Source organism: Gammaproteobacteria bacterium, assembly GCA_015709615.1.
GTDB lineage: Bacteria > Pseudomonadota > Gammaproteobacteria > Burkholderiales > Nitrosomonadaceae > Nitrosomonas.
In genome coordinates this window covers 57672-114344 of record CP054179.1, presented here as the reverse complement: position 1 = coordinate 114344, position 56673 = coordinate 57672, and the positions used below count along the sequence as shown (strand labels likewise).

Sequence of the window (56673 nt, the reverse complement as noted above, 5' to 3'; positions counted from 1 at the left end):
CGGAAACGCGGCTGAACCATCATTTACAGGTGGCGGCCGGTATTATGGCGCCGGAAGCCAGCGCGCTATTGAAACAGTTTTTTGCGCAAAGACGCAAAGCAACCGGGCGGAGCAACCATGAAAATTGACATTACCATCGCAACCCAGCAACTGGATTTATTGGACGATGACGGGAGAATCATCCGGCAATACCGGATTTCGTCAGCCAAAAACGGCACCGGGCAGGAAAACGGCAGTTTTTGCACGCCGCTCGGGAAACACATCATCCGCGCCAAGATCGGCGCCGGTCAGCCGGTCAATACAGTTTTTATCAAACGGCGCCCTACCGGCGAGATTTATACGCCGGAACTGGCGCAGCAATTTCCCAAGCGGGATTGGATTTTGACGCGCATTCTGTGGTTGTGCGGCTGTGAGCCGGGATTCAATCGCTTCGGCTCGGTCGATACCATGCGCCGCTATATTTACATTCACGGCACGCCGGATAGCGTGGAAATGGGCAAGCCCGGTTCGATCGGGTGTATCCGCATGCGTAACAGCGAATTACTGGAGTTGTTCGATTGGGTTGCTGCCGGAACGCAGGTGAATATTCACAAGTAACCGCTGAATTTCAACCGCTGCGGCTGGCATCAATCCCGGTTAGCAGAAATTTTAAGTATTACCGTCAAACCTTATCTGCTTTACTCTGCTCGTTAGAAATTACTATATCAGCATGGTGCTGTTGTTTCGCGCTCGCGAGGATGCCAAGCCATCACCCATTAAAGGCTTCAGGTTGGGGAATTCTTTTTGATGTATTTCCTGCAACATATAGATCTCTTTTAGTACTTCCAACGGAAATCCTTGCCTGCCTTTGTCTCTTTCAACAACCAGCAGTTTACTAATATACTGATAAAACTCCTTGTATCCCCAATGCAATTGAATCATTTCCGCAACTCGTTTGTAATTCGTATCCAACAATGATTCCTTATCACCCAAATGGGTCGCAAACTCTTTAATCGATTTTTTTAATGACATTTCAATACTCCTCATCCAGTTAACTTGGTAATTACAATTCATTATTTTGGGATTACGATTTTCCTTAAGAATACCGGCAAATCCCATACCGCGAATTTTTTTGATTAACGGCAAATTGTAGGAATTGTCTGAGCTATTTTTTATTAACTCAAATGCGATATATCGCTTAAAAGTCACTGTTCACGGTACACACGAATTTCGTTTTGTCCGGTGTCGTGTTAATCTTCTGCACTGCTTTTGAACTCCGATTTAAATAGATGGGCTATGAACAAAGATAAAAAAATAAAAGTACTTTTCGTCTGCATGGGCAATATTTGCCGTTCTCCGACCGCCGATGCGGTTTTCCGTCATCATGTCAAAGAAGCTGGGGTCGATCATATAATCGAAGTGGATTCCGCCGGTACGCATGCATATCACATCGGCGATCCGCCCGATCACCGCGCGCAAAGCACGGCACTGCGGCGCGGCTACCGGATGCACGAGCTGCGCGCTCGTGCAGTGGAATCGAATGATTTCGAGGAATTTGACTATATTCTGGCAATGGACAAGGAAAATCTGACACTGCTGCTACAGCGCAGCCCACGGCAGCATGTCAACAAAATCCAGCTTTTCATGCAATACGCGCCCAGCGCCGAGGCGGATACCGAAGTGCCCGACCCCTACTTCGGCGGTCATCAAGGCTTCGAATTGGTACTGGACATGGTGGAAGAAGCCAGCCAGGGTTTGCTCAAGCATTTGCACGAAACCATTATCATAAACAGGAATCCCTCATGAAAACAAAAGCTGCCGTCGCCTGGAAAGCAGGCGAACCATTAACCGTCGAAGAAATCGATCTGGAAGGCCCGAAATCCGGTGAAGTGCTGGTCGAGATCAAAGCCACCGGCATTTGCCACACCGATTATTACACCTTGTCCGGCGCCGATCCGGAAGGCTTGTTTCCGGCCATTCTCGGTCATGAAGGTGCGGGCGTGGTCGTCGATGTCGGCCCTAACGTCAAATCGCTGCGCAAGGGCGACCACGTCATTCCGCTGTACACGCCGGAATGCCGCGAATGTAAATTCTGTCTGTCGAAAAAGACCAATTTATGCCAGGCCATCCGCAACACCCAAGGCAAAGGGTTGATGCCGGACAGTACCTCGCGTTTTTCCATCGACGGCAAACCACTGTTTCATTACATGGGCACGTCGACCTTCTCCAATTACACCGTCGTTCCCGAGATCGCACTGGCGAAAATCCGCGAAGATGCGCCATTCGATAAAGTGTGTTACATCGGTTGCGGTGTCACCACCGGCATCGGCGCGGTGATCTACACCGCAAAGGTAGAGGCTGGCGCGAATGTCGCAGTGTTCGGTCTGGGCGGCATCGGTTTGAACGTGATTCAAGGCGCGCGCATGGTCGGTGCAGACAAAATCATCGGCATCGACATCAACCCCGAACGCGAAGCGATGGCGCGCAAATTCGGCATGACGCATTTCATCAACCCGAACGATGTGCCAAACATCGTCGACGCCGTGGTGCAACTGACCGACGGCGGCGCGGATTACAGTTTTGAATGCATCGGCAGCACCAAAGTCATGCGCCAGGCATTGGAATGCACACATAAGGGTTGGGGACGCAGCATCATCATCGGTGTCGCCGAAGCCGGTGCGGAAATCAGTACCCGGCCGTTCCAATTGGTTACGGGGCGCAAATGGGAAGGCTCCGCATTCGGCGGCGCACGCGGTCGCACCGATGTGCCGAAAATCGTTGACTGGTACATGGAAGGCAAAATCGACATCGACTCGCTGATCACGCACACGCTGACGCTGGACAACATCAACGAAGGTTTCCGCCTGATGAAAGCCGGTGAATCGATCCGCTCCGTGGTGATTTACTGATCGTGACGACACTCGAAACCCGCAACCTGCATCACTGTTTTGGCGGCATTCAAGGCTATTATCAGCATCCATCCACGGTGATCGGCCTGCCGATGCGCTTCTCCGTGTATCAACCACCGCAAGCCAAAGATCACGCCGTACCGGTAGTGTTTTTCCTCGCCGGACTGACCTGCACCGAAGAAACCTTCATGATCAAAGCCGGGGCGCAACGCTACGCCGCCGAGCTCGGCCTGATGCTGGTCACGATGGACACCAGCCCGCGTCAGACTGGCATTCCCGGTGAAACCGACACGTGGGATTTCGGCGCCGGTGCCGGGTTTTACCTCGACGCAACACAAGCACCGTGGTCGAAGCATTACCGCATGGAAAGCTACATCACGCAGGAACTACGCAACATCATCATCGAACAATTTCCCGCAGACAAAAACCGCATCGGCATCTCCGGTCATTCGATGGGCGGACACGGCGCGCTAACTCTGGCATTACGCCGCCCCGACCTGTTCCGCTCGGTCTCCGCGTTCGCGCCGATTTGCGCTCCAATGCGTTGCCCGTGGGGACAAAAAGCCTTCAGCCACTACCTTGGCGAAAACCAGCAAAACTGGCAACCCTACGACGCCACCGCATTACTCCAGGCCGGTCACCGCGTCCCCGATCTGCTCGTCGATCAAGGATTCAACGATCAATTCCTGACCACACAACTCTTTCCCGAAGCACTCGAACAAGCCTGTGGCGATGCCGGCCAGCAACTGACGCTGCGCTATCATCAAGGGTACGACCATAGTTATTACTTTATCAGCACGTTTGTTGGTGAGCATTTGAAATATCATCGAGAACAACTCGACTAACATACGTTCGAATTACATTTCGCCGACAAACAACTGAATAGCTTCAGCTCGCCATGCTAGAATTTCGCATGGACTTTGAAATTATCGGCGAAATCAAACACTCCGAAACAATTGCTCGCGGTTCCGGTATCCGGGAGATAAACCGGCTTCGAAAAATTCATGGCCCGGGCAATTGGCGCAAACGCAAAGGTAACGCGATGGTTCGTTTGCATGATGGATCAATCCGGGAAGCCGAGATTCATTGGTATGAAGCGGCCGGTATCGGCAAGCGTGAGTTCAAAATCAAACGTTATAGGGATATAACATCATGAGTAAACATCAATTTGCAATTTGTACTGACAATCGCGGCTATGAAGTATCGCTTGAAATCCGCAAACTATACGAAGTACTACCCGACGCCGATGCGGAAAAGCATGCGCAAATTCGTGTCATCGATGAATCGGGAGAAGATTATTTATACCCGGCGGCGGCTTTTACTTGCATATCGTTACCGGATAATGTTGTTGAACGAGTTATTTCTGCACATGCTTAGTAGAGCGAATCATTTTCTCAATGACTTATTCGATTTAGTTTCAAATTTATTAAAAAATGAGAAATGTTATGAGACCATGCATTACGAAATATCATGTGCTATTTCTCGTATTTATAAGCATCACTTTTTTGCAGGGATGCGCCGCTACGCAGGCTCAGAAAGATATTTCTGCTACACAGCAGTGGTGTTCAGACAGAACGCTCGGTGATAAGGAAATTAAACCAATTTATGGGAAGTTGCCTATAGTAGAGGTTACAGAAATTACAATCGAAATGATGTCGCTTGACGCAGTACCAACTGACGATGAAGTAAAAGCAATAAAAGCACTTTTCTATGCGCAAGTGGAGTGTTCACAAAAAATACGCTCAGTGATTCGTAAGTATGATCCTGGCAAGCTTGGTACATTTGAAACTACTTTTCATAAGGGTCTTAGGAAGTTAAGCACTTACTAAAGTGTGCTAACTTTCTGAGATGAATGCTAAAAACAGATACTATTTTCGTTCTCGAATCAGAGAAGCAAAATTCAGGCAACTTATTCGATGTTTTTCGATGGATTTTACTGCTACTGACACAGCCCAATTGACCGGCATTTCTATCCGATCCGTCAATACCATTTATCTTAAAATACGACAGCGAATTGCCCAGAATTGCGAACTTGAATCCCCTCTGCAAGGTTCTGTAGAAGTTGATGAGTCTTACTTTGGTGTCCAGCGAGTCAGGGGTAAAAGGGGGCGGGGCGCTTATGGCAAAACAATAGTCTTTGGTGTGCTTAAACGCCAAGGAAAAGTTTATACAGAGATTGTTCCAGATTGCTCTAAAGCGACATTGCAAGCCATTATCCGTGGGCATGTAGCGCCCGATACCGTAATCCATTCCGATGGATGGCGTGGTTATGACGGATTGGTCGATATCGGCTTTGATAAGCACTTCAGGGTTCACCATGGTGACAATGAGTTTGCCAGTGGCGAGCGGCATATTAATGGTATCGAGTCTTTCTGGAGTTTTGCTAAAAGACGTTTGGCCAAGTTCAATGGTGTGCCCGAACATACTTTCTACCTGCACTTGAAAGAAACCGAATTTCGTTTTAATCATCGCCGTGATAATCTCTATCATGAAATTCTTAAATTGTTACGTTTAAACCCGCTTTAACTTCCTAAGACCCTTTCATAAATATGATGTTATCGGCGCTGAGTTAATAAGTAAGCGAATTACATATGGAAATGCGAATCGCCTTTTTAAAGAAGCCTATTTATCAGGAATGAATCAATTATCGGATCAAGTACAGCGTGATATTGAGCAAGCCAGAGCATTAGAAATGGAGCGATCAAGAATGTTGCTACAGACGGGAATCATAATACAGAGATCTACAAACGCAAACAGAACACGTTTCACGAATTGTAATTGGTTAGGAAGTAGCCTTAATTGTAGTCATTACTAAACAACAGCGACCAATTCAATCTCACTGTTTTTTCCCTCCACGCAATCTATTTTGCACATGTTTGACACAGTAATAATCCAGGCATATGTTAGCCAATATCAATGAATGGTCTGGTGATTACCATGCATAACGAACGACAAGTTAGCCTGTTCAGAAACGGGCGCGATCAACTGATTATCGAGTTGACCCAAAAAAAGAGCTTGAAGGAGCTACTTCCGGTTTTATCAACACTGAATGAAGATTTTTCAGAAATAGCTGACCCGGTTGTCGAGCCTGACAATATTTTTTAAGATGATTGGCTTTCATTACTTACTGGATACCAATCCGCAGCCGATCAGAAATTGACGTTGTATCATCGCTAAGATAGTTTGTTTCCTTGATCCCGGATTTCCAACATGAAACCCATCATCGATATCGCCGCAACGCTTAACCTGCAACCGGATAACCTCATGCAATTCGGTGAGCACATGGCGAAACTGCGGTTGAGTGTTTTGCCGGAAAAAGGCACGCAACCCAAAGGTAAAATCATTCTGGTTTCTGCGATCAATCCGACGCGCATGGGTGAAGGAAAAACGACGGTTTCGATTGGGTTGGCTCAAGGCATGGCGTACATCGGGCAGCACGTTGCACTGGCGTTGCGCGAGCCGTCTTTGGGGCCTATCTTCGGCATTAAAGGCGGCGGGACTGGCGGTGGGCGTTGTCAGCTTGAGCCGTCGACACGCATTAACATGCATTTCACCGGCGATATACATGCCGTCGGTGCGGCGCACAACCTGCTCGCCGCCCTGCTCGACAACGCCGTTCATTTTCGTAGCGGATTGGATCTCGAACATCGTCAAGTGTTCTGGCGTCGCGTGTTGGATATGAACGACCGTTCGCTGCGCCAAGCGGTGATCGGATTGGGCGGGCGGCTCAACGGCGTGCCGCGGGAAACCGGGTTCGACATTACCGCGGCGTCCGAAGTCATGGCCATCCTCTGCCTGGCCGAAGACCTCGCCGATCTCAAAGCGCGATTGGGGCGTGTTCTGGTTGGATTTGATCGTTCCGGCAATCCGGTCACGGCGCAAAGCCTCCAAGCAACGGGCGCGATGGCGGCTTTGCTGCACGATGCGATGCTACCGAATCTGGTGCAAACCACCGAAGGCGTACCGGCTTTCGTGCATGGCGGCCCTTTCGGCAATATCGCGCACGGCTGCAACAGCGTGATCGCCACCAAGGCCGCCGCGGCCTGCGCCGATTGGGTAGTGACCGAAGCAGGGTTCGGTTTTGATCTCGGCGCGGAGAAATTTTTCGATCTGAAATGCCGCAGTTCCGGGTTATGGCCGAGCGCGGTGGTGCTGGTCGTCACCGCGCGGGCGCTGCGGGTGCATGGCGGCGGCGATCCTTCCCGCCCCGGCAGTATCGAAGAAATCGAGCGCGGCTTGGCGCATTTGGAACATCACGTGGAAAGCGTGCGGGCTTTCGGTTTTGAACCGGTCATCGCCATCAATCGCTTCGTAGGCGATACCGATGCTGAACTGAACGCCATCGAACAATACTGCACCGGACTCGGTTTAAATAGTGCCCTGTTCACCGGCTTCGCCGACGGAGGTGCGGGAGCCGAAGCGCTGGCACATGCAGTGATCGCCGCAACCACCCAGCCGCAGCCGCCCGTGCGTTATTTGTACGATCTAAACGATTCGCCCGGAGACAAGATCGCCGCCGTTGCCCGCACTATTTACGGCGCCAGCGAAGTCGAGTTCAGCCGGGCGGCTAGGAAAGATCTGGAACGAATCCGCGCGTTAGGTTACGACCGGTTACCAGTGTGCATCGCCAAAACCCATCTGTCGCTCAGCAGCGATCCCGCAAAAGTCGGCCACCCCGAGGCATTCCCTCTGCCGGTGGAATCGGTGCGTATTGCCGCAGGAGCAGGTTATTTGCTGGTCATGACCGGCGACATCGTCACGATGCCGGGATTACCGCACGATCCGGCTGCGCATCGCATTGATTTGAGTGATGATGGTGACATTATGGGTGTTTGAATAATGGATTTATGAGATCGAGCATTTTTTATGCTCGATCTCACGTCAAAGCATTCGGCAGTACCGGTTTAAAACTTCCCAGCTTGTAGAATTTCCACCAACTTCGCTAATGCCTGGCCACGGTGGCTGATTTTATTTTTCTGTTCGGCGGTTAATTCGGCAGAGGTTTTACCGAATGCGGGCAGAAAAAAGTAGGGATCGTAGCCGAAGCCGCCGCTGCCGTGCGGTTGATCGATGATTTCACCGTGCCACGAGCCGTCAACGATGATCGGTTGCGGATCACCGGCGTGACGCACTAACACGATCACGCAATAGTAATACGCGCGGCGGTCGGTTTGGTTTTTCAACGCCTCGATCAATTTCTGATTGTTGCGTTCATCGGATTTTGGTTCTCCGGCGTAGCGCGCGGAATTCACGCCCGGTGCGCCACCGAGTGCGCTGACGCAGATGCCGGAATCGTCCGCAAGAGCAGGTAAACCGGAGCAGCGGCTGGCGTGGCGCGCTTTAGCGAGCGCGTTCTCGACAAACGTAATGTGCGGTTCGTCGGCTTCGCTGATGTTGAATTCGGATTGCGGCGCAACATTGATCGCCAGCGGCGCGAGCAATTCGCCGATTTCGCGCAGCTTACCTTGGTTGTTGCTGGCGATGACCAGTTTTTCCAGCTTATCCATGCGTGGCTTCCACTGCCAGAGCGCTTTTTTGTTTCGCGATCAATTCCTGAATGCCGTGTTGCGCCAAATCCAGCATGCTACCGAGTTCTTCCCGGCTGAATGCACTGCCTTCGGCGGTGCCTTGCACTTCGACCAATCCCATGCTGCCGGTCATCACGACATTCATATCCGTATCGCAGGCGGAATCTTCGCTGTAATCCAGATCGAGCACCGGGATACCTTGATGTATGCCGACCGAAATCGCCGCGACATGATCGAGGATCGGCGAAGTTTCGATCAGTTGCTGATAGATCAATCGGCCGACTGCGTCGTGCAACGCCACGAACGCGCCGGTGATGCTGGCCGTGCGCGTGCCGCCGTCCGCCTGGATCACATCGCAATCGATCTGGATGGTACGCTCGCCGAGTTTTTTCAAATCGACCACGGCACGCAACGCGCGGCCGATCAAGCGCTGGATTTCCATGGTACGGCCGGTTTGCTTGCCTTTTGCCGCTTCACGCTGCATGCGCGTATGCGTCGATCCGGGCAGCATGCCGTATTCGGCGGTCAACCATCCCTGCCCTTGACCTTTCAGGAACGGCGGAATCTGTTCGCTGATGCTGGCGGTACAAATGACTTTGGTATCGCCGCATTCGATCAGCACGGAACCGTCGGCGTGCTTGGTGTAATGGCGGGTAATTCTGACCGGGCGGAGTTGTCCGGCGGTACGCTGATGGCTTCGGGTCATGATCTATACTCTGCGGGAATGGAAAATGGATTAACTGGAAAAACGGTAAACCGGTTTCGGCGGAGAACCTGCGGATACGGTGAGCACTTCGTAACCGTTGTCAGTCACCAGGATGGTGTGCTCCCACTGCGCCGACAAACTGCCGTCCTTGGTGGTGATGGTCCAGCCGTCCGGAAGGTGGCGGATCGCCGCTTTACCGGCGTTAATCATCGGTTCGATGGTAAAAATCATACCCGGTTTGAGCTCCATGCCAGTACCGCGCCGCCCGTAATGCAATACTTGCGGATCTTCATGAAATTTAGCGCCGATGCCGTGTCCGCAAAATTCTCGCACCACGCTATAGCCGACACCTTCCGCCAGCTTCTGAATGGCATAGCCGATATCGCCCAGATGCTTTCCCGGCTTCACTTCATCGATCCCACGCCACATCGCTTCATACGTCACTTCACACAAACGCCGGGCTTGAATCGACGGTTCGCCGACATAGAACATGCGGCTGGTATCGCCGTGATAGCCTTCATAAATCACGGTAATATCGATATTGACGATGTCGCCGTTTTTTAACCGCTTTTGTCCGGGAACACCGTGGCAGATCTGATTATTGACCGAGGTGCAAATCGATTTGGGGTAAGGCGAATGTCCCGCCGGTGCGTAATTCAGCGGAGCGGGTATCGTTTTCTGCACATCCACCATGTAGCGATGACACAGATCATCGAGTTCTTCGGTGGTGACACCGGCGACAACATGCGGCGCGATGTAGTCCAGAACTTCTGCCGCCAGCCGTCCGGCAATACGCATTGTTTCTATTTCTTGCGATGTCTTTATAGTTACCGTCATGGTATTTTTTATTTAATTTTTAAGTGATTGACAGCGATAGTGTTGATTATTCCCCTTAGGAAGCTCTGAAAAACTGCTGCGCTTGGCATGTCGCGTTGAAATCATGTTCAAAATGCTCATTTACCCTCGTAAACTGCGCTTTTTCACTTGATTTCACCTTATCTGACCTTCGCTTGTTACCTTTTTCAGAACTTCTCTTGCGCAACACCGGCTATTATAAACGTTCGCATTTGCCTTGAACCAGCTTGGTATCGTCAAATTGTCCGACTAATTTTTGCATTTGCTCCTTGATCATGTGCGCCGGGTTGTGAATGACGATTTTCTTCAGCATGACGCTACGCTCTTCTATCTTAGCATTGGTAATGCCTTTTTTTTCGATCTCGCGCAATTGCTTCAGCGCATCCTGCTGGTCGTAAAACATCCCGAGCGATACGGCATTCTGCCATTGCGTATCGTCTTTGACACGAAAACTGACGATGCCGAGGTTGCGCAATTTGTTGATTTCACGATTGGCCGCTTCCTTATTAGGATAACGCGGAATATACAACCAATACATCGTGGTTTGGCCGGATTCTTCGGTGTCATAAATCAGACCGGGAAATAAATCAGACAACACGGTTTCGGCATAGCGTATCTGCTCTTCATAAAAATCGCCCCACTGCAAACAATTTTCCTGCGCCGCAACCAATATGATTTTTTCCGGATGAACCGAAACTGGCATAGTCGGGTTTTGTTCGCCGGAAGACCATTGCGTACCGGCCAGATAGGCGATATTGACTATCAATAACAGCATAAAGATTATTTTCATTGAAAAATAAAATATTAAATAATGAAGACCCTATGAATTTTGTTGTTAATGCTCTTGTGCCTTGTTAAAATACGACGTTAATTTTCAACACACCTACCAACTTTTGAATGCTCTTAGAACGGAACGCGAAATATGAAAATGTTTAAAAATATGGTACTACTCGCAGCACTTGCAATGGCCGCACCTCTGGCAGCCGAAGAAACGGCTGCCGACTCAAATGATGCTGCCCCTGCCGCGCCTGCTGCTCCCGCCAGTGCGCAAGAAATCGCTTCCGGCGTATGCGCCGGCTGCCACAACCCGGATGGCAACAGCATCATCCCGATGAACCCGATTCTGGCCGGTCAGCATGCAGAGTATATCACCAAGCAATTGATGGATTTTAAAGCAACCGAAACCGAACCGGCTCAACGTAACAGCCCGGTTATGTCTTCGATGGTAGCTGCACTTTCTCAAGACGATATGAAAAAATTGGGCGAATACTATGCACAGCAAAAAACGGTAGCGAGCCAAGTAGCGGCTGATGAGAAGCTGCTCGAAACAGGAAAAATTCTTTATCACGGCGGCAATATCGAACACGGTGTCCCCGCTTGTGCCAGCTGCCACGGTCCGAACGGATCCGGTATTCCGCCACGCTATCCCGGCGTTGCCGGCCAGCACGCGGAATACACGCTGACGCAGTTAAATCTGTTCAATACCGGTGATCGCTCGAACGACAACACTGTCATGCAAAAAGTTGTCAGCCGCATGAGTGCACAGGAAAAACGCGCTGTATCGGCTTATATTTCCACCATGCGTTAAAAGCGCCAGTTACCGACAAATAAAAAAGGCGGCATGACCGCCTTTTTTATTGCCGCTGCTTTCCCTTTTGCTTCCGCAAAAACCTACCAGTTCTTGAATATTTTCTCTGCTGCCGACAACGTTTTATTCAACTCGGCATCGCCGTGCATGATGGAAACAAAACCGGCTTCAAAGGCCGAAGGTGCAAAATAGACCCCCTCCTCCAGCATGGCGTGGAAGAAGCGGTTAAAAGCTGCTTTGTCGCACTGCATCACTTCGGCGAAGCTGGTTGGGATAGTCTTACTGAAATACAACCCGAACATGCCGCCAATGGATTGCGCGCAGAAAACGATACCGTGTTTTTCTGCGGCGGCTGAAATACCGTCTACCAGCTGCCGCGTTTTGTCCGCCAGCCGATCGTAAAAACCGGGCGCTTGAATCAGTTTGAGCGTAGCCAATCCGGCCGCAACCGCAACCGGATTACCTGAGAGGGTACCCGCCTGATAAACCGGACCGAGTGGCGCAAGACATTGCATGATCTCACGTCGTCCGCCGAATGCAGCCATCGGCATGCCGCCGCCGATCACTTTACCCATCGCGGTCAGGTCGGGTTTGATTTGATAAAGCCCTTGCGCGCAAGTTAAGCCAACCCGGAATCCCGTCATCACTTCGTCAAATATCAGCACGCTGCCGTTTTGCGTACACAATGTCCGCAACTTACCGAGGAAATCCGCTTTAGGTGCGATCAGATTCATATTGCCAGCTACCGGTTCGACAATCACCGCAGCGATTTCTTTGCCCCATTTGTTAAAAGCTTCTTCAACACCAGCAATATCGTTGAAATCCAGTACGATGGTATGCCCTGCCGTTTCCGCCGGGACACCGGCGGAACTCGGATTACCGAAAGTCAATGCACCCGATCCCGCTTTAACCAGCAAGGAATCGTCGTGACCGTGGTAACAGCCTTCAAATTTGATGATCTTGCTTCTGCCGGTAAAACCGCGCGCCAGCCGGATTACGCTCATGCCGGCTTCGGTACCGGAACTGACCAAGCGGACCTGCTCGATGGACGGCAGTAAGCGGCAAATCAGCTGAGCGATTTCCAATTCGGCCTCAGTCGGCGCACCGAAGGTCAAGCCATTTTGCACCGCCGCCTGTACCGCCTTCACCACATCCGGGTGCGCATGCCCAAGAATCAGCGGCCCCCACGATCCGACATAATCGATGTACTGCTTACCATCCGCATCCCAAAAATAAGCGCCTTCGCCGCGTTGAAAAAACACCGGCTCCCCGCCTACCGATTTAAAAGCACGCACCGGAGAATTAACACCGCCCGGAATATAGTGCTGGGATTGTTCGAATAATTGATGATTGCGTGATGTCATTTGCTTGCTCGTGATAAAAATTGATAAAAATAACTCTGATTAAATTGCATGTTGTGCTGCAAATAAGCGAACGTATTGCCTCGCTTGTGCTTGGATATTTTCTGCCGCGAATAAATCGTTGCAAACGGCAATCACATCACAGCCGCTTTGGATAATCGTCATTGCATTTGCCAAACGGATGCCGCCGATTCCTACCACCGGAATGGTTACTTTTTTCTTAGCTTGATCAACCAAATGAGTTGTAACCGGTACGGTATTGGTTTTAGTCCGAGAAGGAAAAAACGCGCCGAAAGCGACATAATCGGCACCCGATTCTTCCGCCCGCACCGCCAAATCCAAATTGTTATAGCAAGATGCGCCGACAATTTTGTCCTGTCCCAACTGTCTGCGCGCATCGCCAATCGAACCATCATCGCGCCCCACATGCACACCATCTGCATCGAGCGCGACCGCCAGTTCAACGTGATCGTTGATGATCAGCGGAATCTGGTATTTCCGGCACAATTGCAACAATAACCCGGCTTGTTCCTTGCGCAATACATCATGCGCCGATTTATTGCGGTATTGGATGAGCTGCGCACCGCCTGCCAGCACCTGCTGGGTTTTATCCAGCAGATCGTCCGTATTGTTCAGATCCGGTGTGATCGCATAGAGTCCACTGATGTTAGGCTTGTTCACTCACTCGCCCTGACCGTTCTGATCATCTTCGGCATCGCGCACCCAGAACAGCCGGTTTGGGATATATTGCCCCATGCCGGGACGGAATCCTGCTTGCAGCGTATGCCACGTATAGTCTTGCGCTTCCAACACGCTTTCGCTGATGGAAAAACCATTGGCTAACGAAGCGGCGATAGCCGAAGCCAGCGTACAACCGGAACCGTGATAAGCATTTTCAAGCCTTTCCCAGTGATCCGTGCGCACCACACCGTCAGCGGCATACAACGTATTGGTCACTTGTGCGGTATTTTCATGGGTGCCGGTTATCAGCACATACTCGCATCCCATATTCAATAACCGTTGCGCACAGAGACTTAAATCCAGCTTGCTTTCATTATTGTCGTTGTCCTGCTGCGCCAGATGCCTGGCTTCCAGGCTGTTAGGCGTCAAAATGGTCACTTGCGGCAACAATAATTCCCGCATCGCGTCGACCATTTCTTCATTCGCCAGTTCGTCTCCGCGACCGGAAGTCAGTACCGGATCCATAACCAGCGGAATATGAGGATAATCGGAAATCACTTCGGCGATAGCGGCGATAATTTCGACGCTGCCCAATAGACCGATTTTGAACGCATGAACCGGCATATCTTCCAATACCGCCCGCGCTTGATCGGCGACCCATTCGGGATCAAGCGGCATAACATCATCAACACCGGCGGTATCCTGTACCGTAATCGCCGTCATCACCGACAGCGGATGGCAACCCATGCTGGCGATCGTTAACAGATCAGCCTGCAATCCCGCTCCACCGCTGGGGTCATTTGCTGCAAAAGAAAGTACGATTGGGGGTGGCTGTAACATGCATTAATACCGTAAAATATCATTTTAACCTAAAAGGAAACAGCTATCTATCATGCCTACCGAAGAGAATCGTGAATTCAATCGTTATATGTGCTTAATTTGCGGCTACATCTATGATGAAGCCCTAGGATCTCCGGATGAAGGCATTGCGCCGGGCACGCGCTGGGAAGATGTGCCGATCAACTGGACATGTCCGGAATGCGGCGCACGCAAAGAAGATTTTGAAATGGTGAAAATCTAAATGCGCATTTTGCATACCATGCTGCGCGTCGGTAACCTCGACAAGTCTCTGGCGTTTTACACACAGGTTTTAGGTATGAAACTGCTGCGCCGCAAAGAGTATCCCGACGGCAGATTTACGCTGGCTTTTATCGGTTATCAGGATGAGACGGACGGCACCGTGCTGGAACTGACGCACAATTGGGATACACCCTCGTACAACCTGGGTGAAGGCTACGGCCACATCGCCATTGAAGTCGAGGATGCTTATCAGGCGTGCGAGAACGTCAAAAAACTGAACGGTAAGGTCACGCGCGAAGCGGGTCCGATGAAGCATGGCACAACAGTCATCGCATTTATCGAAGATCCCGATGGATACAAAATCGAATTCATCCAGAAAAAACAACCCGGTCAATAATTCCCACGAACGGCGATTCATCAATCCCCTGTCAGTACCTGCTATCCCAGCAATAAAAAAATTGCCGGTATCTTGTTGATATCCGGCAATGAGCGCCGCCATTCCTTAACCGGCTTGGTCATCACTTTTTCACTGGCAAATGTCAAGTTGCTCGCAATACATAAATCCGTATCATCGCTGCATACGGTAACCAATTGCTCGAGCAATTTCTGGTTGCGGTAAGGCGCTTCGATAAAAATCTGTGTTTGTTTCAAACGAACCGATAGCCTCTCCAACTCCACTATCTTGCTGGCGCGCACCGCGCTTTCAACCGGCAAGTATCCATGAAAAGCAAACCGTTGCCCGTTCAAACCCGAAGCCATCAATGCCAGTAAAATGGAGGACGGGCCGACCAACGGCGTCACCGCAATATGATTCTTATGCGCCAAGCGGACTAACTCCGCACCCGGGTCCGCCACCGCCGGACACCCCGCTTCCGACAACAAGCCCGCATCGTGCCCCGCCAATATCGGCTCAAGCAATAGCGGCAACTCCTTGACCAAGGTATGCTCGTTCAGCGTTTGCATCTGCAAATCTTGCAATGGCCGATTGAGGTCGAGCTGTTTGAGAAATTGCCGCGCCGTTTTGGGTTGTTCGACGATGAAATACGATAATTCCGCAATACGGCGCTGAACTTCAGCGGGCAAAACCCAATCGATGCTTTCCTGACTGATTGGAGCCGGGATCAAATACAGTTTTCCGCTCATCGGAATACTGGCGGTGAGAAAAAACGCAACATGAAATCAAATTGGGAATGTTATCTATCTAATGCAACGTTCTCGGCGCGCTGAGAATGAATTCCGGTATCGCCACATCGAAGTGATAACCGTCTTCCGCCGCCATCTGATAGCTTCCTTTCATCGATCCGACAGAGGTCGAAATGACCGTGCCGCTGGTGTATTCAAAGCTATCACCCGGCTTCAGCAAGGGCTGCTCGCCCACGACACCCAATCCGCGCACTTCCTGGCTGGTGCCGTCGCCATTGTTAATGATCCAATGGCGGCTGATCAGTTGCGTAGCGACCGTGCCGTTATTGGCGATGGTAATGGTATAAGCGAATACATGCCGTTCCGCTTCTTCATCCGATTGATCGGGCAGATATACCGTGCGGACAGTGACATCAATTTCATACTTCTTCTCTTCGGTCATCTTGCGGTCCAATTTGTTTTTATGATTTCGCGGTAGTTTACCAAGAAAAAGTTTAAGGCGGATCAATCGGAGAAATTTGCGTAATAATTTCCACTCTGTTACGCGCAGTTTGGCATTTGCGGTTAAAATACATGATTTGTTTATCGAGAGGTTTTTTTCATGTACCGCCTAGCACCTAGCATTCTATCCGCCAATTTCGCCAAACTTGGTCAAGAAATTACCGATGTCATTGATTCAGGCGCGGATATCGTTCACTTCGACGTGATGGACAATCACTACGTGCCGAATCTGACGATCGGCCCATTGGTTTGCGAAGCCATCCGCCCGGTCACCGATGCCCTGATCGATGTGCATCTGATGGTCGAGCCGGTGGATCGTATTATTCCTGACTTCGCCAAAGCCGGCGCCAACATCATTTCATTTCACCCGGAAGCATCCAATCACATCGACCGTACCATCGGCTTGATCAAGGAACAAGGTTGCAAAGCGGGATTGGTATTCAATCCGGCCACTCCGCTGTATTACTTGGATCACGTCCTCGACAAACTGGATTTGATTCTGATCATGTCGGTCAATCCGGGCTTCGGCGGACAAAAATTCATTCCTGAAGCGCTGAACAAACTGCGCGCGGTTAGAAAACGCATCGACGCCAGCGGCAAAGACATCATGCTGGAAATCGACGGTGGCGTGAAAGTTGACAACATCGCCGAAATCGCCCGTGCCGGCGCCGATACTTTTGTCGCGGGATCGGCTGTTTATCAAGCCGGCAAGGATTCCGATCCGCATCGCTACGATTCCATCGTGGCCGCATTCCGCGCTGAATTGGCCAAAGTTTAACTCACTGAAACGGCTGTTTCCTGTCTACAAATGAACCTAAGTCTCTCTAGCAACGCAAACGCCCCGGCAAGGAAAATAGAATCTCCGTTGCCGGTCAAAGTCATCATGATCGATCTGGACGGCACGCTGCTCGACACCGCCGAGGATCTCGCGTTATCCGCAAACCTGATGCTGAAAGATCTGAACATGCCGGAGCAGTCGACGGCAACGATCCGTTCGTATATCGGCAAAGGCATACAGAAACTGGTCAAACGCACCTTGACCGGTCAGCTCGATGGTGAACCGGATGCTGCTCTGTTTGCCAAAGCGCTGCCGATTTATGAAAAGCACTACGCGGACAATCTGAGTCTGAACACGCGCCCCTATCCCGGTGTGGTCGAAGGTGTCGAAGCGTTGCAGCAAGCGGGTTTCAAACTGGCTTGCATCACCAATAAAGCGGAAGCTTTCACGCTCCCGCTGCTGCGCGCCACCGGATTGTTCGACAAATTTGAAATCATCTTGTCGGGCGACAGTTTGCCCAAGAAAAAACCGGATCCGATGCCGCTGACGCATATCTGCAAACACTTCAATACGCAGCCGCACGAAGCATTGTTGATCGGCGATTCGCTCAATGATGCCATTGCCGCGCGCGCGGCCGGTTGTCACGTGTTCTGCGTAACCTACGGTTATAACGAAGGACGCAATGTGTACGAACTGGATTGCGACGCCATCGTCGAGTCGCTGGTGGATGCGTCGAAATTGATTAAAAAATTGCCCTGATGCGCCAATGACCGAAGCCGAATTCAACCAGCTCGCCGAACAAGGATACAACCGCATTCCGGTTGTGCTGGAAACTTTTGCCGATCTCGATACCCCGCTCTCCATCTATCTGAAACTGGCTAACCAGCCCTATTCTTATTTGCTGGAATCGGTGCAAGGCGGCGAGCGTTTCGGCCGGTTCTCGATCATCGGCTTACCGGCAACGACGCGTATCGAAGCGCGTGGAAATGCGGTAACCACGATCGATCAAGATTCAGCGGAAACCGTCACGGTCGACAATCCGCTGATTTTTGTCGAATCCTATCTGGCGCAATTCAATGCGGCGCCCTGCCCGGCAGGAAAATCCCGTTTCTGCGGCGGCCTGGCCGGTTATTTCTCTTACGATACCGTTCGTTACATCGAGCGCAAATTGCAAGGTCACGCCAAGCCGGATGTCCTCAATACGCCGGATATGTTGCTGCTATTGTCGGAAGAACTGGCGGTGGTGGACAATTTGTCCGGTAAGCTGTATCTGATCGTTTACGTCGATCCGCACAGTCAAGACGCTTATCAAACCGGGCAAAAACGCTTAAGAGCTTTGCTGGCAAAATTGCGTCAGCCGGTTACGATCCCAACCGGACAAGCGGTTGCTTCCGCCGCCGCAATTTCCGAGTTTCCCGAGGCGGATTTCAAAGCCGCGGTCGAACGCGCCAAACGCTATATTTATGACGGCGACATCATGCAAGTAGTGTTGTCGCAACGCACCAGCAAGCCTTTCAACGCATCGCCGCTGGCGTTATACCGCGCTTTACGCAGTCTCAATCCGTCACCGTACATGTTCTTTTATCATTTCGACGACTTTCACGTCGTCGGCGCTTCCCCGGAAATTCTAGTGCGCCTTGAAAGCGGTACCGTCACCGTGCGACCAATTGCAGGCACCCGTCCGCGCGGTAAGAATCCACAGCAAGACGCCGAACTGGCGGCCGATCTGCTGGCCGATCCGAAAGAAATCGCCGAGCATGTCATGCTGATGGATTTGGGTCGCAACGACATTGGCCGCGTCGCACAAACCGGAACGGTCAAGGTGACGGAAAAAATGCAGATTGAAAACTACTCGCACGTCATGCACATCGTTTCCAACGTAGAAGGTAAATTAAAACCGGAACTCAGCGCCATCGACGTGCTGCGCGCGACCTTCCCGGCCGGCACCGTCAGTGGTGCCCCCAAAGTGCGCGCGATGGAAATCATCGACGAACTGGAAGTCTCTAAGCGCGGTGTGTACGCCGGCGCAGTCGGCTATCTCGGATTCAACGGCGACATGGATTTGGCCATAGCCATCCGCACCGCGGTCATCAAAGATGGCAAACTGCATGTCCAGGCGGGCGCTGGCATCGTCGCCGATTCCGTGCCGCAAAACGAATGGGTAGAAACGCAAAACAAAGCCAAAGCCGTTCTTCGCGCCGCAGAAATTGCCGAGAGCGGATTGGATAGTAAAATCTAATCACTTGCGTCCACTCCGCTCATGATTTCTGGCTACACGGAATGGACGATTGTCTGGTTTGCGAAATTTAGCGTTCAAACTTAGCCGGCAATCAATGTCGACTCGATTTCGGCAAAGCTCTTTGCAACATTATTGGGCGGAATGACGGTTCCGAGCTGTTTCTCGATTTGCGTCCAAGAGAAAATACCGCAAATCCGCGGCAATCCGATGGTGTTGTCATCGATCGCCAACGCATGCAACCGGCCGCTCTCGCGTAAGCTGGCGACGATATTGCCGACCCGCGCGTGCGCCACTTCTTCCAGTGGAATGGCTTCCAGCTTTTCCAGCGGCGTCATCATATCCATCACCAGAATCTCGTTGTGTTTAACGCCCCTTTCCTGAATGAAACGCATCGGTTTTTCACTCAGAATATCGGTTGCCGTGATAATCCCCGCCAAGGAATTATCGTCGTTCACGACCAGCAAAGTGCGCACACCGCGCTGCATCATGTAGGTATTCGCAATTTCCATTGGAATGCCGGGCGCAATAACAGCGGCGTGTATTTTGCGCAAATCGGTCATAACTTCAAATGCGGGTGAATCGAACGTTACCGGATTGGGTGAGGCGGGTTTGGATATCTGCACGGTACCTGTCAAATACTGCACAGAAAGCGATTTATATTCATTCATCATGTCGTGCACTCCCTTGAGGGTTGAAAGGAAACACCTGATTTCAAAATAGATCATCTACCTTGAGCAGAAACTTTACGCCGAAAAGAAAACCTGATCAATAGGCCTGATCGTTGCAGGGTAATGCTACGGACGGTTATAAATCCACTGCACCAGCGTATCCATCGCGGCGCGGGATTGCCCGGCCTGCTCATGATTGACGAAAAAAACAATGATGACGCGCCGCCCCGATTTATCCAGCAGATAACCCGCCAACGCACGGACATTGTTGAGCGCACCGGTCTTCATGTGCGCCAATCCTTTTACCGGCGTATCGGTAAAACGATTTTTCAAAGTTCCATCGACCGCGGCAATCGGCAACGAAGAAATAAATTCCGGCATCACCGGACTGTTAAATGCGGTCAGCAGCAATTGCCCCAAATGCCGGGCGCTGATCTGTTCCTTGCGCGACAATCCGGAACCGTTTTCCACCACCAATTCGGAAAAATTCAGCTGCTTGGACGCCAGCCATTGACGGATCGCCGTTTCGGATTTGGCCAGCGTCGCCGGAGCATTATTGATCACCACATCGCCCGTGCCCAGTGTCAGATACAGCTGGCGCGCGGCGATATTGTTACTGAACTTATTGATGCCGCGGATGATATCGGCGAGCGGAGGGGACTGATAAATCTTCAGCGGCGATAACTGTTGCGGCGTCTTACCGAGCACCACGTCGCCATGAAATAAGCCGCCTTGCTGCGCCCACAAGCGTTTGAACAAATCGCGGGTATATACGGCGCTGTCTTGCAGACTCAGCATATACGACTGTTTTTCGCACCGCCGGGAAAAACTGCCGTTCAATGCCACGGTAAAATTATTTTTATCTTCAGTACCGGGGACAACCTCGATCATCAGCTGATTCTGCCAATCGCCGCATTTGCCTTGAGTAAGCTTCAGATTATTCTGCACCCGCACGGATTCCGGCAACGGATCAATCACCACACGCACGGCATTCTTCTCCGGCTCAGGAAACAAATGAATGGTCGAGGTACGGTAATTGACCAGCAACGCCTCCGGCAGCACATTGTAGGTGCGGTACGGCTGCCCGTCGAATTCGCCTGGATCGTCGACGGGAATGTCGTAATGCGAATGATCGAGAATCAGGTTGCCTTTGATTTCGTGCAGTCCGGTTTGCCGCAAGTGATGAATCAGCAACCAGAAATTTTCCAAATCCAGTTTGGGATCGCCGTACCCTTTGATGATCAGATCGCCATGCAATACACCGTCAACCAGCTGGCCGTTGGCATACAACATGGTCGGCCAGGTATATGCCGGTCCCAGCAACTCCAGCCCGGCGTACGTAGTCAGCAATTTCATCACCGACGCCGGATTCATCGCCGCATCCGCATTGACCGTGACAATCGGCTGATTCCGGCCGATTTCCTGGACATATACACCGATTGCCGATTCCGGTATCGCTAGCTGCTGCAGCTTTTGCTTAACAGCTGGCGGTAATCCATGCGAAAAAGCGGTAACCGGCAGGATGCTTTGCAGAAGCAACAGACTAAAGCAGAAATAAAGACGAGGCATGGTGATAATCAAAGCTTGATTTCAAATTAAGTAAACCCGTTCACCCTTCGACAAGCTCAGGACGAACGGATTTACTTTTTGCCAAGCGGCTAATCTCCGCCCAATCTCCTCGAATCAACGCTTCCTTTTTTTTGCGGCTCCATCCTTTGATTTGCTGTTCTGCAGATAATGCTTCTTCCCGTGTCGCAGTTTCCTGCGACCAAACAAGTTCAACCGGCATGCGAGCGGCAATATAGCCTTTACACTCGCCAGCCTGATATTGCGCCATCCGCCGTTCCAAATCATCAGTATGCCCAGTGTAGTAACTACCATCGGAGCAACGCAATAGATAAACCCAAAACACTAAGTTCTCCCAAGAAATAACTAAGGAAACGCCGATTAATTGACTACATGAGAGAATCACTTCGTTGTGCGGTACTCGCATCCTCGCCTATCTTATCGATATATCTCGGTTGCTGTGTTCCGTGCGCCTCGTGTTTCATCTCGTTCGCCTAATTAATCAGCGTTTATCTAACATAACGTTTTCTCCGTTCGTCCTGAGCTTGTCGAAGGATGAACGGAGAAAACAGCATAGCCTGACAATTCGCTTCGCCTTAACCGGTTTATTTCTTCCCGGTACACAAAGCAAAACCATCGTCCCACCCCATGCGATACTGCCCATCCTGCTCATAGCGGTTAAGGTCCTTGAAAGCCCAATCGCTTCTTTTCGCGGTTTCACAGCCATCGATATAACCCTGCTTCGTATTTTCCGGATAACCGGTCAGGTTGTACTTCGGTTTGGCGCTTTGCGGCAACGGGCCCGCGGGCCGTTCCGGCTTTTTACCGGGCAGCGGGAGTTGCTTGTCGGATAGCGGATGCTGCTTATCGGGCACTGTGCTGCACGCGGAGACGATGACGGTGAAAAAAATGACGAGAAACGATAAACGAAAATGCATGAAAAAACCCTTTGACAAAAAATTACGTAATTACAAAACCGATTTCAACAACTTGCCCATCTCCGCCGGGTTGCGCGTGACTTTGATGCCGCACGACTCCATCACGTCGAGTTTCTCCTGCGCCGTGCCCTTACCGCCGGAAATGATCGCGCCGGCATGTCCCATGCGTTTGCCGGGCGGCGCGGTAACACCAGCGATAAAACCAACCACCGGTTTGTGCATGTTGTCCTTAATCCAACGCGCGCAATCTTCCTCATCGCTGCCGCCGATCTCTCCGACCATCAGCACCGCGTCGGTTTCGTCGTCGTCGTTGAACAGCTGCATGACATCGAGATGTTTCAAGCCATTGACCGGATCGCCGCCGATGCCGATACAGGTCGATTGTCCGAGCCCGAGTGCCATCAACTGCGCCACCGCTTCATAGGTCAGCGTGCCGGAGCGCGACACCACGCCGATGCGGCCTTTTTTATGGATATAACCGGGCATGATACCGATCTTGATCTCATCCGGCGTGATGATGCCGGGGCAATTCGGGCCGATCAGCTTGGTTTTCTTGCCCTGCATGTTATAGCGCGTGCGAATCATATCGCGCACCGGAATACCTTCGGTGATGCAAATCACCAAATCCAGCTCGGCTTCCACCGCTTCGTCGATCGCCGCGGCGGCAAACGGCGGCGGCACATAAATCACCGACACATTCGCGCCGGTTTGCTGCTTGGCTTCCTGGACGGTGGCATACACCGGAATACCCTCGAAATCCTCGCCGGGTTTGCGCGGATTCACGCCGGCCACGAAGCAGGCTTTGCCGTTGGCGTAATCGCGGCACATGCGAGTATGAAATTGACCCGTCTTGCCGGTAATACCTTGCGTCATGACGCGGCTGTTGCGATTGATCAGAATGGACATGATATGACTCCCGTTAAGACTGACATTTGCAAGTAACACTGGCGGCGCTGGCTTTGGCCGCACCGGCCGCGTTGACCGCCTTCTGCGCGGCATCGGCCATATCCGCCGCCGAAATGATTGGCAGACCGGAATCGGCGAGAATCTGCTTACCGAGATCGACATTGGTGCCTTCCAGCCGCACCACCAGCGGCACGGTCAATTGCACCTCACGCGCCGCGGCGACTACGCCTTGCGCGATCACATCGCATTTCATGATGCCGCCGAAAATATTCACCAGAATCGCCTGCAATTTGGGATTGCACAGCATCAACTTGAACGCTTCGGTGACTTTTTCCGCTGTCGCGCCGCCGCCGACATCGAGAAAATTCGCCGGATTGCCGCCGTACAGCTTGATGATGTCCATCGTCGCCATCGCCAGCCCGGCGCCGTTCACCAAACAACCGATATTACCGTCGAGCGGGATGTACGACAGCTCGTGTTTTGCGGCCTCGATCTCGACCGGATCTTCCTCGTCCAGATCGCGTAGCGCCACAATGTCGGCATGGCGGTACAACGCGTTGTCGTCGAAATTCATTTTAGCGTCGAGCGCCATCACCTGATTGCCGTTCACCAACCCCAACGGATTGATTTCCAGCAGCGATGCATCGGTTTCATCGAATGCCCGGTACAATCCTTGCAGCAAACTGACCGCTTGCGGCACGCACGACGCGGGAATGCCGATTTGTTGCGCGATGTCTTGCGCTTGTTGCGGTGTCAAGCCCGCAACCGGATCGATAAACACTTTATGAATTTTTTCCGGCGTCTCGGCGGCGACTTTCTCGATATCCATGCCGCCTTCGGAACTCGCCATCAAACACACACGCTGCTGACGCCGGTCGACCACCATGCCGGCGTAGAATTCCTTGTCGATCTTCACCCCCTGCTCGATGAACAAGCGGTGCACGATCCGCCCCTCCGGCCCGGTTTGATGCGTCACCAGCCGCATGCCCAGTATCTCACCCGCACGCTGCCGCACCTCGTCCAGCGACCGCGCCACCTTCACGCCGCCGCCCTTACCGCGCCCACCGGCATAAATCTGCGCCTTCACCGCCCAGACCTCGCCGCCCAACTGCTTGGCGGCACTCAACGCCTCGTCGACGCTAAAACACGCGATGCCTTGCGGTGTCGCCACACCGTACTTGCGTAAAATTTCCTTGGCTTGGTATTCGTGGATTTTCATAAAGATCGCTCCATTAGATGGCTTCGGCTATTGCTGTAGGGTGTAATAAGCAAAGCGCATTACACCAGATGCGTATCATTCGATGCAACATTGGTCACATTCAACCGAACTGTTCAATTCCGCTTTAATCGTATCCACTGTCACAACATTACACCGGTTTGGCGCGCGATTTGATGGATTGGTTGTTCCCGTGTCTCTGGGTCAATGATGATGACATCGATTTTCTGATCGCCAAGCTGCATTTGTAATTGGCTGGTTAACCGGCATGCGCTGGCAATACGATCATTCAATTTTTGATCCGTCTCGATCAAGATATCGATATCCCCGCCCTTCTCGTCCAACCGCGCTCTGGAGCCGAAAATGCGAATACGCAGGCCATCTCCGAGCAAACGATGCACTGTCGCACGGATGATCTCGATTTCCTTGGCCGACAATCTGACATCCGGCTTGGAAGTGTGGCGATAGGACTCATCAAGATTAAGCACCAGTATTCACCCGGTAGTTTCAGTGTTTTGTAGATTTTCCTTCAAAGCTAATTCGAATAAAAAATCAAATTCCATTGGGTTTCCACTCTGGTGTCATTGCAAGCAGAGCTTCTTCCGCGCCTTTGCACTCATAAATTGGATAATCACTTCTCAATCGAGTCAGATTTAGATATGCATAAAGTTTAAATCGCTCAGTCATTTTACTGCGAGTATAAATGCCGTATCGAAGACCATCAGTAACGATCAAGCGGTGGCACGATGCTTTACCATCAGCATATGATTCCGCCTGAGATATTGCAGTTAAGCACGAGTTATCCATTTTTTTAGCTTCAACTACTATGCGAAGAGTTTCATTACTTCGTGGAAGTTGCTCAAACAATGCAACATCAACATAATTCCATTCTACAGCCATTCGCTGAGGTGTCCACCCCAGAGCACGAAGTAGAGGCACAATCAGATATGCCACCGTCTCATGTTCGGATGGTCTACTTGATGAGCGTTGATACCACTTTGCAATACGGGTTAGCTCGCCAATCTCGCTCAGGAGATTAGTAATCGCAACGCTTGCAACTCCATGATCAAATAGGAATTCTGATATTTCAGTAACAGTAATATCGTTTCTTTTCTGGACTGGCAACTCAACAAGATGGCGCGATAAATCACTATTGGAAACAGGAAGTGTCTTAAGCCAATCTGTTACTGAACCTTCACTTAGCTTTTGGGTTGTGTCCCCTTGTTTCAGAGCATAAGTGTCAAATATTTTGGGATTACTGAGATTCATCCACAGCCAGCGAACACGTCGAACATGTTGAAGCTCCCAACCATCTATATCACCAAATTCATCGTGCCATTCATAGTCACCGGCTATTTGCCCAACCCCAATGACATTAGCCGTTCCAAGGCGTAAAACTACAAGGTCACCGTCTTTCATATCTACTGCGAAGCGCCGCAAATCAGTAATCTTGCGCGACGATAATCCATTGCTAACACCAGGCCACGGCCCACCAGAGCCTGGTCCATTCAGAATAACATCCCATCCGCGGCAAATATTGGAATAGTTACGATCAGTATCGCCTGCAGCTTGCTGCCAAATAGTTTTCTGCGTAATGTCCATGCTTTGTTAATAAATTTAATCTGTCTATAGTTACTACGCGACTTTCGATTCAGAATTATTGCTAACTCTAGTACTTAAAACCCCACCGTCTGCGACAGCAGCACCTGCTGATCATGCGTCAATCCCAGCGCTTCGGCAATTGCCGCACGGTCGATCCAGGCGCGCAGCACGGTTACCAGGTTGTTACTCGCTGCGAACAAGTACACATTTTGCGCGATGGCGCCTGCGGCTACCGAGGCGTACGATTCGCGCTGGCTGAACGGCACTCGGTTCAGGCGTGTGTAATCGGCGACATATACCAGATCGAGCGGAGCTTCGTCGACGAAATCCTGATACCCGGTGATGCGCCGCACATCGCTGGCTGCAACCAGTGCTAGCACATTCGCTGTCGCATCGTAGCGGTAAGCGCCGGACGGCAGCGCCACATAAATATCGATTTCCTGCGCGTTGAGCGCGGAAGGCGCAGTGCGGCCGCCATCTTCCCGGTTGATGCCGTACGCCGCCCACAATAGATTGGATAGCAACGGTAACGACAAAGGATCGGACGCGAATTCGCGTGACGAATGGCGCTTGGCCAGTGCATCCATCAAGGGAATGCCGCCGTGTTTCTCGGGCGGCGGCAGCGCTATCGCCGTTGCAGCATCTCCCACAGCCGGTTTTGGCCGCAATTGTCCCATCATACCGAGTACGAATTTGCCGAAGGTATGCATGCGTTATCTCCTTTCTCTATGCTCTCACCCCAAGCATACGCGCTTTCATCAACGGTTAAAACCGGGTTGATTTTTCATGCGGTTGATGCTGAATAAAAACCGCAGCAAGCACAGCGCGTACCCGTTTCACCACCTGTTGAACCACCATCCTAACCCGTGATGAGTTCACTGAGTAACGTGGAACTGTGGTTTTTATCACAGACTAAACGGGCAAAAAATCATATCGTTTGCCACCTGTTTCGATTTTTCCGGTTTTTTTGCATAACCGACCCAGTAACGCAGTAACCCACCCTGTTTGAGGAGATCTATGATGAAAGTAAAAACATTGGCAGCAACGATTCTGAGCTTAGTCCTGACGATGGTTATCACGCCTACGCATGCATCGCACGCGGACGGCACCAACACTTCCGAGCTGGTGCACAAAGCCGACCTGATTTTTGAAGGCAAAGTGGTCAACGTCGAGTACCGCACCTCGGATATTCTGAAGGCGGACGATGTCGCCATGCCGCATACCTATGTCACTTACGAGATCACCCGGAACTTCAAAGGCCGCTCCAGCGAAGATAAATCGATCACGCTGCGTTTCCGCGGCGGGCCTGACGATGCCGGCAATACCCTGATTATTCCAGGCGTACCGTTATTTCAAGCGGGCGATCAGGACATCGTATTTGTGCGCGGCAACGGCGTGGAAATCTCTCCGGTGGTCGGCGGTAATTTTGGCCGTTTCCGCATCAGCAAGGATGCGGTGCATTCCGATGCTTGGCAAGAAATCTGGCTGTTGAGCAACGGCCAGCTCGATCAAGGCAAATTTAATGAAGAAAAGAAAAGCGTGACCCACCGCATCGGCGTCCACGAGTTTACGTTTGAAACCGAGAACACAGCGGAATGGACTCCGCCAGCCGACGCTAAGAGGCTGACACCGGCGCAATTCCGTAAATTCCTCGGCGATAGCATCAACCAACACTATACCCCGCAAGCGCTCAGCACGCTCAGAGCAGCCAAAAGTGTCCCCATTCATGAGCCATTTTCTGTCGGCAAAGCAAAACCGCTGGCCGCGCCGGTTGTAGCACCGGTTATCAACAAGCTGGATCCGGAAGCGATACGCCCGGAAGAAATGACAATCCGCAAGCATTAAAACGCAATTCCGCACGAATCTGAACATTGCATTCACAGCATGAACCAACGATTAGGAGACTTACAATGAACGCATCGCGATTTAACCAATTACTTGCCGCGCTGTTCCTGGCAACCATGACGCAACAAGCTTACGCTTACACCACGATCAAATGCGGCGGCAACTCAACTAAATGGAGCGGCAACAATTACACCGTCCGCGCATCATCCGTCGGCTTTCCTGTTGGCCCGTGGCGGGATGCTTTATCCTCCGTGGTTTCGCACTGGAACGGCAATCCCAGCAACTTGAGCTTCGGCGTCGTTTGGAATGAACCCGGCGTTGCCGCCAACAACAATGAAAACGAAGTCTGGTGGGAAGCCAATAACGGCGCGAATATCGGCACTTATCCGGCAGTCACTTATGTATGGTTCAAGGGCGATTGCACGTTGAAAGAAGCGGATGTCATATTTAATAACAGCGTGGCTTATCACTACACCACCAGCAAAACCAGTCTCTGGCCATACGGCGGTGCGAACCGGCCATTCCAAACGACTGCCATGCACGAATTCGGCCATGCCGCCGGATTGGCGCATACCGCCAATACCTATAACATCATGGGATCCGATTGGACGCATATCCACGCCAACGGCGCAACCGCCACCGCTTACAGCGGCGAGGATGCCAACAATGGATTGGTAGCCGTGTACGGCTTATGGACCGGCGGCCCGGAAGACCTCGGCGTGGTGCATTGGAAACATACCGGCAGCAGCGGCGAATACAGCACGCATGGCCGCACCCGCATTCTCAATACATCGAATATTGAACTGACAAAGGTAGCTGGTACCAGTGAACCGGTGTATCGCGTTAACAAAGGGCAAACCGTCAAGCTCGAGCTGACTTATGAGAATCTCGGCAAAACCAGTCCGCTGTCCGCCAAGGTGGGCTATTACCTGTCAAGCAATGACACCATCAGCGTGGCCGACCGGTTCCTGGGCGAAGGCGCCGTCACCTTATACCGCGGCTTTCCCGACACTACATTCAATACCTTCCTGGTCATCCCATCCGACCTGGTCAGCGGACAAACCTACTGGATCGGCGCCATCATCGATTACAACAATGCCTATAGCGAACGCAGCGAAGCCAATAACGCCACCTATATTGGCATTCGCGTGAATTAATTCACGACGCATTCAGTCGCACCGGCTAAAAAGCTTCTTTGCTCACCTGTCATCGCATGAGTGAAGAAGCTTTCAGGGTAAGAATCATAGCAAACGCTAACCCAGTTGCCGGATTTGCATTCGCAAGCCAAGTCAAATACAGCGTTCGTCATCGATATTCATCCGTTTGAAAAAAATAAGGAAATTACTTATTGCACCATAGTTATCTTGACCTATAATGACATTCCCGATTTAGCGTTTAGGAGAAATATAATGAGAAAAATACATGCTCTAACCTTAACAGCGAGTAAAAAATTCCAATCGGCAGCGGTGCTGGTTGTGGCGTTATCCTCTCTCAGCTGGGTAGCGCCGGCCGCTGCTGCCGCGGTCATTTATGATAACGGTGGGCCAGATGGAAGCAGGGGTTGGTGGAGTGATTTTGATGGCGTAAATCAACAGATGGCGGATAATTTTGTTCTAGGAGTCGGAAGCAATACCGTCACAGGTGTAAACTGGAGCGGTTCGTATTATCCGACCAATTCACCGACAGCCACGGATAACTTCCTGATCAGAATTTTTGGTGATTTGGGCGGCGTTCCGGACACTAATCCAATTTTTTCTTTCAGTGTCGGCAATGCCGTTAATCGCATAGACAGCGGTATCGATGACGCGACCTGGAGTATCGACATCTACAATTATTCAGCCGCCATACCGTCAACCACGCTGGTCGCCGGAACGACGTACTGGTTATCGGTTGTCAACGACACCAGCGGTTTCACTGATGATTGGCTATGGGAAAATTCGAATCCCGTAGGCGGCAGCGCTTTTCGTCTGGGTGATGGCAGTGGTTGGAGTGCTCACAGCACGGAATTAGCGTTTCAAATAACAGCCGTTCCCGAACCCGAAATATACGCTATGCTGCTGGCAGGTCTTGGGTTGTTGGGTTTTGCCGCACGCCGCAAAAAATCGAATGTTTAAGTTCAAAATTCACTAGCGGCATCTTAAAAAGCCTAGGCAGTGGATTTTTTGCCTAGGCATCTGATGGCATCTCGATATCCAACTTGACGCCATATCTGATTCTTTTACCATCCGCGTCAACGCTCTTTGTAATCATCGCATTGCATATCGTGACTTGTCCGGACAGTCCCTTTTCTTCAAGCTGATCAAGAAAACCGCGCGCGGGTTGGTGGTCGAAATAGCCGACTGTGCGGTTGTTAATGTTGACGCGAACCATATCGCTGTCGTAGGGGTTGCTGTCGTCCGGCATCAGGTGAGCTTTCAAGATGCGCGATTGAGCGGTTGCAGTGTTTTCAAAATCGATGCCGTTTTCCTGCGCCAGTTGCTCAATCGCCTGCTGATACGGTTGCGTTGAGATGGTGCAAGCAAATTGACCGAACTCCGGCCACACATAGGTGCCTTGCACCGCTTTGGCGCTTTTCCGCGCGACCTTTTCCGGCGCTCCCGAAGCGGCGATTTTGTCCCGATTGAAATAGAGAATGAGCGCGGAAATCAGCGTGACCGGCAGGATTAGCGAAACACCAGCCCCGGCACCGGTGATCAATCCCAAAAACACCGACAACCCCAGAATTGAGGCAATGCTGATTCCCGGCTTCTGTTCGCCTGGATTACCTGAAAAATCAGGTTCCCGGTTCATCGCGCTACTGCTGCAAAGCCTGTTCGATTGCCGACACCACCGCCGGATCGGAAGGCTTGGTGTGTGGCGTGAAATGCGTAATCAGCTTGCCGTCGCGCCCGATCAGGTATTTCTGAAAATTCCACGTCGGATAGGTGCCCGACAGTTCCGCCAGCCGCACATAAAACGGGTGTGCATCGCCTTTCTTCACCGTCGTTTTCTCGAACATCGGGAATTTGACGTCGTAAGTGAGGCGGCAGAAATCCTGAATTTGCTCTTCGCTTCCCGGTTCCTGTCCCATGAAGTCGTTGGACGGAAAGCCCAATACCACCAGTCCCTTGGATTCGTATTTTTCGTATAGTTGCTCCAGGCTTTCGTACTGCGGCGTATAACCGCATTTGCTGGCGGTGTTGACGACGAGCAGAACCTTGCCGGAATAGGCTTCGCATAAATTCACCGTATCGGTTCCGGCCAGTTTGCGGAAATTCTGATTGAGCAATTCGCTGTTGCAAGCGGCAAAAACGGGATCGAGCAAAAAAGTGGTCAATAAAACGAGCAAAATGCGCATGGATAATCTCCTTTTTAGAAGTGTATCTGGAAAATCAGGCGTTTCATTCTATCTTACTTCATCCATCAAAAATTGATTTGCGTGCGGAAAGAAAGCGTCGAAAGATGATCGGTGCGTGTCGGCATGCCGGAACCGGCGTTACCGATCGCCGCATCGGTCAGGTAATAGTTCAGCATAAAGCGCATGTTCGCATTGGGATACCAGTTTACACCCAAGGTAATGATTTGAACCTGGCATTTCGACGTACCGGTTTTGCATGGATCGGCGCTGAGGCTTTGCGAGAAATTTTCCGCCAGATCGTAGCGCCCGGCCAATTCCAGCGCACCCCATTTGCCGGCCGGCTGCGGTTTGCCGAAAGCACCGCGGTCTTTTCTGTAGACTGCGGTTTCGCCGGTCACAAACCAGCTTGCTTGTACATAGAAAGCCTGAATGGCTGAATCTCTGTTTCCGCCGTTCACTTGGTGCGTGTTATCGAGCAGGGAGAACGCATACTCGCCTTGCAGTCTGAGCGGACCGATGGCGTACGCGGCCTCTGCGGAGAAAGTCGACTGACTGTTGTGGCCGGGGGCTCCGGGACTAGCGCCGGCAGTTCCCAGCGATTGACTGATACCGAGACGTCCGCCGTACACATCGGCAATCTTCGCTGGCAACGAATCCCGATTGGCGGTGTCCCGGCTGGCGGATAGTCCGAGATGCAGAATATGACTTGATTTGTCGATCGGCAGCCAGATAGCGCGCCCGCCATAATTGATGCCCTCCAGCGGCAAACCGAAATGCGCCAAGCTCATCACGTAAACGCCAAAACCCAGATTATCCCTGACCATCGCTCGATAGCCGATGCCGGTTAGAAATTGCCGTCCGCTGTATATCCCGGTGGATGACGTGGACGGTCGTTCCATCATGGTAATCTCATTGGAGCTGGTGATCTCCTCCAAACCCCGGTATGCCTTGAACTGTCCGATGGTCAATTGTCCCGGTCCTAATTTGGCGGCTACCCAGGCTTCGCGAAGGCTATGCGGAAAAGGTGTGGTTTCGTTGACGGCGAAGTCATTCTCAAATTTGAAATTAACACCATAAATTTTTCCTGTGATGGTGGCGTACGTTCTGCGCCAGTTGAAACCGTCGCGATCATCGCCGCTTAAGAGCTGGCTGCCGAATGCGGGGTAATTTGCATTCGGCTGATCAGGGTACAGCGAATGCACGTCGAAATGGCCGCGCCCGTTCAGGCCGATCTCGAAATTACCGTTATCGCTTTTGATTCTGGGGCCGTTTTTGTAGGTGAAGTTAACCGCATGGCATGACGCAATGCCGAAATGGGTCAGTACGGCGAGACTACAGAGCGTGACTGCGCTTCTCAGGCTTCGTTTGCATTCCGGCACACCGCACCCTTCTGTGAATGGAGTGCGTCCGATTATATATCAAGCGGAAAAAACGAATGGCGTTGTGTTTTGCCGTGACACAGCTCCATTCATACAAAAGAATTAGTCCGTGCGCAAAGCATCCACCGGATTCAATTTGGCCGCGCGCATCGCCGGAACCACACCGGCAATCAAGCCGATCAACATCGACAAACACACCGCGGCAAGTACGAAATTCCACGGAATATTCACCGGCAATCCGCTGATCAGCAACTTGAGCAATCCGGCGATACCCGCGCCGATGAGCAGGCCCGCCAAGCCGCCGATGGTCGACAGCGCGGTCGACTCCAGCAAGAACAACAATCGGATACGCCCGCGCGTGGCGCCCAAAGCGGTGAGCAAACCGATCTCCGATACCCGTTCGGAAACGGCGATATGCATCAGCGTGATCATGCCAACCGCGCCGACCAGCAGCGAAATGCCGCCCAGCGCCGCAACCGCGAACTTCAACACCGTCAGCACGGTGGATAAGGTGCTGAGCATTTGCTGCTGCGGCTTGACGGTGAAATCCTCGCGCCCGTGCCGCGCGATCAGGATGCGGTTGATGTCGTCGACCACGGCTTGTACCGGCGCATCGGGATGATAGGAAAAATTGATTTCCATGACACCCTGGCGGTTGAATACTTCCAAAGCCCGCGCCGTGGGTACAAAAACCGTATCGTCAAAATCAAAACCGAGCACGTTGCCCTTCGGTGCCATCACGCCGATGATGCGGAATCGCGTCGCGCCGACTTGCAGCAATGCACCGAGCGGATTGGCATCGCCGAACAGTTCGTTGCGCACTTTGGCGCCGAGCACAGCGTACGCGCGCGGATTGCGCGGATCGTCATCAGGCAGAAACTGTCCGGTTTCGACCTGCATATTGAAGGCCCGGGCAAAATCGGGGCCCTGCCCGTACGCCGTGACGCGGCGGCTGCGGCCTTGCGCGCGGATTTCCGCATTGCCGATCACGCTGGCATTGGTGTAACGCGCATAGCGGCTTTGTTTCAGCGCGATGGCATCCTCAATCGTCAGCAGCCGCGCGCTGCCGATCGCACCCAATGAGCCGCCGTGCGTATTGATCTTGCCCGGCGTAATGGTCACGATATTGGTGCCGAATTGTGTGAATTCAGCCAGCACGAAACGTTGAATGCCATCGCCGATCGCGGTCAGCAACACGACAGCGGCGATACCGACGGCGATGCCGGAAGCCGATAAAAAAGTGCGCAAACGGTGCGCCGTCAGCGAACGGAGAGCGAAGTGGAAAGTATCGATTGTGTTCATTACTCGCTTATAGTTGCTTCAAGAATCGATATTTCTCATACTAAGCAAGGTTTGACAGTTACTATAAAGCAGCTTAGCGCCATTTTTACTCTTTACTCATAGTGTGAACTACATCGAATTAATTATGCGGTCTTTGTCTCAACGCTGGATGCCGAAAAAGCGTAAATAGAGTAGGCGCAAACTATAGGACTAATATCATGACTCGATTAATTGTGAATGCGATAGCTGAAGATACGATAGCAGCTCCCAGTAATGCGCTTGAATCCTACATCGTCGTTAGTGTAACCGATAGCAATGGAGTAGCGGTAACCGGACTCAACGCAGGAAATTTTGCCGTTGGTTCCGCAATTGTTGGCCCTGGCGGGTCGATCTCTCATATCACGTCTGTTAGCAGCGGCGGTTCCGTCACCGGGGTTTATATTTTGCGCATTGCTCCTCTGGCGGGTCAAACCTGGAAATCAGGCGTTTACATCTGGTCTGTGCGTGTCACATCAGGTGCGAATACCGGGCAGACACTCTGCTCGACCCTGATGGATTGATAAATTTACCCCCTGCCGCTTATCAGTTTTGGCGGATACCGGCAGGGGTGTAAGGAGAAATAATAATGCGACACAATCGGAATGAACGCTAAAAGCATCAAACTAATCCCAACATGGCAAGCCGTCGTGATCATGGTGTTCTGCACTCACTCCCTGGCAGCCGATGAGGGATTCAGATTCTTCTACAATTTCGCGCCGGGTGTAACTTTTTATGAAACGGATCACAGCCGCCAGGAAAGCGGCAGCAAGCTTATTTCCGAATTCCGCCGCACGATAGAGTTCCGCGTCTCCCAAACACACGGCGCAGCCTTGCCCACACTGAGCGCTCGAATTATTGAACTCAGTAATAAAGGACGCCGGATTGATTATTACAATGGCGTTCAGTTCGAAGCGAATATCTCGGCCACAGGCGAAGTAACGGAATATTCTTTTTCCGGCGGACTGCCGCGCTATCAACCGCTCATTCAGGCAGCCGGGCCAGCCAATCGCAATAATATCTTCTGGATGCCGCGTTTTCCCGATAAACCGGTAAAGATCGGCGATACTTTCACGGATACCGTATTCCTCAACAGTACGGGTATGGCGGCAGGCGGACAAACCGTCTTTGAATTGGAAGAAGTCAGAGACAAATTAGCGCGTTTCAAATTGCGGCATACCGGCTCGACCACAAGCGAGGGAGCGGGCGGAACGCAAATCAGCCAAGGGCATGCAATTTTCGATCTGGATAAAGGGATGTGGTCGTCGTTTGAGCTTTCCGGTGAAGGAACGGCACAACTGGCGAGCACACTCAGCCAGCATTACAAGACTTCCAGCCGGAAGGAAATTTCTCGCAGCGCTGGTTGCGATCAAGCGACGACAGGCGTGAGTAACCCGGACGGCGCAATCAGCCATGCGCGCACTCTGGCCAATCAGCTCGTTCGCAATGCCTTAACGCGCTGGCCCGGAACAGGCGAAAATTTATATGCGAGCTACCGGCATTTCCACTGTCCCGACCGGCCGCAAATGACGGCGATCCGGGATAATCTCGCGGCAGGGGAACAAATTCTTGGCGATCTAACGGTTACATGCCTGCCTGCTTCCGCGGATGTCTGCGACAATGTCCGAGGAAACGAAGTCAATCTGCCGGTGGAGTCACTGCCTGGCGGCGCTTCAAGCAGCCGTTTGGTGCAGCTTTGCCCAAGCTTTTTCCGCATGGACGATGATGAACAAGCAGGGACACTGATCGCGGCTGCCGTCAAACTCTCTGGAGTTGGAGATGGTCATCGTTGCATGTTGCAAGAAGATTGCTATTTCGACTTCTTGAGACCAGCTTCCGAAGTTGTCGGTGGAAATCCATACGCCTACGGTTACTACGCTTTAGCGCTGTCGGGATGGACGTTCTCCAGAGAACCCAGCCGTACCCCTTGTTCTCCACAGGCCAGCGGAAATTACATACAGGTTGACGGCGGCGCTGCTGCCACTGATCCGGCGAGTGTTCAACCCTATCGAGGAGATTTCTATGTAAGAAATCTCAGGGTTGTTTACAGAGAGGTTGATTGAAATAAGCGTTGAGTATTTCATAAGGGGTAGCATTATTCAAACTCTTATGAGGCTTAACGGTATTGTAGAAGTTAATGAAACGGAGAAGCTGAATGCGTCGATCGGCGCTGTCTTTAAAGTGAATCTTACTGTGCCACATGTCCATCAGAGTACGGATGACCCGCTCAGCTTTCCCGTTGGTTTGAGGACGATTGACACGAGTAAACTTCTGACCGATACCGTGTTGCCTGCAAACTTTGACAAAAGCATGATCGTCAGTTCCTTTAAATTCCGTGCCGTTATCGGAATAAGTGCAATCGATTTGATAAGGACATTGGGCAACAGTAGCGATGAGAAAGCAAGCGGCGCTGTATTGAGTTTTATCGGGGAAGATATCGGCATACAATTCCCTGGAGAAATCATCGATGGCCACAAACAGGTACTCGCGAGGTTTATTGGCAGACTGTCCTTTCAATAATGGAAGCCGCTTGGTATCGAGGTGAACGAGCTCGCCCGGATAAGATTTGTTATAGCGCTTCGCTTCGCGCTTGAGACGTTCCTGGATGGTTTGCTCTACTTTAGCCAAACGTTTGAGGCCATACTGCAGTGTCTTGAAGCGCTGATTGGTACTGCTACGCGGAGTAAATTCCTGGAGTCTGGCTCGTTTCAGTACGTCATAAATCGTTGGCCGGCTGACGTGAAAGTATTCTGCCAGCTGAACTACCTTCCACAGCCGGGTTTGATACAGCCGCCAGATTTCCTGACGATCCAATAATGTTAAACGAGTGCGTTTGTGTATGTTCATCTACAGTATTCTCCTGAATACTGTAAACAACGCTAGAAATTCTTACATATTATAAAGGCAATTTGTTGAAGCAAATTGCCAGGATTGCTTCTGAATCTTTAAACAAAACTGGATTTTTTGATCGTGCAATAGCATATTTTCCGCGACATTCAGTTTGGCACGTAATGAAAAAGGAGAAGGATATTTTTTAATATAAATCGAATTTATAAGTGGATTTCATAAAGAAACTATACTGGCGTTTTTAAGCTTAATTAATAAATGCCTTCCTCACAGATGAATGGAATATTCGATAACATCTGGAGGATGCTGAATCTGTCACATGGAGGAAAGAATGGATCTAAAGATCGTATCAGGCGTATTAGTGACAAAAGGACATCAAGAAGGCCGAGTTGTGATCGATTTTGGCTCGAACAGCATCGTCGTTGGCAGCAGCGACTTGGCACCCGGAGATTTACAGAAAGAAGTAACCATTGCACCGAGAGCGCCGGTAGATTTGAGACGCAGCTACTTCGATCAGACTCCATGCCATACCGTAGGATTGCGCGAAATAAGCGTATCCCGCACCATACAAGATAATACGATAGGACCAACGACGCTCATTTTGATCGAAGATGAATTCCAGATAAACTCATCTGCCGATAGTCAGCGCCTTACGATCACTTGGAAAGGAAAAGACAAGGCCAGGATTGCCGAAATTACCTACATGGCAATCGGATCCGTATCACCTCCTCCGCCCGGTCCGCATTGATTGTGTTACAAATCAATTCATCTCCAATAAACAGACACATTTTGTTCTGTTTAAAGGAGATGAAGGGTGACTCAATACTACAAACCTCTATATCCGGTGAATCTTCACCATCGAGTGGTGAATTTGTTGCATCAGATGTCGGCGTTGCGGGTCATTGAACCAACACATTGTAGCTTGGTTTTGCAAAGATCAGATTGCGAAAAATATCCATCGATATCATTTCTTACTCAGCGCTTTCACGGCATCGAGCCGCGCCGCCTGATTTGCAGGCCAAAGACAGGCGGCGATGCCGGTCACCAGCGCAACCACAACACCGGCAATTGAAGCCCAAACGGGTGCCCAGGCGGGAAGTTGCGGGTACGCCAAGCGCAGCATCAGACTACCCAATTGACCCAGCAGTGATCCGGAAATCGCACCGGCAAGCGACAACCACACCGCTTCGGCGAAAAATAACCGGCGGATGTCGCCGGAAGTCGCACCGATGGCTTTCAGCAGGCCGATTTCCGCCGTGCGTTGATTGACCGCCACCAGCATCACGTTCATCACCAGAATACCGGCGACGATCAGGCTAACCGCGGCAATCCCGGCGACCGCCAGCGTCATGGTGTGCAGAATCCGGTCGAAGGTTGCCAGAATGGCATCCTGCGTGATCACGGTAACGTCTTCTTCACCGTCGTGGCTCTGTTTCAGCGTTGCCAATACTGCCTGCTTAGCAGGTTCAATGTCATGGTGGCTTTTTGCCTCGATCAGAATGCGGAACAGCGATGTGGTATTGAACATCTGCTGCGCGTAATCGATCGGGATGATGACGATTTCATCGGTATTGAACCCCATCGATTCGCCTTGCGAGGCCAACACACCGGATACGATGAAGCGGCTGTCGCCGAGGCGCACGCGCTGACCGATGGCCTGGCTGCGCGGGAAGAATTCGCGGGCGATTTTCGCGCCCAGCACGATTTGCGCGTTGCGTTCGGTACCATGCGCCAGAAAACCACCCTGCGCCAATTGCATGTGCCGCACTGGGATCAAGTCGGCGTTGCTGCCCAGCACCGTGACTTCGCGCAGACGATTGGCGGCGGATAATTCCGCGGCGCCGACATTGAGCGGTGCATAGCGCCGCACTTGCGGCAACCGGCCGAGCAGTTGCGCATCTTTCAGCGTCAAGTCCCGCGGCGTCTGGCCCAGCACCGCGCCGAGAAACGAACCCGACGTTTCCGCGCGCCCCGGCAAAACGACCAGCAAGTTGGTACCGATGGAAGAAAACTGATTGATGACATAATTTCTCGCGCCGTCGCCGAGCGCCGTCAACACCACGACCGAAGCCACACCCAATGCCATCGCCAGCACAATCAGCAGGGAGCGGATACGGTAACTCAATACCGTTTTAAACGAAGTCTGTAAGGTATCAGCGAGTGTCATCGGATTGATCCGTCAGTATTTTTCCATCGCGCATTGCGATCTGCCGGTGCGCGCGCGCACCCAATTCGCGGTCATGCGTGACGATGATCAAAGTGGTTCCACTGTGATGCAGGTTTTCCAGCAACGCCATGACTTCGGCGCCGATCTGGTGATCCAGATTACCGGTCGGTTCATCCGCCAGAATGACGCTGGGGCGCATGATGGTTGCGCGCGCAATCGCCACGCGCTGGCGCTGTCCGCCGGAAAGCTCGGCAGGCCGGTGCTGCGCGCGCTGTTTCAGCTCGAATGCCTGCAATGCCTCGTCGACGCGGATTTGCCGCTGTTCCTGCGGCACACCGCCGAGAATGAGCGGCAACTCGATATTTTCCGCCGCCGTCAGCCGAGGCACCAAATGAAAGGACTGAAAAACAAAGCCGATTTTTTCCCGGCGGATACGCGCCTGTTCGATTTCCGGCAAATCGGTGACCAGCCGCCCGTCAAGCTCATAGCACCCGCTATCGGGCCGGTCCAGCAAACCGATGATGTTCAGCAGCGTGGACTTCCCGGAACCGGAAGGCCCCATGATGGAAACATATTCACCCGAAGTGATGGTCAGATTGATGTCGTTCAACGCGTGCACTGCCTGATCACCCATGTGAAATGTGCGCGTGATCGCGTTCAAGCGGATCATTGGGTTTTCGGCTGCACGACGGCGCCGACTTTGATCCCGTCCTTGTCAAATGCGATCAGCACCTGATCCCCGGCTTTCAGACCGCTGCGAACTTCAGTAAAACTCCAATTGCTCAGGCCGGTTTCCACCGACTGCTCAATCAAGCGGCTTTGGTTATCCACCAGCCAGACTTTTTTGTTCTGCCGGATGGCTTGTGTCGGAATCCGCAGCACGCCGTCCTTGCGCTGCAAAATCACTTCGACATCGGCGCTATAACCCACCAGCAGCACATCTGCCGGAGCTTGCAGAAAATCCACTTCGATATCGACGGTGCGCGCCTGCTTCTCGATTTCGGTGACATACGACGCGATGCGCCGGATTCGCCCCGAAAAAATTTTGTCCGGCATGGCATCCAATGTGATACGCACTTCCTGTCCGATCCGGATTTTGGGCGCATCGACTTCGTCCATCGGCGCGGTAACATATAGGCAGCGATCGTCGATCAGATCGATCGTCGGCGGCGTCGGGATACCGGGTGGCGACGGTGTGGTGAATTCGCCCAGCTCGCCGCTGATATGCGCGATCACGCCGGAAAACGGCGCACTGATGACAGTGCGTTCCAGCCCTGCCTGCGCCACGCGAACTTGCGCCTCGGCACGTTTAATATCGGTGGCGGCGGCTTCACAACTGGCTTGCCGGGAACGCGCATTGGCATTGACGTCATCGGCGCGTTGCGAGCTGACAAAGCCCTGCTCGACCAGTTGTTGCGTGCGTACCGCTTCGCGCCGGGCATTTTCCGCCAGAATACAGGTTTCGCGGCGGCGTTCCTGTGCCATCGCCAACTGCCGTTGCGCCAACTCGCGCTGCGCCAGCAAATCCTGATTCCATAACTCCAGCAGAATCTGTCCTTTTTGAACATGATCGCCTTCCTTGACCCAGATTTTGGCGATTTGACCGCCGGCAATCGGCGCCAGATTCGAGCGTTGGCAGGATTTGACGGTGCCCGCGCGGGTATTGACGATGGTCGCTTCGACATCGCCGCTGGCGATAGCGGCTACTTCCACTTCAAGCGGTTTGGGGCGCGTGTAATACCAGCCGGCAAGCGCGATTACAGCGGCGATGGCGGTAAAGCCGATTAATCTTAGCGGTTTGTTAAGCGGTGACATGATTCGGCGAGCGTAGTCAGTGCGATTACGGATGACATTGTGTTGTGTTTCATTGCAAATATGCGTATTTTACACGTTCATTAGAGCTTAACGCCGCTTGCTGGCGATTCATGAAAAAACCTGAACAGACACGACCCGTATGATTGATATTTGGCGCAAAAAATTCATCCTATCCGATTCCGATCGACCCACGAATATGGAGGATATCCGCCCCACGGCAACGGATCACGAGGCGCTTGATCCGAAAACGTTTTCCGCGATAGAAACCGAGGCGCTGTTCCATGTCATCGAGCACACCAAAACCGAGACCGGCCGCTTGGTACTGTACCGCTCGCTCGCCCGTCCCGCGCAAAATGCGCAAGTGACGCAGCAAAAGCAGATTGCGCTGCGCGAGATCGAGTCGAACCCGGAACTCCGCGATGCGCTATCCGATTTCATTGCAAAAACCATTTCCGGCGAAAGATCGCTGAAACATCTGTTGTATGGTGAGTTTTCCGGCGGTTTGGCGACTGATGAACCGAGCAGCCGCAGCGATAAACTGGAATTCGGCGGTTACGGCTACCGGCAATATCAGGACGGCACTCAGTTTGCCGTGAATTTGGTCGAGCAAGCCAGAAATTTGCCGCGCCCGCAGTCCGCTTATTTGCACACGCTGCTCGATGCTATCCGGGACTTCGGCCAATCGCGCATCTATGCGTTGATGAAAGGACCGGTTTACTCCATGGGTGGCAAATTCAAAACAAAGAAAGAGAAAGCGCGTTTCGATTTGTATTTGCGCTTCCAGCCTTCGCTGTTTAAGATTTTGCCGATACTGATTTTTCTGGCCGCCGGTTACGGCATTTTATTTTTCTTTGAAATGCTGATGCCACAGTTCGGCGCGTCTTATATCAGCTACGGCATTCTGGCGCTGACCGCGCCGGTTTTGCCGATTATTCTGCTGGCAATGGGTGTTTCCGACCGCGATTCGATCATTTATCCCTTGCGCAAGCAATTTCGCGAAAGTCTGGAATTGGCGAAAGCGGTCGAAGCGTTAGGATTGCTCGATGAGCTATTATCTTTTTACCGCTATGGTCAGTCGCTTCCAGGAGACAAAGTTTTACCGGAAATCCTCGATGAAAAACAACACCGGCTAATTGTCAATCAAGCCAGAAATCCCCTGTTGATTAAAACCATCCCGGATTATGTGCCTAACGACATACACCTCGATCTTGCCGGCCGGGTACTGGTTATCACCGGCCCTAATAGCGGCGGTAAAACCGCGTATTGTAAAACCATCGCGCAGATCCAGCTGCTCGGACAAATCGGCTGCTATATTCCCGCCACGCAAGGACAATTGGTTCCGGCAGAGCATATCTATTATCAAGTACCCGACCCCGGCCAACTCAGCGCCGCGATGGGTCGCTTCGGTCATGAACTCCAGCGTACGCGCGAAATTTTTTTCAACTCCACGCCGCGCAGCCTGGTGGTACTCGACGAATTATCCGAAGGCACTACATTTGAAGAAAAAATGACAATTTCCGAATACATCCTGAAAGGATTTCATAAACTCGGTGCGAGCACGCTGCTGGTTACGCACAATCACGAGTTGTGCGAGCTGCTGCAAAAAGATGGTATCGGCCGCTATTTGCAAGTCGAGTTCTTACCGCAAGGCCCGACGCACCGGCTGATTGCAGGCATCTCCAAAGTCAGCCATGCGGACCGCGTCGCCAGCGCTATCGGATTTAGCCAAAAGGATGTGGAAAAACATTTGGAACGGCAACGTGAAGCGGAGTAAATTAGAGGACGCGAATTAATACACGTCTACTTGCTGCAAAGCGCTTTACTTGTGAGCGAGAAACGTGCCGCGATCAAGAAGATTCCAGTTGCTGAAAATGCTGCTTGGCATAGGCAAATAAGCTAAAACGATTCTTTATGCCCAATTTACTGAATATGGAAGTCAGGTGATTGCGCAAGGTATGCTCACTCATGCACAATTTTGCAGCTATCTGTTTATTCTGCTCTCCGCCCGTTCCATCGGAAAATGCTCTAAGAATCATGCATTCTTTACGAGTCAGCATTGCAATTTTGTCTGTATCGGTATCAGAAGAAATCTTTCTGCGTATACGTGAATTTTGTAAAAGAATACGGCCGGTTGTAATGCGATCGAGCCATAATTCACCATCGTAAATTTTCTCAATTGCTCTAAGTACCGTTTGCATAGATTCTTTTCTATGCACTATGCCGCGTGCGCCGCTAAGAACCGCTCTATCAATCACTTCTTTATCGTGCGTTTCAGTAAAAATTACCACCCGCGTATTTCCATTGCTGGCGAAATCAGGAATGTGGTTTACACAGTCTGTTTCATCCAAATGGATATTCAATATAAGAATATCCGGATTTCTTTCCAGAACAAGCCGTTTAGCATCAGAAATATTAGTCGCTACGCCAACGACTTCCATTCGAGGTTTCACACTATCAATTAACTTCTCCAATCCCCAAAGCACGATTTGTTGATCGTCAACTAATAAAACTCGAATAGGCTGCACTAAAAGCTGTTTGATTTGATTATCAGATTTTTCAATGCCGTGATATTGGCAAAAGCAAGACTCGAAGTTGGTGTGCTGTTTTTTTGCAGTGCCTTTATTGATATTACAACCCGTAGCAGTAGCGATCGTCATTGTACGCTGCACGATCAAGTCACTGGTATACGCTGTAAAATAAATGCAAAGATTGGAATTGTCGGTTTGTAAATTCAATTGCTGCGCTAAATAGATACCATCGCAATCGTTCAACTCCATGTCCGTCAGAATTAAATCAGGCTTATCTTTTTTTACTCTGGTTATAGCTTCCTGACTTGAAGTACAAATGCCGATAATATCGTATTGCCAGTCATCGAGTATATTTCTCAATGTTTCGCCAGAGACATATTTATCAACAACAACCAGTACCTTGATATCATCAATTCTTCTGTGCGAAACTCTCGCAAGCATATGTTCTGTTTTGTTGGTCATTTATCTTTACCTTTAAACAGTACCACTTCTTGATTCATTCTGTAATACTCCATTCACTAAATTGTTATGCGAATAACTTAGAGAGATGCTGAAAACAAACATGATTTTTATTCATCTCTATTTCTATCAATTAATTAGCAACGTATCGTGGTTTTTGATTACATACTTGCAATTCAGTCAGCAATTCAATCTTTATCTATCGCAATAAGCCAACCAGCTCTTATTTCGGATTTAGCATTAAAAACTTTAAATATTTTTTGATCATAATCAATTAAGAAAGCTCTGCGAAACTGCTACGCTCGGCCATATTGCGTTGAAATCAGGTTCAAAATGCTCATATCATTCGTAAGCTACACTTTCTAACTCGATTTCGTCTTACCTAACCATCGCGCGCGGCCTTTTTCAGAGCTACCTTAAGCGCTGCGGCACTTTGATTCTTGCTGCCGTCATGAGGAATTACGCAGTGATTGCGTTCTTGGATGCAGTTTCTGAGAAAAATGTTTTTCGGGTTAAAATAGTCGTGATCTTATCAAGGATCATGTGATATTAATGTGGCAAAACTCACATAAGAATCGGATGATTTTTTATTCTGTGCTCAGATTCCGGCAGATAGATTAGTGTAAGTATCTCTTGTTCAATACTACTGATCTCATCGCACATTGAATTGCGGACAGGCTTGCAGAAATAAACTAACTGTCAATCTTCACAACACACTATTTATGAAATTACTCAGCTGGAATATTCAATGGGGTCGCGGAATGGATGGATGTGTCGATCTTACGCGTATCGTTCGGATAATACGCCAGCTTGGTGATTTCGATGTTATCTGTCTGCAGGAAGTTGCCATCAATTTCCCCGGTTTACCGGGCAGTCATGGTGAAAACCAGGTTACCGGGCTGGCCAAGCTGCTGCCTGATTACACCGTACTGTATGGCATTGCAACCGATGTACCGGATAGCGGTGGTGGACGCAGTCAATTTGGCAACGCTATTTTTACCCGTTTACCGGTTGGTCAGGTTTGGCGGCATTTATTGCCATGGCGAGCGGAACTGACAACACCCAGCATGCAACGGGTATTGATAGAAGCTGTCGTAACAGCCGACATCGGCCCGCTGCGCATCTTGACCACACACCTCGAGTACTATTCGCAACGTCAGCGGGAAACTCAAATCGATGCAATCCGGAGTTTGCACCAGGAAGCTTGCGCTATGTCGCAGCGTCAATTGCTTAATGAAGAACGGGGCGGAACATTTGAAGTTTTTTCCAGACCAGCACAAGCCATACTGTGCGGCGATCTCAATTTCCCCGCCACAGCATTGGAACATATGAGAATTCTTGCTCCTTTCAATGATGGTACGCCAAACTTTCACGATGCGTGGTCAGTATTACATCCCGGAATGTCGCATACACCAACCGTCGGGATTCATCCGGTGGACTTTGTTGCAGGTCCGGATTGCTTTGATTTTGTTTTTATCACCGACGGATTGGTAAATCGTCTTAGCAAATACGGCACCGATGCCGAAACGGAAGCTTCGGATCATCAACCGGTATGGGTGGAGTTCAAATGAAAAAACTAAAAGCTATGATCCAAGCTTTAGAAAATGCGAGTGCCAAAGCTTTCAAAGTAATACTGGCCAATCTCTTCACGGGAAAATTGATGATTCTGTCCACCGCGCTGGGCGATTTTCAGGGAACCCATCAGTGAACCGAGCTGCCCCGTCGTTTGCCAATCGAAATTATTGACGATGCCGTACAACAAACCTGCGCGATAAGCATCGCCACAGCCGGTCGGATCGATAATCGCTTTCGGCTTAACGCAGGGAATCTCGTATTTTTTTTCACCGGCATAGATCAGGGAGCCTTGCGCTCCCAAAGTGATAATCAGCGCTTTGGCATTGTTCGCCAACGATTCCAGGTTACGTCCGGTACGGTCTTGCAGCATTTCCCCTTCGTAGTCGTTGACCGCGATGTAATCGGCTTTGTTGATGAAATCAAGCAATTCCTCACCGTTATACATCGGCAATCCTTGCCCCGGATCGAATACAAACGGGATTCCGGCTTCATGAAATTCGCGCGCATGCTGCATCATGCCATCGCGTCCATCCGGGGCGATAATACCCAAACGGACATCACGTGTCTCTTTCACTGAATTTAGGTGGGAAAAATTCATCGCACCCGGATGAAACGCGGTGATCTGGTTATCGGCCAAGTCGGTTGTGATGAAAGCTTGCGCGGTAAAAGTATCCGGCACATGCCGCACATGTTCCTGAGTCAGATCCAATTGTTTAAACCGCGCGTCATAAGGTGCATAGTCATCGCCGACAGTGGCCATCATCACCGGTTCGCCGCCCAGCATCTTGAGATTGTAGGCGATATTACCGGCGCACCCGCCGAATTCACGGCGCATTTCCGGCACCAGAAATGCGACATTCAATACGTGAATTTTCTCCGGCAGAATGTGATTCTGAAAATGATCCGGGAAGACCATAATATTGTCGTAAGCGATGGAACCGCAAATCAAAGTACGCATAATTCAGCTACCGGTGTTAATGATGAAAAACAATTGTCAGCAGTCTCAAGCGCTCGGTTTCCACGCCAGATCCAATTCACGTGCAGCCTTGACATCGTCCAGCTTGCGTACCGACATGGTATGCGGCGCACCTTTGACCATATCCGGTTGCGACTCGATCTCTTGCAGAATTTCTTTCATCGATACGACAAATGCGTCCAGCGTTTCCTTCGACTCCGTCTCCGCCGGCTCAATCAGCAAACATTCCGGCACCAGCAACGGGAAATACGTCGTCGGCGCGTGGTAGCCTTTATCGAGCAAACGCTTAGCCAGATTCATTGCTGTTACGCCGGTTTTATCCTTGATATCCTTCATCGTGACGATGAACTCGTGACTGGCGCGGCGATTCGGATATGCAATTTCAAAACCCGCTTTACGCAACTCAGCCATCAGGTAATTCGCATTCAACGTGGCAAATTCGGAAATGCGATGCATGCCTTGCATGCCGAGCAAACGCACATAAATATAAGCCCGCAGCAACACACTGGCGTTACCCATATGCGCAGATAAACGGCCGATCGATTGCGGCTTGTCCTTTTCAGTCAGCCAGCGGTAGCTGTCACCTTCCTTGGCTACAATCGGGATCGGCATGAAAGGTAACAACCGTTCAGCCACACCTACCGGTGCAGAACCGGGACCGCCGCCGCCATGCGGTGTTGAGAAGGTTTTATGCAGATTGATATGAATCACGTCAAACCCCATATCACCCGGTTTTACTTTACCCAGTACCGCATTCAAATTGGCACCGTCGTAATACAGCAGTCCACCGGCTTCATGCACCACGCGGCTCATTTCTGCGACATTTTTCTCGAACACACCCAGCGTTGACGGATTGGTCAGCATCAGTCCTGCTGTTTGCGGACCAACGGCCGCCTTGAGCGCATCCAGATCCACATTACCGTCCTTGTCGGTGGCGATCTCTACCACTTTGAAGCCGCACATCACCGCGGTCGCCGGATTGGTGCCATGCGCCGCATCCGGAACGATAATTTCAGTGCGGGCGAAATCGCCGCGCGCTTCGTGATACGCACGGATCATCATGACACCGATCAATTCGCCTTGCGCCCCGGCCATCGGCGTCAGGCTCACACCCGCCATGCCGGTGACCGATTTCAGAATCTCCTGCAATTCGTACATGCACGCGAGGAAACCTTGTCCGGTATCTTCCGGCGCCGCTGGGTGGCGCGACAAAAATTGCGGCAGCATCGCCAGTGAATTACACGCGCGCGGATTGTATTTCATCGTGCATGAACCCAAGGGATAAAACTCGGTATCAATCGAGAAATTCTTTTGCGACAAGCGGGTGAAATGGCGCACCGTATCCATCTCGGAAACTTCCGGCAGCAACACTTTCGATTTACGCAGCAGATTTTGCGGAATTGCGGACTTACTGGCCGGTGTTGCTGGCGACTGCGAATAGTTGCGCCGCCCTTTGCGTGAGTGTTCGAATATCAGCATAATGTTTCAGTCAATCTCAATTTATTTCTTCAAAGCAGCCATTGCTGCATCGTAGTTAGGTTCGTTGGCGATTTCCGGAACCAATTCGGCATGAATGATGGTATCCGATTCATCCAGAACGATCACGGCACGCGCCGTGATACCGCCAAAAGCGCTATCAGCGATATAAACGCCGTAATCTTTCATAAAATTCGCACCGCGCATCGTGGACAACGTAACGACTTTATCCAGTCCTTCGGAGTCGCAGAAACGGGTCATCGCAAACGGTAAATCGGCGGCGATGATCAGCACCACGGTGTTGTCCATATTGCTGGCTTGCTGATTGAATTTGCGCGTGGAAATCGCACACACCGGCGTATCCAGACTGGGCACGATGTTCAACACTTTCTTTTTGCCAGCAAAATTGGCCAGCGTAACGTCTTCCAGATCGCGATTGACCAATGAAAAAGCCGGTGCTTTTTGTCCGACTTTAGGAAACGTGCCTTCCAATTTGATTGGCTTTCCTTTTAAAGTAACCATGAATTTTCCTTTCCGATGAATTTAAAAATTTGTTTAAGCGAGTACTTGTTTCAAAGCAGCAGAATAATTCTGCAGATCGGCGGCTGTTTTGGTCTCGGTCACGCAAACCAGCAACGCATTACCCAGTTCAGGATAGTGCGCGCCCAAATCGAATCCGCCCAAAATGCCTTTTTGTTTTAGCTTGGCCAGCACGTCCGTAGTAGGTTTAGGTAACGTCAACGCGGTTTCGTGGAATGCAGCAGTGCTGAACGTTCTTTTCACGCCGCTGATTTTTTCCAGTTGCTCGACCAATTCCAATGTGCTGGCGTGCGACTGCGCGGCAATGCGGCGTAATCCTTCAGGTCCGATCAGCGACATGTAAATTGTCGCCGCCGTCACCATCAATCCTTGGTTGGTACAAATATTGGAAGTCGCTTTGGAGCGGCGGATATGCTGTTCGCGCGCTTGCAGCGTCAGCACAAAACCTTCTTTGCCGTCCAGATCGGTGGTGCGGCCGATGATACGGCCCGGCATTTGACGCACCAGCTCGCTTTTGCACGCCATGAAACCAAAGTACGGACCGCCGCTGGAGAGCGGAATACCTAAGGGTTGGCCCTCGCCAACCGCAATATCGGCACCTTTGCTGCCCCACTCTCCCGGCGGTTTCAGCAATGCCAATGCGGTAGGATTAACCACGCCGATGGCAAACGCATTTTTGCTCTGTGCCCAATCGGTCAGCGCATCGACTTGTTCCAGCACGCCGAAGAAATTCGGCTGCGGAATCACCAGCGCGGCAAAATCGCCAAAATCCGTTTTCGTCAATGATGCCGGATCGATCTGGCCGGTTTTGGTATCGAACGGCAATTCGACCACTTCGATCTTCTGGTTGCTGACAATCGCACGCACCACTTGGCGGTAGATGGGATGAACGGTTCTCGGAATCAAAATTTTGCGCGAAGTTTTATGTGAACGCACCGCCATCAAGGCTGCCTCAGCCAATGCGGTGGCGCCGTCGTACATACTGGCGTTGGAAACATCCATGCCGGTCAGCGACGCCATCATCGATTGATATTCGTACAGCAATTGCAGTGTGCCTTGGCTGGCCTCCGCTTGATATGGCGTATACGAAGAATAAAATTCGCCGCGCGTGGTGATCTGCCACACCGCCGCCGGAATGTGATGCTCGTATGCGCCAGCGCCGATGTAATTCTGGTAGAAACCATCCTTGTTCGCACGCTCCATCATCAGGCGGGTGATTTCCAATTCGCTGAGACCGGCTGGAACACCGGTTAATTTTCCGCTGACTAGTTCCTTGGGAATTTCGTCAAACAAGTCTTCAATGGATTTAGCGCCAATGCTGGCAAGCATCTCGGCGATATCTTCTTCGGTATGTGGAATAAACGGCATGATTTATTTTTGCAACTTAAAATAATGTGAAATTAAAAAACGAAGGTATAAAACAAATCTTAGTGATCTTCGTTTTCTACCAATTCGGTGTAAGCCGCCGCATCGAGCATCGCATCGATTTCCGCAGGATTGCTGGGTTTCATTTTGAATAACCAGGCGGAATAAGCGTCTTCGTTGATTTTTCCAGGCTCGTCGACCAACGGTGAATTAACCTCGATCACTTCACCCGAGATGGGCGAATACACATCGGCGGCCGCTTTGACGGATTCGGCAACAGCACATTCTTCTTTTTGTTTCAATTTGCGGCCAACGTCCGGTAACTCGAGGAATACCATGTCGCCGAGCAATTCCTGCGCGTGATGGGTAATCCCAACAGTGACCGTGCCGTCGGCTTCAGATTTCACCCACTCATGGGATTTACTATATTTCAGATTTGTTGGGATGCTCATAGATTCACTCCAGAAAAAATTATACTTTGTTGTTTATACCAAAACTTTACCGTTACGCACGAACGGGTATTTTACCACTTTAGCGCGCAGCTTCTTATCGCGCACAACGACGCTGACTTCATCGCCCACAGCGATCTGTACCGGAATACGCGCCAATGCGATCGACTGATTCATCGTCGGCGAAAAACCACCACTGGTGATCTCGCCTTTATACTCAACGCCATCTTTTTCACCGATCACTTCCTGATGACTGCGTAATACGCCGCGATCGATCAGTACCAATCCAACCAGTTGCTGCGCGACCTTCGTATCCAATAACGCTTGCTTGCCGATGAAATCGCGCTCGGATTTCAAATCGACCGTCCAAGCCAAGCCGGATTCCAACGGATTTTGCGTTTCATCCATGTCCTGACCGTACAAATTCATTCCGGCTTCCAGACGCAGCGTATCGCGCGCGCCCAGCCCGGCCGGTGCAACCCTGACGTCACACAACGCATTCCAGAATGCTGTCGCATTCGCGGCGGGCAGCATGATTTCAAAGCCATCCTCGCCGGTATAACCCGTGCGGGCGATGAAATAATCGCCGACGATAGCGGATTGGAACGGTTTCAATTCTTCAGTCGCCGCTTGCGAATTTGGGATCACCTGCCACACTTTGGTACGCGCATTCGGGCCTTGCACGGCAACCATCGCCAGATCGCGGCGCGGCGTAATCTCCAGACTTGGCGCGAGCGCATCGCGTTGTTTCAGCATCCAGGCCAGATCTTTATCCGCGGTACCGGCGTTGACGACGATACGGAACCAATCTTCCGACAGGAAATAAATAATCAGATCGTCGATGATGCCGCCCTGCGGGGTCAGCATACAGGAATACAGCGCTTTGCCGGAAACGGTCAACTTATCGACATTATTGGCGACCAGCCGGCGCAGAAAACCGCGCACATCGGTGCCTTTGACATCCACCGGCAGCATGTGCGACACGTCGAACATGCCGGCATCCTGGCGGACTTTATGGTGTTCATCCAATTGCGAGCCGTAATGCAACGGCATATCCCAGCCGCCGAAATCGACCATTTTGGCGTTCATGTCGCGGTGGGCTTGATTCAGGGGTGTCATTTTCAGCACGGTTTTTCTCCCAAAAAAATTGAGCCATTCAAACGTAAATGACTTCGTGCCCCTCTGTCCTTTTTACCTGAGAGATTGACAGAATTGAATCCGCATGCCCCTTCGGTGGCCGGAACCAGTTCCGGCACTCTCCAGATCGCCTGTCGCAAGCAGTTCTCAAGGAACAAACGGGGTTTGACCCTGCCTGAGCGATTCCGGGGAGGTTACGCCTTCGGCGGCGCTAATGACTAGCGCACTCTTCTGCTTGGATTGATTTGGCAAAGTGCGAACTATACCTGACAGACAAGGGTTTATTCAAGCGGTTGCGGTAAATTTTGCTGATTGAAAGTTATCCTACATCATCAACCATGACTGCTCTTAGCATGGATATTACCGACTGAAAAACACCGGTCTGGAGATCGAATTAAAAACATCAACCCGGGATCTTATTAACTGGAATCTTTTTGCCCAGCCTTATCGATCCAGGACTGTATCAGCGCTATTTTGTCTTTAATATCCAGTTGCTGAAATAGCACCAGAGATTGCTTCCAATAGTCGACGGCACGATCTAATTCGCCTTGGGTTTGGTAAATGAGCCCCAGGTTGCAGCTAGTTATGGCCATACCTTGCATATTTCCCAGCTCTTTGTCGATCACCTGCGCTTTTTCATAAAACTCGATGGCACGACCCAACTCGCCTATGGTCTGGTAGACACTTCCCAAATTGCCGTAAGTATTGGCCATACCTTCTTTGTTTCCCATCTCTTTGAAGATCGCCAACGCTAGCCCAAAGTATACGGCGGCGCGATCCAGATCTCTTTGGGTTTGGTAGATTATCCCCAGGTTGCCGTAGTTGCTGGCCACGCCTTCCTTATGCCCCAGTTCCTCGTTGAACGTGAGCGCTTGCTCATGGTATTCGATAGAACGATCGAAATTACCTAGAGCCTGGAAGACGATCCCCAAGCTACCGTAGTTAGTAGCTATACCTTGCTTATTTCCCAACTCCTTGTTGATCGCAAGCGCTTTTTCATAAAATTCGATAGCGTGATTGAGCTCTCCATAGAGCTGGTAAACATTACCCAAGCCTCCGTAGTTATTGGCCATGCCTTCTTTGTCACTCAGCTCTTTGAAGATCGTCAGCGCTTTTTCATGGTACTCGATGGCGTGCTTGAGTTTTCCACAAGTCCGATAGATGAGTCCCAGGTTGCCGTAATTATTGGCCATGCCTTCTTTGTGCCCCAATTCCTCATCGATCGCCAACGCTTTCTCATGATACTTGGTGGCTCGGTCGAAATCGCCGCGGATTTGATAGATGATTCCTAGGTTGGTATAGGAGCTAGATATGCCTTCCTTACGCCCCAGCTTCTCATCAATCGCCAGCGCTTTCTCATGATACTCGACGGCGCGGTCGAGTTCACCACGGATCCGGTAGACAACACCTAAACCGCCGTAGTCGTTCGCCATGCCTTCCTTATGTTCCAGCTCCTTGTGGATTACCAATGCTTGTTCATAGTATTCGATGGCGCGGTCAAGTTTTCCGCGGATCCGGTAGATGGTTCCCAGGTTGCCGTAGGCAACAGCCTCACCTTCGCGGTTTAGTTTCAGCAAGGATAGTTTTTGAACTCTCTTATAGGCATTCTCAGCATCCTCAAGCTCACCGATTCTTTGATAGAGAAGACCGAGCATATTCCAACCTTCCAGATTCTCCGGATCGAGCTCAGTGCTGCGTTTGTAGGCAGCAAAGGCTTTCTGCGTGTCGTGCAAGAAAGCCAGCGAGCCTAAATGACGCAATGCCTCGGCTTCACTGATGCTTGCCTCTTTGCCTGCTTGTCTCGCTTCCGCAGCCACACCGGCAAAGATGGTTTCCGCCTGAGTGGTATCGCCTTGATCTAACAGCTCGAATGCTTGTTTAATATCGTATTTTTTGGTGTTAACCAAGGTCAGTGCTTGGATCGTTTCCTGTAACGATTTGATGAACTGGGCATCTTCTTCGCCCTTCTCGGCAGCCAGCTTCTCGGCCAGTTTCATCGCATCGTCAAAGCTTAATCCATGATGATGAGTTTCGCCAAATTGCTGATTAACCGTCGCATGACCATTTACCGTAACGGGTGCGTTAATTTGCTTTCCCGAATTTGGCGGGTTCTGATTCTGGATTCCTGTCGATGAATTGCCGCCTTTTTTCTTCCAAACCCAAACAGCCCATATTCCACTGACTATAAGACCGATGGAAGCGATGGCGTCTTTATGTTCATACAACCATTCGATGACTTGAGTAACATCCATTGATCTTAGCTTTACAGATAAAAATTAACGTTCAATGCGCATGCTCCCCTGGCGGCGGCATGATTTCACCTTCCTGGTTTAGTTGTGTTATTTGCAGTGTCAACGCACCGACGTTTTGCCAGCCGAATCCTTCGAATTGCGCTACCCAGCGGGCGCGCAGGTAGCCGAAGCGGTCGGTGAGAAATTCCATGTGTTGCGGGAACATGCCTTTGCCCGATAGATCTGGCACGACCCGGACGCGCCGATACCACCAGTAGGTGTCTTTGATTTCCTGCCAGCCTTCGGTGACGATCGGGAACGGCGCGATTTCGGTGATCTGCTGCAATTGTTCATCGGTCAGCGGATGAATCGGCACCGCCAGTATTTCGGTGTTGAGATCGCGGATCCGGTCATACGACGCGGCGAGCTGGAAGAAGCGGTCTTTCGCTTGCGGCCAGGCGAACAATACCATCAGCACGTTTTTTTGCAGGCGGAAATCCTTCAGGTTACCGCTGGAACCGTCGCTCGCGGTATAGTTGAAAACGGGCGATGCAATCGCGGGGGTTTCCGGTACGATCATGCTGCCGAGCAAGCGTGCATCGAAACCGCGGGACATCGCGTGCAGAAAATTGATCAAATCCCAGCGTTCCTCTTCCGACAGCTTGTCCGCATACCCCGGCATTTCGGTGCCCGGGATGCCGGATGATAACTGGTGAAAAACGTTACCCACTGTGTATTTCGCCGTATGTTCCTGGGTGAGCAGGTCAGTCGGATCGCGCACGTCGGGATCGGGAGAAGGTTTGGTTCCTTTGCCTTGCGGGCCGTGGCAGTTGACACAATTTTCCGCATACAGATGCGCACCGGCGACGATGGAAATCGCATCGATCGGTACCGTCGGTTTTTTATACGTCTCCGGAAACGCTTCGACGGCCAGCGGCGGCAGCGCCAGCGCCATCGAGCTGATTCCCAGCACGCCGGGCACCAGAATCTTCACCACGCGGCTCCAGTGCAACCGGATGCCAAGCCAAATCGTGCCAAGCGCAATTACAAACAGCACAATGCCCGACCACACTTTGTCCTGCACATCTGGCTGATCCCAGGTCGCATCGATCGAAAAACGGAACGGATACGGCCAGTTCTCGACCATGGCGTGTTTGGCCGGCAGCGTATTGGCCAGAATAGTGGCAAACAACACCAGCAGCAGCGCCAGCACGAATTCGATGCGCACCCATTGCCTTAGATGCTCACTGCCTTCAGCCCTTTGATTGTTTTCACCTCGTTCCAGCAGCGGCAACCAGCGATTGCGCGCTTGGTAGGCGATCACCAGAATGACCGCCAGAATGGTGAGTTTGATATTCAACAGCCAACCGTAAGCACTGGCGACCAAGGCATAGTATTTTTCATCCACCAAGCGGTCCGTCACCATCACACCGGTGAGCATGAGCAAAACCATGACCGGCAGCGCGATTGCGGAGAATTTTTTCAGGTAATCGACGGCTGTTTGCATCGCGGTAAAGCCCATTTCCTTGCGCAGATTCAACAAAATCAGCAAAAAGGCCGGTAACGCGCCAAACCAGATTCCCGCCAGCAGGATGTGAATCGCGTACGGCGCGATGGCGGTGAACGACATTTCATCGGCGCTGGAGTGGCTCATCAACGTGCCCGCGATCAACGGCAAAGCCGCCAATACTGCCCATAGTACATAGTGACTGCGCGTGCGGCTGGAAGATTGCAGCTTCGCCACCACACAAAACAACAACACCGCGAATAACATTCGCGCCGCCCAGATATGGCCGATTTGCGTTTGCTGCACGATCTCCATCCAAACAACTGGATTCCAGGCGTTGGCGGCATCGCCGGTGGCGCCGCCGGTGGTGGTCGCCAGGATGCCGGTGAGTCCGGCGATGATGATGCCCGCAAGCCAGGGAAACATCTTCTCCAGCCGCATCATCCAAGGCGTTTCCAAAATACTTTTTTGCTGCCAGATCACGGCGAGAAAAACACAGCTTCCAAATAGAATCAAATTGGCGGTCAATTGCGACCACCGGGCGATTGCTGCAATGATTTCAATCATGGTTTTACGATAGGAATGTAATGGTTACTTTGACAACACCGGCGCCATTGGTTGCAACCGGCTGTCCGGCTCAACGGATAACTCTGAAATTTCAGGACTCAGGAGCGCTTTTGCAGCGTATTTTACTGTACAAAAACAGCATAGCCTAGCATTGCATCCCAGCAGGTTATCAGCAGTTTGTTCAACCAGCAAAGCTGTCCGTATTCAGGATGTATTCAGCTCACACTGCCTACTATGACGGAAAAGTATGTATGAGGTGATGGTATGAAAAAATTGAATCGACTGTACTGGATTGCCGGTTTACTGGCATTGACAGCACAGGATGTGGCTTTTGCCCGCGGTGGGCACGGACATAGCCATCATGGACACGGACATCATGGCCACCGCCACAGTCACTTCAATTTCGGTATCACTATGGGCGGATTTGCTCCCGGTTTTTACGGTTCAAGTTTTTATCCATACGGTTACTCTGCGTACCCCGGGCCATTCTTCGCTCCGCCTCGCTACCGCTATCCGCCAGCTGTGATTGCACCGGTTACACCACCGGTTTATATTCAGCGCGAGCAGTCCGTCACCGCTCAATCACAAACCAATTACTGGCACTACTGCCGCGCCCCAGCAGGTTATTACCCTGCGGTCAAGAACTGTCCGGAAGGGTGGATACAGGTTGCACCGCAACCTCCGACTCCTTAATATCATGAGAACAAACATGCGTTTAATAAGAAATCTAACCATCGTCATCGTTGCCGGTGGGCTGACCGCTTGCGTGCATCTGCCAGCCGGCCCCAGCGTAATGGCCTTGCCGGGTTCGGGAAAAAACTTCGATCAGTTTCGCGCGGATGAATTTACCTGCAAGCAATATGCATTCGAACAAGCCGACGGCAGAACGCCCCGTCAGGCATCAAGAATAAG

Annotated in this window: 63 protein-coding genes and 1 riboswitch (2 of these 64 running past the window's edge); of the genes, 27 read left to right on the top strand and 36 right to left on the bottom strand. The window is 51.3% G+C overall.

What is annotated here, in order from left to right; all coding sequences use genetic code 11:
- Together tadA and HRU77_00580 are read left to right on the top strand one after the other, a co-directional pair.
- Nucleotides 1-128, top strand: partial view of a tRNA adenosine(34) deaminase TadA gene (tadA, locus tag HRU77_00585; protein QOJ19325.1) — the 3' end only. It extends 391 nt beyond the left edge of the window; the window shows 128 of its 519 coding nt (coding positions 392-519); its start codon lies off the left edge, out of view; its stop codon occupies nucleotides 126-128.
- Nucleotides 118-597 carry a L,D-transpeptidase gene (locus tag HRU77_00580; protein ID QOJ19324.1) on the top strand — a complete coding sequence of 160 codons (480 nt, stop codon included), beginning with the start codon at nucleotides 118-120 and terminating at the stop codon, nucleotides 595-597. Before tadA ends, HRU77_00580 begins: the two co-directional genes overlap by 11 nt.
- A gap of 102 nt (nucleotides 598-699) precedes the next feature.
- Here the strand turns inward: HRU77_00580 and HRU77_00575 are convergent, their stop codons facing one another.
- Entirely contained in the window at nucleotides 700-1011 is a 312-nt protein-coding gene (locus HRU77_00575) for a hypothetical protein (GenBank protein QOJ19323.1), read from the bottom strand.
- A 264-nt stretch (nucleotides 1012-1275) separates the two neighbouring features.
- Between HRU77_00575 and HRU77_00570 the strand changes: the two genes are divergently transcribed.
- From HRU77_00570 to HRU77_00530, 9 genes are all read left to right on the top strand, one after another.
- The gene (locus HRU77_00570; protein ID QOJ19322.1) at nucleotides 1276-1785 is read left to right on the top strand and encodes a low molecular weight phosphotyrosine protein phosphatase; all 510 of its coding nucleotides are present in this window, start codon (nucleotides 1276-1278) and stop codon (nucleotides 1783-1785) included.
- Nucleotides 1782-2888, top strand: a complete 1107-nt coding sequence (locus HRU77_00565) for an S-(hydroxymethyl)glutathione dehydrogenase/class III alcohol dehydrogenase (GenBank protein ID QOJ19321.1) — start codon at nucleotides 1782-1784, stop codon at nucleotides 2886-2888. The genes HRU77_00570 and HRU77_00565 overlap by 4 nt, the downstream gene beginning before the upstream one ends.
- Nucleotides 2889-2890: 2 nt before the next feature.
- Nucleotides 2891-3733, top strand: coding sequence for an S-formylglutathione hydrolase (gene fghA, locus HRU77_00560; protein QOJ19320.1), 843 nt, complete (start codon nucleotides 2891-2893; stop codon nucleotides 3731-3733).
- 53 nt (nucleotides 3734-3786) lie between these two features.
- A complete protein-coding gene (locus HRU77_00555; protein ID QOJ19319.1) occupies nucleotides 3787-4044 on the top strand; it encodes a hypothetical protein in 258 nt (85 codons plus the stop codon).
- Nucleotides 4041-4265, top strand: coding sequence for a hypothetical protein (locus tag HRU77_00550; protein ID QOJ19318.1), 225 nt, complete (start codon nucleotides 4041-4043; stop codon nucleotides 4263-4265). The genes HRU77_00555 and HRU77_00550 overlap by 4 nt, the downstream gene beginning before the upstream one ends.
- Before the next feature lie 68 nt (nucleotides 4266-4333).
- Nucleotides 4334-4717: a hypothetical protein gene (locus tag HRU77_00545; protein ID QOJ19317.1), complete on the top strand. Its 384-nt coding sequence runs from the start codon at nucleotides 4334-4336 to the stop codon at nucleotides 4715-4717.
- A gap of 19 nt (nucleotides 4718-4736) precedes the next feature.
- The gene (locus tag HRU77_00540) at nucleotides 4737-5414 is read left to right on the top strand and encodes an IS1595 family transposase (protein QOJ19316.1); all 678 of its coding nucleotides are present in this window, start codon (nucleotides 4737-4739) and stop codon (nucleotides 5412-5414) included.
- Between the two features lie 390 nt (nucleotides 5415-5804).
- Nucleotides 5805-5993 carry a hypothetical protein gene (locus HRU77_00535; GenBank protein QOJ19315.1) on the top strand — a complete coding sequence of 63 codons (189 nt, stop codon included), beginning with the start codon at nucleotides 5805-5807 and terminating at the stop codon, nucleotides 5991-5993.
- A 105-nt stretch (nucleotides 5994-6098) separates the two neighbouring features.
- Nucleotides 6099-7724, top strand: coding sequence for a formate--tetrahydrofolate ligase (locus tag HRU77_00530; protein ID QOJ19314.1), 1626 nt, complete (start codon nucleotides 6099-6101; stop codon nucleotides 7722-7724).
- Nucleotides 7725-7792: 68 nt separating this feature from the next.
- On the opposite strand, the gene rdgB is transcribed toward HRU77_00530, so the two are convergent.
- From rdgB to HRU77_00510, 4 genes are all read right to left on the bottom strand, one after another.
- Nucleotides 7793-8395 (bottom strand): RdgB/HAM1 family non-canonical purine NTP pyrophosphatase, encoded by a 603-nt coding sequence (gene rdgB, locus HRU77_00525; protein ID QOJ19313.1) that lies wholly within the window; start codon nucleotides 8393-8395, stop codon nucleotides 7793-7795.
- Nucleotides 8388-9122 carry a ribonuclease PH gene (rph, locus tag HRU77_00520; protein ID QOJ19312.1) on the bottom strand — a complete coding sequence of 245 codons (735 nt, stop codon included), beginning with the start codon at nucleotides 9120-9122 and terminating at the stop codon, nucleotides 8388-8390. The genes rdgB and rph overlap by 8 nt, the downstream gene beginning before the upstream one ends.
- 30 nt (nucleotides 9123-9152) lie before the next feature.
- Complete coding sequence (gene map, locus HRU77_00515; GenBank protein ID QOJ19311.1) at nucleotides 9153-9959, bottom strand: type I methionyl aminopeptidase; 807 nt, start codon at nucleotides 9957-9959, stop codon at nucleotides 9153-9155.
- A gap of 214 nt (nucleotides 9960-10173) precedes the next feature.
- Entirely contained in the window at nucleotides 10174-10767 is a 594-nt protein-coding gene (locus HRU77_00510) for an SPOR domain-containing protein (protein ID QOJ19310.1), read from the bottom strand.
- 132 nt (nucleotides 10768-10899) lie between these two features.
- Between HRU77_00510 and HRU77_00505 the strand changes: the two genes are divergently transcribed.
- On the top strand, nucleotides 10900-11565 hold the full coding sequence (locus tag HRU77_00505) for a cytochrome c4 (GenBank protein QOJ19309.1): 666 nt from the start codon (nucleotides 10900-10902) through the stop codon (nucleotides 11563-11565).
- Nucleotides 11566-11648: 83 nt separating this feature from the next.
- On the opposite strand, the gene hemL is transcribed toward HRU77_00505, so the two are convergent.
- From hemL to thiD, 3 genes are read right to left on the bottom strand one after another with little or no spacing between them, the layout of a single operon-like run.
- Complete coding sequence (hemL, locus tag HRU77_00500) at nucleotides 11649-12929, bottom strand: glutamate-1-semialdehyde 2,1-aminomutase (GenBank protein ID QOJ19308.1); 1281 nt, start codon at nucleotides 12927-12929, stop codon at nucleotides 11649-11651.
- Nucleotides 12930-12968: 39 nt separating this feature from the next.
- The gene (locus HRU77_00495; protein ID QOJ19307.1) at nucleotides 12969-13607 is read right to left on the bottom strand and encodes a thiamine phosphate synthase; all 639 of its coding nucleotides are present in this window, start codon (nucleotides 13605-13607) and stop codon (nucleotides 12969-12971) included.
- Nucleotides 13608-14447: a bifunctional hydroxymethylpyrimidine kinase/phosphomethylpyrimidine kinase gene (thiD, locus tag HRU77_00490; protein ID QOJ19306.1), complete on the bottom strand. Its 840-nt coding sequence runs from the start codon at nucleotides 14445-14447 to the stop codon at nucleotides 13608-13610. It abuts the gene before it with no gap.
- Nucleotides 14448-14499: 52 nt separating this feature from the next.
- Here thiD and HRU77_00485 point away from each other — a divergent pair, with 52 nt between their 5' ends.
- A complete protein-coding gene (locus HRU77_00485) occupies nucleotides 14500-14688 on the top strand; it encodes a rubredoxin (protein ID QOJ19305.1) in 189 nt (62 codons plus the stop codon).
- Nucleotides 14689-15084, top strand: coding sequence for a lactoylglutathione lyase (gloA, locus tag HRU77_00480; protein QOJ19304.1), 396 nt, complete (start codon nucleotides 14689-14691; stop codon nucleotides 15082-15084).
- Between the two features lie 41 nt (nucleotides 15085-15125).
- On the opposite strand, the gene HRU77_00475 is transcribed toward gloA, so the two are convergent.
- The gene (locus tag HRU77_00475; GenBank protein QOJ19303.1) at nucleotides 15126-15830 is read right to left on the bottom strand and encodes an SAM-dependent methyltransferase; all 705 of its coding nucleotides are present in this window, start codon (nucleotides 15828-15830) and stop codon (nucleotides 15126-15128) included.
- 58 nt (nucleotides 15831-15888) lie between these two features.
- Entirely contained in the window at nucleotides 15889-16272 is a 384-nt protein-coding gene (apaG, locus tag HRU77_00470) for a Co2+/Mg2+ efflux protein ApaG (GenBank protein QOJ19302.1), read from the bottom strand.
- 159 nt (nucleotides 16273-16431) lie between these two features.
- On the opposite strand from apaG, the gene rpe reads away from it, so the two are divergent.
- Genes rpe through HRU77_00455 form a run of 3 tightly spaced genes read left to right on the top strand, consistent with a single transcriptional unit; the run spans nucleotide 16432 to nucleotide 19348 of the window.
- Nucleotides 16432-17109 (top strand): ribulose-phosphate 3-epimerase, encoded by a 678-nt coding sequence (gene rpe, locus HRU77_00465; GenBank protein ID QOJ19301.1) that lies wholly within the window; start codon nucleotides 16432-16434, stop codon nucleotides 17107-17109.
- A 30-nt stretch (nucleotides 17110-17139) separates the two neighbouring features.
- Nucleotides 17140-17868: a phosphoglycolate phosphatase gene (locus tag HRU77_00460; protein QOJ19300.1), complete on the top strand. Its 729-nt coding sequence runs from the start codon at nucleotides 17140-17142 to the stop codon at nucleotides 17866-17868.
- 7 nt (nucleotides 17869-17875) lie between these two features.
- The gene (locus tag HRU77_00455) at nucleotides 17876-19348 is read left to right on the top strand and encodes an anthranilate synthase component I (GenBank protein ID QOJ19299.1); all 1473 of its coding nucleotides are present in this window, start codon (nucleotides 17876-17878) and stop codon (nucleotides 19346-19348) included.
- Nucleotides 19349-19428: 80 nt separating this feature from the next.
- Here HRU77_00455 and HRU77_00450 read toward each other — a convergent pair whose 3' ends face one another.
- The 9 genes from HRU77_00450 to HRU77_00410 all read right to left on the bottom strand — a co-directional run bounded on the left by HRU77_00450 (nucleotide 19429) and on the right by HRU77_00410 (nucleotide 26954).
- Complete coding sequence (locus HRU77_00450) at nucleotides 19429-20019, bottom strand: CBS domain-containing protein (GenBank protein QOJ19298.1); 591 nt, start codon at nucleotides 20017-20019, stop codon at nucleotides 19429-19431.
- Between the two features lie 123 nt (nucleotides 20020-20142).
- Nucleotides 20143-21585, bottom strand: coding sequence for a D-alanyl-D-alanine carboxypeptidase/D-alanyl-D-alanine-endopeptidase (dacB, locus tag HRU77_00445; GenBank protein QOJ19297.1), 1443 nt, complete (start codon nucleotides 21583-21585; stop codon nucleotides 20143-20145).
- 40 nt (nucleotides 21586-21625) lie between these two features.
- Nucleotides 21626-22009, bottom strand: a complete 384-nt coding sequence (locus HRU77_00440) for a GIY-YIG nuclease family protein (GenBank protein ID QOJ19296.1) — start codon at nucleotides 22007-22009, stop codon at nucleotides 21626-21628.
- Nucleotides 22010-22187: 178 nt separating this feature from the next.
- On the bottom strand, nucleotides 22188-22520 hold the full coding sequence (locus HRU77_00435) for a hypothetical protein (GenBank protein ID QOJ19295.1): 333 nt from the start codon (nucleotides 22518-22520) through the stop codon (nucleotides 22188-22190).
- A 30-nt stretch (nucleotides 22521-22550) separates the two neighbouring features.
- Entirely contained in the window at nucleotides 22551-23426 is an 876-nt protein-coding gene (gene sucD / locus HRU77_00430) for a succinate--CoA ligase subunit alpha (GenBank protein ID QOJ19294.1), read from the bottom strand.
- Between the two features lie 13 nt (nucleotides 23427-23439).
- The gene (gene sucC / locus HRU77_00425; GenBank protein ID QOJ19293.1) at nucleotides 23440-24645 is read right to left on the bottom strand and encodes an ADP-forming succinate--CoA ligase subunit beta; all 1206 of its coding nucleotides are present in this window, start codon (nucleotides 24643-24645) and stop codon (nucleotides 23440-23442) included.
- Nucleotides 24646-24785: 140 nt separating this feature from the next.
- Nucleotides 24786-25130 (bottom strand): nucleotidyltransferase domain-containing protein, encoded by a 345-nt coding sequence (locus tag HRU77_00420; GenBank protein QOJ19292.1) that lies wholly within the window; start codon nucleotides 25128-25130, stop codon nucleotides 24786-24788.
- 64 nt (nucleotides 25131-25194) lie between these two features.
- Nucleotides 25195-26244, bottom strand: a complete 1050-nt coding sequence (locus HRU77_00415) for a hypothetical protein (GenBank protein QOJ19291.1) — start codon at nucleotides 26242-26244, stop codon at nucleotides 25195-25197.
- A 74-nt stretch (nucleotides 26245-26318) separates the two neighbouring features.
- Nucleotides 26319-26954 carry a SagB/ThcOx family dehydrogenase gene (locus HRU77_00410; GenBank protein QOJ19290.1) on the bottom strand — a complete coding sequence of 212 codons (636 nt, stop codon included), beginning with the start codon at nucleotides 26952-26954 and terminating at the stop codon, nucleotides 26319-26321.
- 307 nt (nucleotides 26955-27261) lie between these two features.
- Between HRU77_00410 and HRU77_00405 the strand changes: the two genes are divergently transcribed.
- The 3 genes from HRU77_00405 to HRU77_00395 all read left to right on the top strand — a co-directional run bounded on the left by HRU77_00405 (nucleotide 27262) and on the right by HRU77_00395 (nucleotide 30203).
- Entirely contained in the window at nucleotides 27262-28089 is an 828-nt protein-coding gene (locus HRU77_00405) for a hypothetical protein (GenBank protein ID QOJ19289.1), read from the top strand.
- 65 nt (nucleotides 28090-28154) lie between these two features.
- A complete protein-coding gene (locus HRU77_00400; GenBank protein ID QOJ19288.1) occupies nucleotides 28155-29246 on the top strand; it encodes a hypothetical protein in 1092 nt (363 codons plus the stop codon).
- Between the two features lie 438 nt (nucleotides 29247-29684).
- Entirely contained in the window at nucleotides 29685-30203 is a 519-nt protein-coding gene (locus HRU77_00395) for a PEP-CTERM sorting domain-containing protein (GenBank protein QOJ22009.1), read from the top strand.
- A gap of 52 nt (nucleotides 30204-30255) precedes the next feature.
- Here the strand turns inward: HRU77_00395 and HRU77_00390 are convergent, their stop codons facing one another.
- The 4 genes from HRU77_00390 to HRU77_00375 form a co-directional block, all read right to left on the bottom strand.
- Nucleotides 30256-30879, bottom strand: coding sequence for a hypothetical protein (locus HRU77_00390; protein QOJ19287.1), 624 nt, complete (start codon nucleotides 30877-30879; stop codon nucleotides 30256-30258).
- Between the two features lie 4 nt (nucleotides 30880-30883).
- Entirely contained in the window at nucleotides 30884-31426 is a 543-nt protein-coding gene (locus tag HRU77_00385; GenBank protein QOJ19286.1) for a glutathione peroxidase, read from the bottom strand.
- Nucleotides 31427-31491: 65 nt separating this feature from the next.
- Complete coding sequence (locus tag HRU77_00380) at nucleotides 31492-32784, bottom strand: porin (protein QOJ22008.1); 1293 nt, start codon at nucleotides 32782-32784, stop codon at nucleotides 31492-31494.
- Nucleotides 32785-32907: 123 nt separating this feature from the next.
- On the bottom strand, nucleotides 32908-34107 hold the full coding sequence (locus tag HRU77_00375) for an ABC transporter permease (GenBank protein ID QOJ19285.1): 1200 nt from the start codon (nucleotides 34105-34107) through the stop codon (nucleotides 32908-32910).
- A gap of 197 nt (nucleotides 34108-34304) precedes the next feature.
- On the opposite strand from HRU77_00375, the gene HRU77_00370 reads away from it, so the two are divergent.
- Nucleotides 34305-34646 (top strand): hypothetical protein, encoded by a 342-nt coding sequence (locus HRU77_00370; protein QOJ19284.1) that lies wholly within the window; start codon nucleotides 34305-34307, stop codon nucleotides 34644-34646.
- An 81-nt stretch (nucleotides 34647-34727) separates the two neighbouring features.
- A complete protein-coding gene (locus tag HRU77_00365) occupies nucleotides 34728-36185 on the top strand; it encodes a hypothetical protein (GenBank protein ID QOJ19283.1) in 1458 nt (485 codons plus the stop codon).
- On the opposite strand, the gene HRU77_00360 is transcribed toward HRU77_00365, so the two are convergent.
- Nucleotides 36157-36969, bottom strand: coding sequence for a transposase family protein (locus HRU77_00360; protein QOJ19282.1), 813 nt, complete (start codon nucleotides 36967-36969; stop codon nucleotides 36157-36159). The genes HRU77_00365 and HRU77_00360 overlap by 29 nt on opposite strands.
- A gap of 361 nt (nucleotides 36970-37330) precedes the next feature.
- Here HRU77_00360 and HRU77_00355 point away from each other — a divergent pair, with 361 nt between their 5' ends.
- Nucleotides 37331-37717 carry a hypothetical protein gene (locus HRU77_00355; protein QOJ19281.1) on the top strand — a complete coding sequence of 129 codons (387 nt, stop codon included), beginning with the start codon at nucleotides 37331-37333 and terminating at the stop codon, nucleotides 37715-37717.
- A gap of 216 nt (nucleotides 37718-37933) precedes the next feature.
- Here the strand turns inward: HRU77_00355 and HRU77_00350 are convergent, their stop codons facing one another.
- Genes HRU77_00350 through HRU77_00340 form a run of 3 tightly spaced genes read right to left on the bottom strand, consistent with a single transcriptional unit; the run spans nucleotide 37934 to nucleotide 40951 of the window.
- Nucleotides 37934-39136 (bottom strand): ABC transporter permease, encoded by a 1203-nt coding sequence (locus tag HRU77_00350; GenBank protein ID QOJ19280.1) that lies wholly within the window; start codon nucleotides 39134-39136, stop codon nucleotides 37934-37936.
- Nucleotides 39123-39806 carry an ABC transporter ATP-binding protein gene (locus HRU77_00345; protein QOJ19279.1) on the bottom strand — a complete coding sequence of 228 codons (684 nt, stop codon included), beginning with the start codon at nucleotides 39804-39806 and terminating at the stop codon, nucleotides 39123-39125. The genes HRU77_00350 and HRU77_00345 overlap by 14 nt, the downstream gene beginning before the upstream one ends.
- The gene (locus HRU77_00340; GenBank protein QOJ19278.1) at nucleotides 39803-40951 is read right to left on the bottom strand and encodes an efflux RND transporter periplasmic adaptor subunit; all 1149 of its coding nucleotides are present in this window, start codon (nucleotides 40949-40951) and stop codon (nucleotides 39803-39805) included. Before HRU77_00340 ends, HRU77_00345 begins: the two co-directional genes overlap by 4 nt.
- A gap of 139 nt (nucleotides 40952-41090) precedes the next feature.
- Between HRU77_00340 and HRU77_00335 the strand changes: the two genes are divergently transcribed.
- Nucleotides 41091-42725 (top strand): DNA mismatch repair protein MutS, encoded by a 1635-nt coding sequence (locus HRU77_00335; protein ID QOJ19277.1) that lies wholly within the window; start codon nucleotides 41091-41093, stop codon nucleotides 42723-42725.
- Nucleotides 42726-42798: 73 nt separating this feature from the next.
- Here the strand turns inward: HRU77_00335 and HRU77_00330 are convergent, their stop codons facing one another.
- Entirely contained in the window at nucleotides 42799-43941 is a 1143-nt protein-coding gene (locus tag HRU77_00330; protein ID QOJ19276.1) for a response regulator, read from the bottom strand.
- A gap of 719 nt (nucleotides 43942-44660) precedes the next feature.
- Between HRU77_00330 and HRU77_00325 the strand changes: the two genes are divergently transcribed.
- Complete coding sequence (locus HRU77_00325) at nucleotides 44661-45509, top strand: endonuclease/exonuclease/phosphatase family protein (GenBank protein ID QOJ19275.1); 849 nt, start codon at nucleotides 44661-44663, stop codon at nucleotides 45507-45509.
- A gap of 26 nt (nucleotides 45510-45535) precedes the next feature.
- Here the strand turns inward: HRU77_00325 and HRU77_00320 are convergent, their stop codons facing one another.
- The 8 genes from HRU77_00320 to HRU77_00285 all read right to left on the bottom strand — a co-directional run bounded on the left by HRU77_00320 (nucleotide 45536) and on the right by HRU77_00285 (nucleotide 55761).
- Nucleotides 45536-46471, bottom strand: coding sequence for a carbohydrate kinase family protein (locus tag HRU77_00320; protein QOJ19274.1), 936 nt, complete (start codon nucleotides 46469-46471; stop codon nucleotides 45536-45538).
- A 45-nt stretch (nucleotides 46472-46516) separates the two neighbouring features.
- On the bottom strand, nucleotides 46517-47968 hold the full coding sequence (gene gcvPB, locus HRU77_00315; protein ID QOJ19273.1) for an aminomethyl-transferring glycine dehydrogenase subunit GcvPB: 1452 nt from the start codon (nucleotides 47966-47968) through the stop codon (nucleotides 46517-46519).
- A 21-nt stretch (nucleotides 47969-47989) separates the two neighbouring features.
- Entirely contained in the window at nucleotides 47990-48487 is a 498-nt protein-coding gene (gene tpx, locus HRU77_00310) for a thiol peroxidase (protein ID QOJ19272.1), read from the bottom strand.
- A 33-nt stretch (nucleotides 48488-48520) separates the two neighbouring features.
- Complete coding sequence (gene gcvPA, locus HRU77_00305) at nucleotides 48521-49873, bottom strand: aminomethyl-transferring glycine dehydrogenase subunit GcvPA (GenBank protein ID QOJ19271.1); 1353 nt, start codon at nucleotides 49871-49873, stop codon at nucleotides 48521-48523.
- A 59-nt stretch (nucleotides 49874-49932) separates the two neighbouring features.
- A complete protein-coding gene (gcvH, locus tag HRU77_00300) occupies nucleotides 49933-50322 on the bottom strand; it encodes a glycine cleavage system protein GcvH (protein ID QOJ19270.1) in 390 nt (129 codons plus the stop codon).
- Between the two features lie 33 nt (nucleotides 50323-50355).
- Nucleotides 50356-51438, bottom strand: coding sequence for a glycine cleavage system aminomethyltransferase GcvT (gene gcvT / locus HRU77_00295; GenBank protein ID QOJ22007.1), 1083 nt, complete (start codon nucleotides 51436-51438; stop codon nucleotides 50356-50358).
- A gap of 53 nt (nucleotides 51439-51491) precedes the next feature.
- Nucleotides 51492-51592: riboswitch (glycine riboswitch) on the bottom strand.
- A gap of 283 nt (nucleotides 51593-51875) precedes the next feature.
- A complete protein-coding gene (locus HRU77_00290) occupies nucleotides 51876-53708 on the bottom strand; it encodes a tetratricopeptide repeat protein (GenBank protein QOJ19269.1) in 1833 nt (610 codons plus the stop codon).
- Nucleotides 53709-53739: 31 nt separating this feature from the next.
- The gene (locus tag HRU77_00285) at nucleotides 53740-55761 is read right to left on the bottom strand and encodes a CopD family protein (protein QOJ19268.1); all 2022 of its coding nucleotides are present in this window, start codon (nucleotides 55759-55761) and stop codon (nucleotides 53740-53742) included.
- Between the two features lie 264 nt (nucleotides 55762-56025).
- Between HRU77_00285 and HRU77_00280 the strand changes: the two genes are divergently transcribed.
- Nucleotides 56026-56454 carry a hypothetical protein gene (locus HRU77_00280; protein QOJ19267.1) on the top strand — a complete coding sequence of 143 codons (429 nt, stop codon included), beginning with the start codon at nucleotides 56026-56028 and terminating at the stop codon, nucleotides 56452-56454.
- 16 nt (nucleotides 56455-56470) lie between these two features.
- Nucleotides 56471-56673 carry the beginning of a hypothetical protein gene (locus HRU77_00275; protein ID QOJ19266.1) on the top strand. 343 nt of this gene lie beyond the right edge of the window, so the window shows 203 of its 546 coding nt (coding positions 1-203); the start codon lies at nucleotides 56471-56473; its stop codon lies off the right edge, out of view.

Coding starts and splice junctions, on each gene's coding strand:
- HRU77_00580 (QOJ19324.1), top strand. CDS start 118: ATGAAAATTGACATTACCATCGCAACCCAGCAACTGGATTTATTGGAC.
- HRU77_00575 (QOJ19323.1), bottom strand. CDS start 1,011: ATGTCATTAAAAAAATCGATTAAAGAGTTTGCGACCCATTTGGGTGAT.
- HRU77_00570 (QOJ19322.1), top strand. CDS start 1,276: ATGAACAAAGATAAAAAAATAAAAGTACTTTTCGTCTGCATGGGCAAT.
- HRU77_00565 (QOJ19321.1), top strand. CDS start 1,782: ATGAAAACAAAAGCTGCCGTCGCCTGGAAAGCAGGCGAACCATTAACC.
- HRU77_00555 (QOJ19319.1), top strand. CDS start 3,787: ATGCTAGAATTTCGCATGGACTTTGAAATTATCGGCGAAATCAAACAC.
- HRU77_00550 (QOJ19318.1), top strand. CDS start 4,041: ATGAGTAAACATCAATTTGCAATTTGTACTGACAATCGCGGCTATGAA.
- HRU77_00545 (QOJ19317.1), top strand. CDS start 4,334: ATGAGACCATGCATTACGAAATATCATGTGCTATTTCTCGTATTTATA.
- HRU77_00540 (QOJ19316.1), top strand. CDS start 4,737: ATGAATGCTAAAAACAGATACTATTTTCGTTCTCGAATCAGAGAAGCA.
- HRU77_00535 (QOJ19315.1), top strand. CDS start 5,805: ATGAATGGTCTGGTGATTACCATGCATAACGAACGACAAGTTAGCCTG.
- HRU77_00530 (QOJ19314.1), top strand. CDS start 6,099: ATGAAACCCATCATCGATATCGCCGCAACGCTTAACCTGCAACCGGAT.
- rdgB (QOJ19313.1), bottom strand. CDS start 8,395: ATGGATAAGCTGGAAAAACTGGTCATCGCCAGCAACAACCAAGGTAAG.
- rph (QOJ19312.1), bottom strand. CDS start 9,122: ATGACCCGAAGCCATCAGCGTACCGCCGGACAACTCCGCCCGGTCAGA.
- map (QOJ19311.1), bottom strand. CDS start 9,959: ATGACGGTAACTATAAAGACATCGCAAGAAATAGAAACAATGCGTATT.
- HRU77_00510 (QOJ19310.1), bottom strand. CDS start 10,767: ATGAAAATAATCTTTATGCTGTTATTGATAGTCAATATCGCCTATCTG.
- HRU77_00505 (QOJ19309.1), top strand. CDS start 10,900: ATGAAAATGTTTAAAAATATGGTACTACTCGCAGCACTTGCAATGGCC.
- hemL (QOJ19308.1), bottom strand. CDS start 12,929: ATGACATCACGCAATCATCAATTATTCGAACAATCCCAGCACTATATT.
- thiD (QOJ19306.1), bottom strand. CDS start 14,447: ATGTTACAGCCACCCCCAATCGTACTTTCTTTTGCAGCAAATGACCCC.
- HRU77_00485 (QOJ19305.1), top strand. CDS start 14,500: ATGCCTACCGAAGAGAATCGTGAATTCAATCGTTATATGTGCTTAATT.
- gloA (QOJ19304.1), top strand. CDS start 14,689: ATGCGCATTTTGCATACCATGCTGCGCGTCGGTAACCTCGACAAGTCT.
- HRU77_00475 (QOJ19303.1), bottom strand. CDS start 15,830: ATGAGCGGAAAACTGTATTTGATCCCGGCTCCAATCAGTCAGGAAAGC.
- apaG (QOJ19302.1), bottom strand. CDS start 16,272: ATGACCGAAGAGAAGAAGTATGAAATTGATGTCACTGTCCGCACGGTA.
- rpe (QOJ19301.1), top strand. CDS start 16,432: ATGTACCGCCTAGCACCTAGCATTCTATCCGCCAATTTCGCCAAACTT.
- HRU77_00460 (QOJ19300.1), top strand. CDS start 17,140: ATGAACCTAAGTCTCTCTAGCAACGCAAACGCCCCGGCAAGGAAAATA.
- HRU77_00455 (QOJ19299.1), top strand. CDS start 17,876: ATGACCGAAGCCGAATTCAACCAGCTCGCCGAACAAGGATACAACCGC.
- HRU77_00450 (QOJ19298.1), bottom strand. CDS start 20,019: ATGATGAATGAATATAAATCGCTTTCTGTGCAGTATTTGACAGGTACC.
- dacB (QOJ19297.1), bottom strand. CDS start 21,585: ATGCCTCGTCTTTATTTCTGCTTTAGTCTGTTGCTTCTGCAAAGCATC.
- HRU77_00440 (QOJ19296.1), bottom strand. CDS start 22,009: ATGCGAGTACCGCACAACGAAGTGATTCTCTCATGTAGTCAATTAATC.
- HRU77_00435 (QOJ19295.1), bottom strand. CDS start 22,520: ATGCATTTTCGTTTATCGTTTCTCGTCATTTTTTTCACCGTCATCGTC.
- sucD (QOJ19294.1), bottom strand. CDS start 23,426: ATGTCCATTCTGATCAATCGCAACAGCCGCGTCATGACGCAAGGTATT.
- sucC (QOJ19293.1), bottom strand. CDS start 24,645: ATGAAAATCCACGAATACCAAGCCAAGGAAATTTTACGCAAGTACGGT.
- HRU77_00415 (QOJ19291.1), bottom strand. CDS start 26,244: ATGGACATTACGCAGAAAACTATTTGGCAGCAAGCTGCAGGCGATACT.
- HRU77_00410 (QOJ19290.1), bottom strand. CDS start 26,954: ATGCATACCTTCGGCAAATTCGTACTCGGTATGATGGGACAATTGCGG.
- HRU77_00405 (QOJ19289.1), top strand. CDS start 27,262: ATGATGAAAGTAAAAACATTGGCAGCAACGATTCTGAGCTTAGTCCTG.
- HRU77_00400 (QOJ19288.1), top strand. CDS start 28,155: ATGAACGCATCGCGATTTAACCAATTACTTGCCGCGCTGTTCCTGGCA.
- HRU77_00395 (QOJ22009.1), top strand. CDS start 29,685: ATGGCGGATAATTTTGTTCTAGGAGTCGGAAGCAATACCGTCACAGGT.
- HRU77_00390 (QOJ19287.1), bottom strand. CDS start 30,879: ATGAACCGGGAACCTGATTTTTCAGGTAATCCAGGCGAACAGAAGCCG.
- HRU77_00385 (QOJ19286.1), bottom strand. CDS start 31,426: ATGCGCATTTTGCTCGTTTTATTGACCACTTTTTTGCTCGATCCCGTT.
- HRU77_00375 (QOJ19285.1), bottom strand. CDS start 34,107: ATGAACACAATCGATACTTTCCACTTCGCTCTCCGTTCGCTGACGGCG.
- HRU77_00370 (QOJ19284.1), top strand. CDS start 34,305: ATGACTCGATTAATTGTGAATGCGATAGCTGAAGATACGATAGCAGCT.
- HRU77_00365 (QOJ19283.1), top strand. CDS start 34,728: ATGAACGCTAAAAGCATCAAACTAATCCCAACATGGCAAGCCGTCGTG.
- HRU77_00360 (QOJ19282.1), bottom strand. CDS start 36,969: ATGAACATACACAAACGCACTCGTTTAACATTATTGGATCGTCAGGAA.
- HRU77_00350 (QOJ19280.1), bottom strand. CDS start 39,136: ATGACACTCGCTGATACCTTACAGACTTCGTTTAAAACGGTATTGAGT.
- HRU77_00345 (QOJ19279.1), bottom strand. CDS start 39,806: ATGATCCGCTTGAACGCGATCACGCGCACATTTCACATGGGTGATCAG.
- HRU77_00340 (QOJ19278.1), bottom strand. CDS start 40,951: ATGTCACCGCTTAACAAACCGCTAAGATTAATCGGCTTTACCGCCATC.
- HRU77_00335 (QOJ19277.1), top strand. CDS start 41,091: ATGATTGATATTTGGCGCAAAAAATTCATCCTATCCGATTCCGATCGA.
- HRU77_00330 (QOJ19276.1), bottom strand. CDS start 43,941: ATGACCAACAAAACAGAACATATGCTTGCGAGAGTTTCGCACAGAAGA.
- HRU77_00325 (QOJ19275.1), top strand. CDS start 44,661: ATGAAATTACTCAGCTGGAATATTCAATGGGGTCGCGGAATGGATGGA.
- HRU77_00320 (QOJ19274.1), bottom strand. CDS start 46,471: ATGCGTACTTTGATTTGCGGTTCCATCGCTTACGACAATATTATGGTC.
- gcvPB (QOJ19273.1), bottom strand. CDS start 47,968: ATGCTGATATTCGAACACTCACGCAAAGGGCGGCGCAACTATTCGCAG.
- tpx (QOJ19272.1), bottom strand. CDS start 48,487: ATGGTTACTTTAAAAGGAAAGCCAATCAAATTGGAAGGCACGTTTCCT.
- gcvPA (QOJ19271.1), bottom strand. CDS start 49,873: ATGCCGTTTATTCCACATACCGAAGAAGATATCGCCGAGATGCTTGCC.
- gcvH (QOJ19270.1), bottom strand. CDS start 50,322: ATGAGCATCCCAACAAATCTGAAATATAGTAAATCCCATGAGTGGGTG.
- gcvT (QOJ22007.1), bottom strand. CDS start 51,438: ATGACACCCCTGAATCAAGCCCACCGCGACATGAACGCCAAAATGGTC.
- HRU77_00290 (QOJ19269.1), bottom strand. CDS start 53,708: ATGGATGTTACTCAAGTCATCGAATGGTTGTATGAACATAAAGACGCC.
- HRU77_00285 (QOJ19268.1), bottom strand. CDS start 55,761: ATGATTGAAATCATTGCAGCAATCGCCCGGTGGTCGCAATTGACCGCC.
- HRU77_00280 (QOJ19267.1), top strand. CDS start 56,026: ATGAAAAAATTGAATCGACTGTACTGGATTGCCGGTTTACTGGCATTG.